General features: G+C 42.8%; 62 protein-coding genes, 1 rRNA gene, 2 riboswitches and 1 other annotated feature. Of the genes, 25 read left to right on the plus strand and 38 right to left on the minus strand.

Going from position 1 to position 55,784, the window contains the following annotated elements:
- From GLV98_RS05665 to leuS, 3 genes are all read right to left on the minus strand, one after another.
- Positions 1–96, minus strand: a 16S ribosomal RNA gene (locus GLV98_RS05665); the annotation flags it as partial.
- Positions 97–543: 447 nt separating this feature from the next.
- Entirely contained in the window at positions 544–855 is a 312-nt protein-coding gene (locus GLV98_RS05670) for a rhodanese-like domain-containing protein (protein ID WP_160913004.1), read from the minus strand.
- Positions 856–973: 118 nt separating this feature from the next.
- On the minus strand, positions 974–3,388 hold the full coding sequence (leuS, locus tag GLV98_RS05675; RefSeq protein WP_160913006.1) for a leucine--tRNA ligase: 2,415 nt from the start codon (positions 3,386–3,388) through the stop codon (positions 974–976).
- Between the two features lie 53 nt (positions 3,389–3,441).
- Positions 3,442–3,656 (minus strand) — a binding site (T-box leader).
- 94 nt (positions 3,657–3,750) lie between these two features.
- On the opposite strand from leuS, the gene GLV98_RS05680 reads away from it, so the two are divergent.
- Positions 3,751–4,359, plus strand: a complete 609-nt coding sequence (locus GLV98_RS05680; RefSeq protein WP_337193736.1) for a class I SAM-dependent methyltransferase — start codon at positions 3,751–3,753, stop codon at positions 4,357–4,359.
- A gap of 82 nt (positions 4,360–4,441) precedes the next feature.
- On the opposite strand, the gene GLV98_RS05685 is transcribed toward GLV98_RS05680, so the two are convergent.
- Positions 4,442–5,491, minus strand: coding sequence for a tetraprenyl-beta-curcumene synthase family protein (locus GLV98_RS05685; protein WP_160914432.1), 1,050 nt, complete (start codon positions 5,489–5,491; stop codon positions 4,442–4,444).
- Positions 5,492–5,538: 47 nt separating this feature from the next.
- Positions 5,539–6,315 carry an alpha/beta fold hydrolase gene (locus GLV98_RS05690; RefSeq protein WP_160913010.1) on the minus strand — a complete coding sequence of 259 codons (777 nt, stop codon included), beginning with the start codon at positions 6,313–6,315 and terminating at the stop codon, positions 5,539–5,541.
- 59 nt (positions 6,316–6,374) lie between these two features.
- Here GLV98_RS05690 and GLV98_RS05695 point away from each other — a divergent pair, with 59 nt between their 5' ends.
- A complete protein-coding gene (locus GLV98_RS05695; RefSeq protein WP_160913012.1) occupies positions 6,375–6,890 on the plus strand; it encodes a gamma carbonic anhydrase family protein in 516 nt (171 codons plus the stop codon).
- Between the two features lie 65 nt (positions 6,891–6,955).
- On the opposite strand, the gene metK is transcribed toward GLV98_RS05695, so the two are convergent.
- A complete protein-coding gene (gene metK, locus GLV98_RS05700) occupies positions 6,956–8,152 on the minus strand; it encodes a methionine adenosyltransferase (protein ID WP_160913014.1) in 1,197 nt (398 codons plus the stop codon).
- A 278-nt stretch (positions 8,153–8,430) separates the two neighbouring features.
- Positions 8,431–8,541, minus strand: a riboswitch (SAM riboswitch).
- 879 nt (positions 8,542–9,420) lie between these two features.
- Between metK and pckA the strand changes: the two genes are divergently transcribed.
- Positions 9,421–11,013 carry a phosphoenolpyruvate carboxykinase (ATP) gene (gene pckA / locus GLV98_RS05705; RefSeq protein ID WP_160913016.1) on the plus strand — a complete coding sequence of 531 codons (1,593 nt, stop codon included), beginning with the start codon at positions 9,421–9,423 and terminating at the stop codon, positions 11,011–11,013.
- Between the two features lie 673 nt (positions 11,014–11,686).
- Here pckA and ytkD read toward each other — a convergent pair.
- Complete coding sequence (gene ytkD / locus GLV98_RS05710; RefSeq protein ID WP_160913019.1) at positions 11,687–12,154, minus strand: RNA deprotection pyrophosphohydrolase; 468 nt, start codon at positions 12,152–12,154, stop codon at positions 11,687–11,689.
- A 200-nt stretch (positions 12,155–12,354) separates the two neighbouring features.
- On the opposite strand from ytkD, the gene GLV98_RS05715 reads away from it, so the two are divergent.
- Positions 12,355–12,723, plus strand: coding sequence for a DUF6612 family protein (locus tag GLV98_RS05715; RefSeq protein ID WP_160913021.1), 369 nt, complete (start codon positions 12,355–12,357; stop codon positions 12,721–12,723).
- A 261-nt stretch (positions 12,724–12,984) separates the two neighbouring features.
- Here GLV98_RS05715 and GLV98_RS05720 read toward each other — a convergent pair whose 3' ends face one another.
- From GLV98_RS05720 to GLV98_RS05750, 7 genes are all read right to left on the minus strand, one after another.
- Complete coding sequence (locus GLV98_RS05720; protein ID WP_160913023.1) at positions 12,985–13,296, minus strand: hydrolase; 312 nt, start codon at positions 13,294–13,296, stop codon at positions 12,985–12,987.
- Between the two features lie 62 nt (positions 13,297–13,358).
- The gene (gene menC, locus GLV98_RS05725) at positions 13,359–14,456 is read right to left on the minus strand and encodes an o-succinylbenzoate synthase (protein WP_160913025.1); all 1,098 of its coding nucleotides are present in this window, start codon (positions 14,454–14,456) and stop codon (positions 13,359–13,361) included.
- Positions 14,453–15,916 carry an o-succinylbenzoate--CoA ligase gene (locus GLV98_RS05730; protein ID WP_160913027.1) on the minus strand — a complete coding sequence of 488 codons (1,464 nt, stop codon included), beginning with the start codon at positions 15,914–15,916 and terminating at the stop codon, positions 14,453–14,455. Before GLV98_RS05730 ends, menC begins: the two co-directional genes overlap by 4 nt.
- A gap of 108 nt (positions 15,917–16,024) precedes the next feature.
- Positions 16,025–16,843 carry a 1,4-dihydroxy-2-naphthoyl-CoA synthase gene (gene menB / locus GLV98_RS05735; protein ID WP_089654878.1) on the minus strand — a complete coding sequence of 273 codons (819 nt, stop codon included), beginning with the start codon at positions 16,841–16,843 and terminating at the stop codon, positions 16,025–16,027.
- Positions 16,844–16,909: 66 nt separating this feature from the next.
- A complete protein-coding gene (gene menH / locus GLV98_RS05740; RefSeq protein WP_160913029.1) occupies positions 16,910–17,713 on the minus strand; it encodes a 2-succinyl-6-hydroxy-2,4-cyclohexadiene-1-carboxylate synthase in 804 nt (267 codons plus the stop codon).
- Positions 17,710–19,446, minus strand: coding sequence for a 2-succinyl-5-enolpyruvyl-6-hydroxy-3-cyclohexene-1-carboxylic-acid synthase (gene menD / locus GLV98_RS05745; protein ID WP_160913031.1), 1,737 nt, complete (start codon positions 19,444–19,446; stop codon positions 17,710–17,712). Before menD ends, menH begins: the two co-directional genes overlap by 4 nt.
- Entirely contained in the window at positions 19,434–20,837 is a 1,404-nt protein-coding gene (locus GLV98_RS05750) for an isochorismate synthase (protein ID WP_160913033.1), read from the minus strand. Before GLV98_RS05750 ends, menD begins: the two co-directional genes overlap by 13 nt.
- A 228-nt stretch (positions 20,838–21,065) precedes the next feature.
- Between GLV98_RS05750 and GLV98_RS05755 the strand changes: the two genes are divergently transcribed.
- The 3 genes from GLV98_RS05755 to GLV98_RS05765 all read left to right on the plus strand — a co-directional run bounded on the left by GLV98_RS05755 (position 21,066) and on the right by GLV98_RS05765 (position 22,996).
- On the plus strand, positions 21,066–22,010 hold the full coding sequence (locus GLV98_RS05755) for a 1,4-dihydroxy-2-naphthoate polyprenyltransferase (protein WP_160913035.1): 945 nt from the start codon (positions 21,066–21,068) through the stop codon (positions 22,008–22,010).
- Between the two features lie 175 nt (positions 22,011–22,185).
- Complete coding sequence (locus GLV98_RS05760) at positions 22,186–22,584, plus strand: hotdog fold thioesterase (RefSeq protein ID WP_160913038.1); 399 nt, start codon at positions 22,186–22,188, stop codon at positions 22,582–22,584.
- A gap of 34 nt (positions 22,585–22,618) precedes the next feature.
- Positions 22,619–22,996 (plus strand): hypothetical protein, encoded by a 378-nt coding sequence (locus GLV98_RS05765; RefSeq protein WP_160913040.1) that lies wholly within the window; start codon positions 22,619–22,621, stop codon positions 22,994–22,996.
- Between the two features lie 33 nt (positions 22,997–23,029).
- On the opposite strand, the gene GLV98_RS05770 is transcribed toward GLV98_RS05765, so the two are convergent.
- The gene (locus tag GLV98_RS05770) at positions 23,030–23,623 is read right to left on the minus strand and encodes an ECF transporter S component (RefSeq protein WP_160914434.1); all 594 of its coding nucleotides are present in this window, start codon (positions 23,621–23,623) and stop codon (positions 23,030–23,032) included.
- A gap of 154 nt (positions 23,624–23,777) precedes the next feature.
- Positions 23,778–23,924: riboswitch (FMN riboswitch) on the minus strand.
- Positions 23,925–24,165: 241 nt separating this feature from the next.
- Here GLV98_RS05770 and GLV98_RS05775 point away from each other — a divergent pair.
- The gene (locus GLV98_RS05775) at positions 24,166–24,411 is read left to right on the plus strand and encodes a DUF2164 domain-containing protein (protein ID WP_160913042.1); all 246 of its coding nucleotides are present in this window, start codon (positions 24,166–24,168) and stop codon (positions 24,409–24,411) included.
- 230 nt (positions 24,412–24,641) lie between these two features.
- Here the strand turns inward: GLV98_RS05775 and GLV98_RS05780 are convergent, their stop codons facing one another.
- The gene (locus GLV98_RS05780; RefSeq protein ID WP_160913044.1) at positions 24,642–24,914 is read right to left on the minus strand and encodes a hypothetical protein; all 273 of its coding nucleotides are present in this window, start codon (positions 24,912–24,914) and stop codon (positions 24,642–24,644) included.
- Positions 24,915–25,070: 156 nt separating this feature from the next.
- Here GLV98_RS05780 and GLV98_RS05785 point away from each other — a divergent pair, with 156 nt between their 5' ends.
- A complete protein-coding gene (locus GLV98_RS05785; RefSeq protein ID WP_160913046.1) occupies positions 25,071–25,247 on the plus strand; it encodes a hypothetical protein in 177 nt (58 codons plus the stop codon).
- 102 nt (positions 25,248–25,349) lie between these two features.
- Here GLV98_RS05785 and GLV98_RS05790 read toward each other — a convergent pair whose 3' ends face one another.
- The gene (locus GLV98_RS05790; RefSeq protein WP_160913048.1) at positions 25,350–25,562 is read right to left on the minus strand and encodes a hypothetical protein; all 213 of its coding nucleotides are present in this window, start codon (positions 25,560–25,562) and stop codon (positions 25,350–25,352) included.
- Positions 25,563–25,663: 101 nt separating this feature from the next.
- Positions 25,664–26,722 carry a M20/M25/M40 family metallo-hydrolase gene (locus GLV98_RS05795; RefSeq protein WP_160913050.1) on the minus strand — a complete coding sequence of 353 codons (1,059 nt, stop codon included), beginning with the start codon at positions 26,720–26,722 and terminating at the stop codon, positions 25,664–25,666.
- A gap of 119 nt (positions 26,723–26,841) precedes the next feature.
- Here GLV98_RS05795 and GLV98_RS05800 point away from each other — a divergent pair, with 119 nt between their 5' ends.
- On the plus strand, positions 26,842–27,393 hold the full coding sequence (locus tag GLV98_RS05800; protein WP_160913052.1) for a thioredoxin family protein: 552 nt from the start codon (positions 26,842–26,844) through the stop codon (positions 27,391–27,393).
- Positions 27,394–27,492: 99 nt separating this feature from the next.
- Positions 27,493–28,491 (plus strand): potassium channel family protein, encoded by a 999-nt coding sequence (locus tag GLV98_RS05805; RefSeq protein WP_160913054.1) that lies wholly within the window; start codon positions 27,493–27,495, stop codon positions 28,489–28,491.
- Here GLV98_RS05805 and GLV98_RS05810 read toward each other — a convergent pair.
- From GLV98_RS05810 to GLV98_RS05820, 3 genes are all read right to left on the minus strand, one after another.
- Positions 28,474–28,890, minus strand: a complete 417-nt coding sequence (locus GLV98_RS05810) for a YugN-like family protein (RefSeq protein ID WP_337193722.1) — start codon at positions 28,888–28,890, stop codon at positions 28,474–28,476. The genes GLV98_RS05805 and GLV98_RS05810 overlap by 18 nt on opposite strands.
- Before the next feature lie 83 nt (positions 28,891–28,973).
- Positions 28,974–30,323 carry a glucose-6-phosphate isomerase gene (locus GLV98_RS05815; protein ID WP_160913056.1) on the minus strand — a complete coding sequence of 450 codons (1,350 nt, stop codon included), beginning with the start codon at positions 30,321–30,323 and terminating at the stop codon, positions 28,974–28,976.
- Between the two features lie 868 nt (positions 30,324–31,191).
- Positions 31,192–32,358, minus strand: a complete 1,167-nt coding sequence (locus tag GLV98_RS05820; protein ID WP_160913058.1) for an iron-containing alcohol dehydrogenase — start codon at positions 32,356–32,358, stop codon at positions 31,192–31,194.
- Between the two features lie 139 nt (positions 32,359–32,497).
- Between GLV98_RS05820 and GLV98_RS05825 the strand changes: the two genes are divergently transcribed.
- The gene (locus tag GLV98_RS05825; RefSeq protein WP_160913060.1) at positions 32,498–32,737 is read left to right on the plus strand and encodes a DUF378 domain-containing protein; all 240 of its coding nucleotides are present in this window, start codon (positions 32,498–32,500) and stop codon (positions 32,735–32,737) included.
- A gap of 68 nt (positions 32,738–32,805) precedes the next feature.
- Here GLV98_RS05825 and yugI read toward each other — a convergent pair whose 3' ends face one another.
- Entirely contained in the window at positions 32,806–33,192 is a 387-nt protein-coding gene (gene yugI, locus GLV98_RS05830) for a S1 domain-containing post-transcriptional regulator GSP13 (RefSeq protein WP_160913062.1), read from the minus strand.
- A gap of 165 nt (positions 33,193–33,357) precedes the next feature.
- On the opposite strand from yugI, the gene GLV98_RS05835 reads away from it, so the two are divergent.
- Both GLV98_RS05835 and GLV98_RS05840 read left to right on the plus strand, forming a co-directional pair.
- Positions 33,358–33,714 (plus strand): helix-turn-helix domain-containing protein, encoded by a 357-nt coding sequence (locus GLV98_RS05835; protein WP_160913064.1) that lies wholly within the window; start codon positions 33,358–33,360, stop codon positions 33,712–33,714.
- A gap of 243 nt (positions 33,715–33,957) precedes the next feature.
- On the plus strand, positions 33,958–35,136 hold the full coding sequence (locus GLV98_RS05840; RefSeq protein WP_160913066.1) for a MalY/PatB family protein: 1,179 nt from the start codon (positions 33,958–33,960) through the stop codon (positions 35,134–35,136).
- Positions 35,137–35,163: 27 nt separating this feature from the next.
- On the opposite strand, the gene GLV98_RS05845 is transcribed toward GLV98_RS05840, so the two are convergent.
- Positions 35,164–35,769, minus strand: a complete 606-nt coding sequence (locus GLV98_RS05845; RefSeq protein WP_237417056.1) for a superoxide dismutase family protein — start codon at positions 35,767–35,769, stop codon at positions 35,164–35,166.
- A gap of 57 nt (positions 35,770–35,826) precedes the next feature.
- Entirely contained in the window at positions 35,827–36,021 is a 195-nt protein-coding gene (locus tag GLV98_RS05850) for a hypothetical protein (RefSeq protein WP_160913068.1), read from the minus strand.
- A gap of 126 nt (positions 36,022–36,147) precedes the next feature.
- On the opposite strand from GLV98_RS05850, the gene GLV98_RS05855 reads away from it, so the two are divergent.
- Positions 36,148–36,528 carry a kinase-associated lipoprotein B gene (locus GLV98_RS05855; RefSeq protein ID WP_160913070.1) on the plus strand — a complete coding sequence of 127 codons (381 nt, stop codon included), beginning with the start codon at positions 36,148–36,150 and terminating at the stop codon, positions 36,526–36,528.
- A 93-nt stretch (positions 36,529–36,621) separates the two neighbouring features.
- Positions 36,622–37,332: a purine-nucleoside phosphorylase gene (gene deoD, locus GLV98_RS05860; protein ID WP_160913072.1), complete on the plus strand. Its 711-nt coding sequence runs from the start codon at positions 36,622–36,624 to the stop codon at positions 37,330–37,332.
- Between the two features lie 35 nt (positions 37,333–37,367).
- Here the strand turns inward: deoD and GLV98_RS05865 are convergent, their stop codons facing one another.
- Entirely contained in the window at positions 37,368–37,595 is a 228-nt protein-coding gene (locus GLV98_RS05865) for a hypothetical protein (protein ID WP_160913074.1), read from the minus strand.
- A gap of 115 nt (positions 37,596–37,710) precedes the next feature.
- Complete coding sequence (locus GLV98_RS05870; protein ID WP_160913076.1) at positions 37,711–39,195, minus strand: leucyl aminopeptidase; 1,485 nt, start codon at positions 39,193–39,195, stop codon at positions 37,711–37,713.
- Positions 39,196–39,471: 276 nt separating this feature from the next.
- Here GLV98_RS05870 and GLV98_RS05875 point away from each other — a divergent pair, with 276 nt between their 5' ends.
- Positions 39,472–39,954 carry a divergent PAP2 family protein gene (locus GLV98_RS05875; RefSeq protein WP_089654136.1) on the plus strand — a complete coding sequence of 161 codons (483 nt, stop codon included), beginning with the start codon at positions 39,472–39,474 and terminating at the stop codon, positions 39,952–39,954.
- Positions 39,955–39,998: 44 nt separating this feature from the next.
- On the opposite strand, the gene GLV98_RS05880 is transcribed toward GLV98_RS05875, so the two are convergent.
- From GLV98_RS05880 to GLV98_RS05890, 3 genes are all read right to left on the minus strand, one after another.
- Positions 39,999–40,700, minus strand: coding sequence for a 3D domain-containing protein (locus tag GLV98_RS05880; RefSeq protein ID WP_237417057.1), 702 nt, complete (start codon positions 40,698–40,700; stop codon positions 39,999–40,001).
- Positions 40,701–40,799: 99 nt separating this feature from the next.
- Complete coding sequence (locus GLV98_RS05885; protein ID WP_337193723.1) at positions 40,800–41,117, minus strand: YuiB family protein; 318 nt, start codon at positions 41,115–41,117, stop codon at positions 40,800–40,802.
- 384 nt (positions 41,118–41,501) lie between these two features.
- A complete protein-coding gene (locus GLV98_RS05890) occupies positions 41,502–42,722 on the minus strand; it encodes an NAD(P)/FAD-dependent oxidoreductase (RefSeq protein WP_160913078.1) in 1,221 nt (406 codons plus the stop codon).
- Between the two features lie 295 nt (positions 42,723–43,017).
- On the opposite strand from GLV98_RS05890, the gene GLV98_RS05895 reads away from it, so the two are divergent.
- A complete protein-coding gene (locus GLV98_RS05895; protein ID WP_160913080.1) occupies positions 43,018–44,004 on the plus strand; it encodes an NAD(P)/FAD-dependent oxidoreductase in 987 nt (328 codons plus the stop codon).
- 94 nt (positions 44,005–44,098) lie between these two features.
- On the opposite strand, the gene GLV98_RS05900 is transcribed toward GLV98_RS05895, so the two are convergent.
- The 3 genes from GLV98_RS05900 to GLV98_RS05910 form a co-directional block, all read right to left on the minus strand.
- Positions 44,099–44,458 (minus strand): HesB/IscA family protein, encoded by a 360-nt coding sequence (locus tag GLV98_RS05900; RefSeq protein WP_160913082.1) that lies wholly within the window; start codon positions 44,456–44,458, stop codon positions 44,099–44,101.
- A gap of 126 nt (positions 44,459–44,584) precedes the next feature.
- Positions 44,585–44,815, minus strand: a complete 231-nt coding sequence (locus GLV98_RS05905; RefSeq protein ID WP_160913084.1) for a YuzB family protein — start codon at positions 44,813–44,815, stop codon at positions 44,585–44,587.
- Positions 44,816–44,884: 69 nt separating this feature from the next.
- Positions 44,885–45,223 carry a YuzD family protein gene (locus GLV98_RS05910; RefSeq protein WP_160913086.1) on the minus strand — a complete coding sequence of 113 codons (339 nt, stop codon included), beginning with the start codon at positions 45,221–45,223 and terminating at the stop codon, positions 44,885–44,887.
- 164 nt (positions 45,224–45,387) lie between these two features.
- On the opposite strand from GLV98_RS05910, the gene GLV98_RS05915 reads away from it, so the two are divergent.
- Positions 45,388–45,609, plus strand: coding sequence for a NifU family protein (locus GLV98_RS05915; protein ID WP_035511544.1), 222 nt, complete (start codon positions 45,388–45,390; stop codon positions 45,607–45,609).
- A gap of 526 nt (positions 45,610–46,135) precedes the next feature.
- On the opposite strand, the gene GLV98_RS05920 is transcribed toward GLV98_RS05915, so the two are convergent.
- Positions 46,136–47,101, minus strand: a complete 966-nt coding sequence (locus GLV98_RS05920; RefSeq protein WP_160913088.1) for a 2-hydroxyacid dehydrogenase — start codon at positions 47,099–47,101, stop codon at positions 46,136–46,138.
- Positions 47,102–47,288: 187 nt separating this feature from the next.
- Between GLV98_RS05920 and GLV98_RS05925 the strand changes: the two genes are divergently transcribed.
- Both GLV98_RS05925 and GLV98_RS05930 read left to right on the plus strand, forming a co-directional pair.
- Positions 47,289–47,795 carry a phosphatidylglycerophosphatase A family protein gene (locus tag GLV98_RS05925; protein ID WP_160913090.1) on the plus strand — a complete coding sequence of 169 codons (507 nt, stop codon included), beginning with the start codon at positions 47,289–47,291 and terminating at the stop codon, positions 47,793–47,795.
- A 484-nt stretch (positions 47,796–48,279) separates the two neighbouring features.
- The gene (locus GLV98_RS05930; protein WP_160913092.1) at positions 48,280–49,839 is read left to right on the plus strand and encodes a hypothetical protein; all 1,560 of its coding nucleotides are present in this window, start codon (positions 48,280–48,282) and stop codon (positions 49,837–49,839) included.
- A 37-nt stretch (positions 49,840–49,876) separates the two neighbouring features.
- Here GLV98_RS05930 and GLV98_RS05935 read toward each other — a convergent pair whose 3' ends face one another.
- Together GLV98_RS05935 and GLV98_RS05940 are read right to left on the minus strand one after the other, a co-directional pair.
- Positions 49,877–50,665: a TIGR01457 family HAD-type hydrolase gene (locus GLV98_RS05935; RefSeq protein WP_160914445.1), complete on the minus strand. Its 789-nt coding sequence runs from the start codon at positions 50,663–50,665 to the stop codon at positions 49,877–49,879.
- Between the two features lie 21 nt (positions 50,666–50,686).
- Positions 50,687–51,124, minus strand: coding sequence for a DUF86 domain-containing protein (locus GLV98_RS05940; protein ID WP_160913095.1), 438 nt, complete (start codon positions 51,122–51,124; stop codon positions 50,687–50,689).
- Between the two features lie 166 nt (positions 51,125–51,290).
- Here GLV98_RS05940 and GLV98_RS05945 point away from each other — a divergent pair, with 166 nt between their 5' ends.
- On the plus strand, positions 51,291–51,557 hold the full coding sequence (locus tag GLV98_RS05945) for a DUF3055 domain-containing protein (RefSeq protein WP_160913097.1): 267 nt from the start codon (positions 51,291–51,293) through the stop codon (positions 51,555–51,557).
- Between the two features lie 56 nt (positions 51,558–51,613).
- A complete protein-coding gene (locus GLV98_RS05950; protein WP_160913099.1) occupies positions 51,614–51,901 on the plus strand; it encodes a cytosolic protein in 288 nt (95 codons plus the stop codon).
- 43 nt (positions 51,902–51,944) lie between these two features.
- On the opposite strand, the gene GLV98_RS05955 is transcribed toward GLV98_RS05950, so the two are convergent.
- On the minus strand, positions 51,945–52,220 hold the full coding sequence (locus GLV98_RS05955) for a YutD family protein (RefSeq protein WP_160913101.1): 276 nt from the start codon (positions 52,218–52,220) through the stop codon (positions 51,945–51,947).
- Between the two features lie 135 nt (positions 52,221–52,355).
- Between GLV98_RS05955 and GLV98_RS05960 the strand changes: the two genes are divergently transcribed.
- Positions 52,356–52,985: a YhcN/YlaJ family sporulation lipoprotein gene (locus GLV98_RS05960; protein WP_160913103.1), complete on the plus strand. Its 630-nt coding sequence runs from the start codon at positions 52,356–52,358 to the stop codon at positions 52,983–52,985.
- Positions 52,986–53,099: 114 nt separating this feature from the next.
- Positions 53,100–54,002: a M23 family metallopeptidase gene (locus tag GLV98_RS05965; protein ID WP_272917287.1), complete on the plus strand. Its 903-nt coding sequence runs from the start codon at positions 53,100–53,102 to the stop codon at positions 54,000–54,002.
- A 33-nt stretch (positions 54,003–54,035) separates the two neighbouring features.
- On the opposite strand, the gene GLV98_RS05970 is transcribed toward GLV98_RS05965, so the two are convergent.
- Positions 54,036–54,134, minus strand: a complete 99-nt coding sequence (locus tag GLV98_RS05970) for a methionine/alanine import family NSS transporter small subunit (RefSeq protein WP_160913107.1) — start codon at positions 54,132–54,134, stop codon at positions 54,036–54,038.
- Position 54,135: 1 nt separating this feature from the next.
- A complete protein-coding gene (locus GLV98_RS05975) occupies positions 54,136–55,662 on the minus strand; it encodes a sodium-dependent transporter (RefSeq protein ID WP_160913109.1) in 1,527 nt (508 codons plus the stop codon).
- Positions 55,663–55,784 lie beyond the last annotated feature (122 nt).

Here is a 55,784-nt window from a genome sequence, read left to right on the forward strand (position 1 = left end):
CACCCCGAAGGGATCCACTCGCTTCCCGCGCTCGACTTGCATGTATTAGGCACGCCGCCAGCGTTCGTCCTGAGCCAGGATCAAACTCTCCATAAAAGTTAAGTTTGACTTGCTCATTTGCACACCGAATGTGCTTTGTTTCAAATCTCTTCTATAAAAGAAGAAATGTTTTGACGTACTGGTTGGTTCGTTCAGTTTTCAAAGATCAATTACTGCCTTACCCGACAGTAATCAAATTCTAGCATAATTGACTATATATCGTCAATAGGTTTCATAGAATTTGTTGAAATAAATCTCTTAATGAGATGTTTTGTGCGCTGCTGAATAAGCAACGTTATCTATAATACACGGTGAACTTTTCCACGTCAATAGTTTTATAGAATTTCTTTTCGTGTAATTACAAAAGCCTTTAAGAAATGCATAATATAAAGGCCCCTTCTATAAAGAAAGGGCCGATTCAATGTAGATGAACTCTACAGTTATTAGGTATAGAAGTGTTGTAAAAAAACTTCATTGGTTGAAGCTAATCGCATAACAACTGTTTTAAAAAACGAGCTCCCCTTGCCACTTCAACATTCCGCCTTCCATGTTTTGCACGTTCACGAATCCTCTTTCTTTCATGAATTCAGCAGCGTTCATACTGCGACGGCCGGAGCGGCAAATCATCACATATTCTTGATCCTTAGGCAGGCTCTCAATTTTTTCAGGAATATCACCAAGGCGTATATGCTTTGCATTTGGCACCATACCTTGTGAAACCTCTTCATCTTCTCTGACATCAATTATAGTAAAATCATCGTTATTGTTCATTTTTTCTTCTACTTGTTGAGGTGTGATTTCTTTAATTTGACTCATTTTTATCCCTCCATATTAATTGTCACATTAATTTTAATTTACTGTTCATTAAAGTCAAGGCATACGGCCACTCATAAAAAAGCACCCCGCTTACAAAAGCAGGGTGCTCATAACTCATTTAATTGGCTACAATATTAACTAACTTTCCTGGTACGGCAATGACTTTTCTAACTGTCTTTCCTTCCAGCCACTGCTTAACGTCATCATTTTCAAGCGCTTGCTTTTCAAGATCTTCTTTGGAAGCTTCTTTATTAACCAACATTTTCGCACGCACTTTACCCATAACCTGAACAACAATTTCCACTTCATCTTCTACAAGTTTGGATTCGTCAAACTCCGGCCATGGTTGATAGCTGATCGTTTCAGAGTGGCCAAGCTTTTGCCACAGTTCTTCTGCAAGATGTGGAGCAACTGGAGAAAGGAGTTTAACAAAACCTTCTACATACTCTTTTGGTAAAAGGTCTGCTTTATACCCATCATTGATAAAGACCATCATTTGAGAAATTCCTGTATTGAAACGAAGCGCCTCAAAGTTTTCCGTCACTTTTTTAACGGTTTCATGATAGACCTTTTCCAACGTTGTATCATCTGTATTTTCTTTAACTGCTTCTGACAATACTCCATCGGTGACGAATAATCTCCATACACGATCAAGGAATCGGCGCGCCCCATCTAAGCCATTTTCAGACCATGCAACGGAAGCATCCAGCGGCCCCATGAACATCTCGTAAAGCCTCAAAGTATCGGCACCATGAGAATAGACGATGTCATCAGGATTAACAACATTCCCTTTAGATTTACTCATCTTTTCATTGTTTTCCCCAAGGATCATTCCTTGGTTGAATAGTTTTTGGAACGGTTCTTTGGTCGGTACGACTCCAGCATCATAAAGGACTTTGTGCCAGAAACGTGCATACAACAAGTGAAGAACCGCGTGCTCCGCACCACCAATATACACATCGACCGGAAGCCATTTTTTCAATGCTTCATAATCAGCGAACGCTTCATCATTGTTGGCGTCAATATAACGTAGGTAATACCAGCAGCTACCTGCCCATTGAGGCATCGTATTTGTTTCCCTGCGTCCCTTCATCCCTGTTTCAGGATCCACGACATTGACCCATTCATCAATATTAGCAAGCGGGGATTCGCCTGTACCGGATGGTTTAATTTCCGTCGTTTTCGGAAGTTTAACGGGAAGCTCTTCTTCTTTGACTGCCGTAATTGATCCATCTTCCCAGTGAATGACAGGAATCGGCTCCCCCCAATAGCGCTGACGGCTGAAGAGCCAATCACGAAGGCGATAAGTCGTTTGTTTCTTGCCTTTCCCGTTTTCTTCAAGCCAGTGGATCGCTTTTTCGATCGCTTCATCTTTCCCAAGGCCGTTCAAGAAGTCAGAGTTGATATGCGGTCCATCTCCTGTGTACGCTTCTTCCTCGACCTTTCCTCCCTCAACGACTGGAATAATTGGAAGGTCAAATTTTTGAGCGAATTCAAAGTCTCTTTCATCGTGTGCAGGGACCGCCATAATGGCACCACTGCCGTAGCTCATCAATACATAATCAGCCACCCAGATTGGAAGTTTTTCACCATTGATCGGATTGATTGCGTAAGAACCAGTGAATACCCCTGATTTATCCTTAGCCAAATCAGTCCGCTCAAGATCACTCTTGTTTTGCGCTTTTTCAATATATGTGGATACAGCATCTTTCTGCTCAGATGTAACGATTTCATCGACCAGTGGATGTTCTGGTGCGACAACGGCATAAGTTGCACCGAATAATGTGTCTGGACGAGTGGTAAACACATCAAAAGATTGGTCAAAGCCGTCAATTTCAAAAGTGACCTCTGCCCCTTCTGACTTTCCGATCCAATTTCTTTGCATATCTTTAATGCTTTCCGGCCAATCCAACTCTTCCAGGTCTTCAAGAAGTCGATCGGCATAGGCTGTAATCTTCAGCATCCACTGCTTCATCGGGCGACGTTCTACAGGGTGGTCTCCTCGTTCACTTCGACCATCGATAACTTCTTCGTTCGCAAGTACCGTTCCAAGAGCCGGACACCAGTTCACGGCAACTTCGTCAATATAGGCAAGACCCTTTTCATAAAGTTTCAAGAAGATCCACTGCGTCCATTTATAGTAATCAGGGTCTGTCGTATTTACTTCTCGATCCCAATCATAGGAGAAACCGAGTTCTTGTATCTGCCTGCGGAAGGTATTGATGTTTTGTTTTGTGAATTCTTCAGGGTCATTTCCTGTATCCAGTGCATATTGTTCTGCCGGAAGTCCGAATGCGTCCCAGCCAATCGGATGAAGCACTTCATATCCTTGCATACGCTTCATACGGGAAAGGATATCTGTAGCTGTGTATCCTTCCGGGTGTCCAACGTGCAGGCCTGCACCTGATGGATAAGGGAACATATCCAATGCATAAAATTTCTTTTTGTCTGAATAACTGTCTGTCTTGAACGTTTTTTGTTCAAGCCAGTATTTTTGCCATTTCTGTTCAATGGTCTTATGGTCAAAAGCCATTTCATTGCCTCCTCATAATCTCTCTAAAAAAATATAAAAAGCCCCTCATCCCAGTATGGGACGAGAGGCTTGATTCCCGCGGTACCACCCAAATTAACACATAAGTGTTCAACTTGACATCGATAACGGCGACCACACCGGCAGAAACTACTTCTGTTCACTTCTGCGACATCCAAGGCGAGTTCATGATTTCCAAGGACAGCTTCCACCAGCCGCTGCCTCTCTATCACTTGAAAGAATCACTACTACTCCTTTTCAACGTCATGCTATTATAACCGTATATTAATGAATGAAAACAGCTTTGTCAAGCAGCATCCGCCCAACTGATCGTCCATCTACAAGAAAGGTCTATTCATGCTACAATACTAAAGAACAATACAATTGGAGGATGGAACATGACGATTGAACGAATTTTAGACTACGCCCATTCCTTGATGAAAAAAACGATAAGACCTGGCGATGCCGTTATAGATGGAACTTGCGGAAACGGTCACGATACTGCTTTTCTCGCTGAACTCGTCAGAGAGCAAGGACATGTGTATGCCTTTGATGTTCAGGAACAAGCCATTACAAACACCCAAGAGCGTTTATTAGAACATGGGCTTGCAAACCATACGAGCCTTATCCATGATTCCCATGCGCACGTTCAAAAATACCTGCAAGACAAACATCAAACCAACATATCCGCAGCTATTTACAATTTAGGTTATTTGCCAGGCAGTGATAAAAGTGTGGTTACCAAGCCTGAAGGCACGATCCAGTCGGTTAAAAACGTACTGGCTACTTTAAAGAAAGGAGGGCTGGTAGTCTTAGTTGTCTATTATGGACATCCTGGAGGAGTGGAAGAGAAAGATGCCGTCATGGAGTACGTATCAGATTTAGATTCAAAGCACTACCAAGTCCTTCATTACGGATTTATCAATAAGAAGAGAACGCCTCCCTTTATCTTAGCCATCGAGAAACTCTCATAAAAATTAAAGCGAAAGACATTCGAAAGGACGAAACTTCCACCTCGTATTTTCGGATTCCTGAAAAGGAAAAAAGCCTGGTCGGTTAAATTTCACGACCAGGCTTTAATTTGTGGTACATTTTAGTATTGTAATAAAAGAAAGTCGCTTTCTTGCCGCTCACTTTCAACATTTCCTTCACAAAGCTTTTAGCATTTGAAAGCCTGCCTACTTTACGATCAGCTAAGTACATGCCAACGAGACCTTCATGGATCATTTGGTGAAAGGGTGCATCGGGAAGCCTTTGAATCTCCTCATGCGTCCTCTCAACAAAATATCGAAAACGGGTCTTCATTTCTTCCTCATGATCGTAATAAGCACAGAAATTCAGATCCCCCTCTTTCTCATCTTCTTCTTGATCAATGTAGTAATCAAGCAAGATATGTAATCCCTGCATATACGGAAAATAACTTCTTTCAATTTGATTAGATAAGGATGCATCCATCTTTCCACTCAACGTATAGGAAACAAGGCAAAAAATCCCTAAAGTAGACCCTGTACATGCGGAAAATTCATACCAGCTAAGCTCCGGCCATTCTTTTTGATAGCGCTTGAACCAATTTTGCAGTCTTGGTATCCTCTCATTTTCGATAACATGTTTATGAACTTGCAGATCCCCATATAATTTTCCCAACTTTATCGCATGGTTCTTGACGGTTGGATAGTCTACCGCCTCAGAAAGGACTTGTTGGCAAGTCTTCACAAGGTCATGGAGGTATCCCCCATCATCATGCTCCTCACGATATTGGTAATAGTCGCGTAATGGGTTCCCTGGGGTTAAGGCGTCGATCATAGATTCATGCAGCATGCGGAAATCTTCCGGGTCCATGGAGGTGCTCCGGTCGCAAAGGTTATCCAAGTAGTCACTGATGGTTTGATACGCAACGATGAAGCGGATGGCCTGTTTATCGTTGCCACGGGAGAGAACAGAGTAAATCGATCCCCCTTCACAGTGAAACGTTTTTTCTTCAATACTCGCCAAGGCTTGACTTCTTAGTTCTTCGTCTGGAATCGATTTAGCCCTCTCAATCCAGTAAGCCAATTCATTATGAACAGCAGGAAAAATATTTCGATACACCCTGTACATCAAAAACATGGCGTTGCCTGGGACTGCACGTGTCAAAAGAAATCCTCCTTGCCGATTTACTTTAGATGATCCTCTAAAAAAGATTGCGTATGTTGATAGACATCTTTCCATTCAGGCTCATTATAAATCTCATGATAAAGGCCCGGCCATTGTTTGTATCTTTTTTCTTTCACTTGAACCCGGTCAAACCATTCAGCTGTCTTCTCTATTTTCACCATATAATCATCTTCAGCCTGCATCAGTAACAATGGAATATCAGGAAAGCGTTGAATATCGGAGAACGCTTCTCTCGTCGCTTTTTGAAATTCACGATACCAGCGAACAGAAACTTTATCAATAATCAAAGGATCTTGTTGAAACTCTATAATTTTGTCCTTATTACGCGTGATATATTCGGGATCTTGAGGAGCTTTGATTCTTAATGATGGAATAAAAGTGTTTAAAACATAAGACACGACTTCCAATGGGAGGCTCGCTTTTTTCAGAAGTCCCAGTGCAGGTGAAGAAAGAATAACACCATCCACCTTTGGTTGAGCAATTTCCATCGTCCGAACAACAGCCAGGCCTCCCATACTGTGACCCATTAAAAATATTTTCTTATCGGGGTCCGCCTGTTGAATCCACATCATAATGGTATTAACATAATCCTCAAAAGAGCGGATATGGCCACTCTTTCCTGGAGAACGCCCCTGACCTGGAAGATCGCCGTAAATAACGGAATACCCATCCTTTTGAAGTTGGTCGACCAATTCATGATACCGCCCTGAATGTTCAAAGGCTCCATGAACGAGCACAACCGTAGCACGATCATTGATTGATTCTACTTTCTTCACAGCATCTCCCTCTTTTCTTCTGCTATACTATCAATAGTAATAGTATAAGGGGGTTTTTCATGATTTGCGAATATAAAGGAAAGGTACCTGACATTCATTCGAGCGCTTATGTAGCAGAAGATGCAGTGATCACAGGGGACGTGACCATTCAAGAGAAAGCCAGTATTTGGTTCAAGACCGTGATCAGAGGAGACGTGGCTCCAGTACATATTGGAAAGAATACAAACATTCAAGATTTAAGCCTCTTACACCAAAGCCCAGATCAGCCTTTAATCATTGAAGATGGGGTAACCGTCGGCCATCAAGTCACTCTCCATTCCGCCCACATTAAAGAAAACGCGCTGATCGGTATGGGATCTCTTATTTTGGATGGCGCTGTGATTGGGGAACAAGCGTTCATCGGGGCCGGGAGTCTTGTCCCGCCTGGAAAAGTGATTCCACCAAATACCCTCGCTTTCGGTCGCCCGGCCAAAGTCATCAGAGAACTTAATGATGAAGACATAAAAGAACTGAATAGGATAAGGAAGAGTTATGTGGAAAAAGGGCAATATTATAAACAACTACGAGAATCCTGAGTCCACAAAACGATAACCCGAATGAAAAAAAACCGTTCCAAACTTTTGTTTGGAACGGTTTTCTCTTATTGACAGCGTGCCTTCAATTCTTCCGCTTTATCTATACGCTCCCAAGGGAACTCCACATCCGTGCGTCCAAAATGACCGTAAGCAGCCGTTTGGCGATAAATAGGACGGCGCAAGTCCAGCATCTTTATAATGCCTGCTGGACGTAAATCAAACAGTTCACGCACAGCTTCTACCAATTGCTCCTCAGAAACTGTACCTGTTCCATTTGTGTTAATGGCAATGGAAACAGGCTGCGCCACTCCAATGGCATAAGCAAGCTGAACTTCTACTGAATCCGCAAGTCCAGCAGCTACGATATTTTTCGCCACATAACGAGCAGCATAAGCAGCAGAACGATCGACTTTCGTTGCGTCTTTACCACTGAAAGCTCCCCCTCCATGACGGGCATAGCCACCATACGTGTCCACGATGATCTTTCTTCCGGTTAGACCGGCGTCACCTTGTGGCCCTCCAATGACGAAACGTCCGGTCGGGTTGATAAAGTATTTCGTCTGTTCATCGATATACCCTTCAGGTACGATCGGCTCAATTACATGTTTCTTCAAATCTTCCTGAATTTGTTGCAGCGTCACTTCTTCCGCATGCTGGGTAGAAATAACAATCGTATCCACACGTACGGGCTGATCGTTTTCGTCGTACTCTACCGTCACTTGTGTTTTCCCATCTGGACGAAGGTAATCGAGTGTACCATCATTTCTAACATCAGATAGACGTTTAGAGAGTTTATGAGCCAAGGAGATTGGCAGAGGCATCAATTCTTTGGTTTCGTTATTAGCAAAACCAAACATCAACCCCTGGTCTCCTGCACCAATCGATTCGATTTCATCATCACTCATTTTCCCTTCACGGGATTCAAGAGCGACATCCACACCTCCAGCTATGTCAGGAGATTGTTCATCAATCGCTGTCAGTACAGCGCATGTATCCGCATCAAACCCGTACTTCGCACGAGTATAACCGATATCTTTAATCGTCTGACGGACGATGGATGGAATATCTACATAAGTATTTGTACTAATCTCACCAGAAACCAGTACAAGTCCCGTTGTCACTGTTGTCTCACATGCAACCCTCGCGTTGGGGTCGTTTTTTAAAATTTCATCTAATATCGCATCAGAGATCTGATCACAAATTTTGTCCGGATGTCCCTCCGTGACAGATTCTGATGTGAATAACCGGCGGTTTGCAGGCATTCTTAAAAACTCCTCCTTCTGTAAGTACAAAGTATTAGACGGAACTCTTTACCAGTATGTGTAGAAACTGTTATAAGTTTCATATATGTTCATGTTGCCTCTTTTCACAACCAATGGAGCAATTACATAGGAATATCTACAGGTTCCCCTGTGCGAATATTTCTTCATTAAAGGCTTTACTTATTGAGGTGATGGTTCAATCTCATCCCCCTGTTTGGAAAAAGCCTTATAAAAAGAAAAAACCTTTCCTATTCGAGGAAAGGGGCTGCTTCCTTTCGCTCTTATCGTCCAAGGAGCATGTCCTCCTTGCTTCAGGTTAGCACCGTGTCATGTCCATGACGGTTGCTGGGTTTCAAAGGGCCTGTCCCTCCACCAACTCTGGATAAGAGAGTATCCGTTCTTCGTTATCGTATCGAAAACCTTATTTAATGTCAATTGAATTCCACCTCTTTCAAACGTATTCGTATCCCGTAAACGTTTGAAAAAAATGAACATATATTATTAGAACACTTTTTTTCAAGAAAGAACAAAACATCGCTATTCCATATAAGCTCTTAATCGTGGAAAAATCGGTTTCGAGATGTTTGTGTGATTCTAGGGGCTCCGGGAAACAGTTCGCTTCCCTTGGGGTGGGCGGGGAGCTTCATCAGGCTACGCCTTCCGAGGTCTCACCTGTCCCACACGTCCCATAGTTCACCGTTTCCCTCCGCCCCTTTACATTATAAGTGTCTCGAAACCACTTCTGGAATAAGCAGCTTTCCATCTTGATGAAATAAGAGCGTTAAACTTCTACCCCATGTGTATTTGTTTTCTGAAAGCTTGATAGAGAAGGCTATATGCTTATAACAGCAGGAGTTTGCTAGACAGTCCCTCTGAGCAATGGGGTTCGTTTATCACCTTCATCGAAAGGGGTGGTCGCGAATCTTCATGCGGGAGAAGGAGATAGGCGAGAACCCGCAGGACGAAGTCCGAGGAAGCTCGGCGCTCTCCCACAGGAAAGTGTTCAAATGCGGAATCGTCCCGGTAGACAAATAGCTTCCCGACAACCCTTGTCGCCAACAAGGGCAACGAACCACGGAGACACCTCATAAATGAGTCTTCAACAATCCTGCCAGATTGTTGAACAAAAGTGCAGGTTTTATGTTTAATTATTCAGAATAAATAAAATGTAAGCTTTTTCACGTATAGTATGGACTAAAGAATACAATGTGTTATACTAATCTCACATTAGGTTGATCATAATTAAATGCAAAGGCGGGTCGACACATATGAGTACCATTAATCAAATGTCTGAATTGAATCTTTTACTTGCCCAAGAACATGTCCACCATCAGCTATCTGTTCCACATTTAGTGGAAAAGATTTTATACCGTAATGAAGGTACCCTGACAGAAAAAGGGGCCATCCAGGCAACGACGGGTACTTATACTGGTAGATCTCCGAAAGATAAATTCATCGTCCAGGATGACTTATCAAGAGATAAAGTCCAATGGGGAGCTGTCAACCAGCCCATAGATGATCAAACGTTTGTAAAACTCTATCATAAAGTATTGGATTATTTAAAAGAACGGAATGAACTGTTTGTGTTTAAAGGCTATGCTGGGGCAGATGAAAAGTACCGCCTTCCTCTTCAAGTACTTACAGAGTTCGCTTGGCACAACTTATTCGCACAGCAAATGTTCATTCGACCGGATGAAGAAGAAATAGAAGATCATGAAGCAGAGTTTACAGTCATATCGGCTCCAACCTTCAAAGCCGATCCGCATGTCGATGGAACGAACTCAGAAGCATTCATCATGATTTCTTTTAAACACCGCATCGTTTTAATCGGTGGCACGGAATATGCAGGAGAAATTAAGAAGTCCATTTTCTCTGTCATGAACTATATCCTTCCCGAGAAGAATGTTCTGCCGATGCACTGCTCAGCAAATGTAGGGAAAGAAGGAGATGTGGCATTATTCTTCGGCCTTTCAGGGACAGGAAAGACGACATTATCAGCGGATCCGCAACGTAGATTGATTGGTGATGATGAGCATGCATGGTCCAATTACGGGATCTTTAATATCGAAGGTGGGTGTTACGCGAAATGCATCAACCTTTCTCAAGAAAAAGAACCCCAAATCTTTGATGCCATCCACTTTGGTTCTGTCCTGGAAAACGTCGTGCTGGACCCACAAACTCACCAGCCTGACTACAATGACACAAGCCTTACTGAAAATACAAGAGCGGCTTATCCATTAGAGCATATCGACAACACTGTACAACCGAGTATTGCCGGTCACCCGAACGCTATCATCTTTTTAACGGCCGATGCAACAGGTGTACTTCCACCTATCAGTAAGTTGACAAAAGAACAGGCCATGTACCATTTCTTAAGTGGTTACACGAGTAAACTAGCGGGAACTGAACGAGGAATTACAGAACCACAGGCTACTTTTTCCGCCTGCTTCGGATCGCCATTCCTTCCCCTCCCGCCTTCCACTTATGCAGAAATGCTCGGGGAAAAGATTGACCAATTCAATGCAGATGTTTATTTGGTCAACACAGGCTGGTCAGGAGGTTCTTACGGAGAAGGGCAACGAATTAAATTGTCCTATACAAGATCCATGATTCATGCCGCACTGGAGGGAGAGTTAAGCTCTGCTGACACTTATCAAGATCCATTCTTCGGTTTGAATATTCCTACCCACTGCCCTGGTGTTCCAGATGAAGTATTATCTCCTCGAAGAACATGGGCAGACGCTGATGCATATGATCAGAGCGCCAAGTCATTGGCTAACAAGTTTCATGAAAACTTCAAGAAATTCACATATGCAAGTGAAGAAATCAAAAATGCAGGACCAACCTATCACAGGTCATAACTATTGTTTCCTCATCTCCTCATATAAAAGAAGGCCCCACTGGAAATCCAGCGGGGCCTTCTCTATGCCCTCCACCTAACACTACAAACGCTACCTATTCTTGAAGACTCAGTTTCGAGATGTTTATTGAGTGGATGGGAGCTGCGGGGAATAGCTCGCTTTCCGCGGGAGCGCGGTGAGCCTCCTCGGACTGCGTCCTGTGGGGTTTCACCATGCACTCTTTTCCCGCAGGAGTCTCGCCATTCCCCTCCGCCCTTTACCACATAAGGATCTCGAAACCACTTCAGGAATAAGCTGCTTTTATGCACATGGTAGCTGGAGGGAAATGAGCTCCTAAGGACGCTATTCTGCATTCGAAAAACTCGTTATAGAGGAATTTTGCTTATTACACCAGGATAGTGGAAGTAACCTTCACACAGTAAAGGGGTTCGTTTCTCAACATCATGGACTGGGGTGGTTGGGAAGCTGCGAGACTCCCGTGGGAGAAAGGAGATAGGTGAGATCCCACAGGACGTAGTCCGAGGAAGCTCACCACTCCCCCACAGGAAAGCGAGTAGCTTCCCAGCCACCCCTGACGTTCATCCCAAGCAACGAACCCCCATACATCTCGAAATCGAGTCTTCAACTATCCTGCCAGATTGTTGAAGAAATACAAGAAAAAAGGTAGAAAAGTTTAGTTAAACTTTTCTACCTTTTTTAAGCACTCCGGCAACACTTCATCTTTCATCATGAAGCTGAATCGATCATTCGATTTCAAATTACGCGGGAGATGACGGAACAATACTGGTCCGTGCGTCTCAAAATAATGATCCTGATCATCAATCGAATCAATCATCGCAAAATACACGTTCTTAATGACCGTCCCCCCTTTACCTTCTACATGGTACTGGCCAATGTAGGATAAATAAGATATAACGGCCCCCGTCTCTTCTTTGACTTCACGAACAGCGGCGTCTTCCGCTGATTCTCCTTCTTCCACTTTTCCACCTGGAAATTCGAGACCGCGATCTTTATGCTTGGTGAGCAGCCATTGATCCTTATATCGGCATATCACCCACACGTGTTTCGGTGTCTCGGAAAAAGGATGATCCTCAAAAGATAACCGGACAGGGTTGTGGTAATAATCATAAAATGTTTTCATGTCTGCTCAACTGCCTTTAATCCTTGATATACGTTCTGTCTTTCACCTGTTTAAATCGTACCACAAGCCGCGCTAAATACAAACCGGTCAGCAGACAAACTTCCCTTTTCCCTGAATAAATTGTAAAAATATCCAGAAACATAAAACGACCAATCCTTATCATTCGTACAAGAAAGAAAGCAAAAGAGAAGAAAGCAATAATGGCTAAGCGAACCTATGTAGCAATGATCAGTCTGTTTTTAATACTTTTGCTAAGCGCTTGTGGCAGTGCAGAAGGCAGTAAAATCGAAAAATTATGTCTGAAGCTTCTGAAGTTAATAAAGACTTACAAAGTTATGGCTGTTAAAACTGAGACAGACCAAATCATAAAGATGGGTGGGCAAGGAAACAAAGGGCTCCCAGAAGACGGGATTCCCATTCAATCCACCATCGATGCCGTTCACCAAATGGAGCCTATGGCTTTTCACCAGACCATTGAATCTGTGGCGCAGATAACAGAGCAATACTATACAGACAAAGGCTTGTACATGACCAACCCTACTGGTGATGGTTGGGTGAAAGCACCATAGAAAGTTCTCGAGCAAACTCCAAGCCTTGAATGCGAATAGTCAAACTCCAGCTGAACAAATGGAATTTCCAGAGGATTATACGGATGATTTTCAATTAGCCTCTGAAGAAGGTCTGTAATACAGTGAATTCAGCCGCTTTAACGAAATTGAAGAAATCCCCGTACCGCTGAACATCCGAAATCAAGCAGACGAAATGGACAGTATCCCTGGTTTATTTTGATGCTGCATAGAGAACCGCTTCTTTTTCAAGAAGCGGTTCAATCATTCATTCAATACGCCCATCTCCGTGATATGATGCCTAGTCGTTTCATCTCCAAGATCATAAATCTTTTGAAACGCTTTTTTCATATCGAGATCTGCCTCATCGTTCGCCTGGTCATTATGATAGGGATTAAACGGGACGTGGGACCTCCAGAAAGACTCAGCATCCGCATTATAAATCTCATCAAATACTTCTCTTAGAGCTTTTACTTCTTCCTCCGTTGCGTAAATTGTAAAATCATCATTGTTTGCATCGTGATTCAAAGATATTTCCCTTGTTCCCATATTGATATAATACTTTTCCTTGTCCATCATTCACCCTCCTCATCCTTAGTGTGAACCACGGAAGGGAAACCTATTACAGATAGAAACATTCAAGAAAACGTGTCATAAACAAGTGTGACTTTATCTAAGTATTCTTCATCCACGTTTATTCCCATTCCCGCTTTCTGTGGAACCTCAATGGCTCCTCCTCGCATAACAATTTCAGGGTGTACAAGATCTTTATGAAAATACCTTGTAGAACCGGACAAATCCCCTGGAATCGTGAAGTTTGGCAGGGATGCTAACGCAAGGTTATGCGCTTTGGAAATCCCCGATTCTACCATTCCTCCGCACCATACAGGAATTCCCCGCGATTGACAAAAGTCATGGATTTGTACGGCTGCTGTCAGACCGCCCACACGACTGATTTTTATGTTGATGATTTGACAACTTCCCAGTTCAACCGCTTGAACGGCATCGTGAAAAGACATAATGGACTCATCCAAACAAATGGGAGTGTTCATCTCCTCTTGCAGCTTTTTATGCCAATAGAAGTCCCCTGCTGTAAAAGGCTGTTCGATCATTGTTAACCCATGATCATCCAATGAACATAAATGGGTCATATCCTCTGGAATGTATTGTCCATTCGCATCGATCATGATCGGAAGCTCCGGATCAATTTCATGAAGGGTTTCTATTGCTTCCTTCTCTCTTCCTTTAATCACTTTCAATTTATATCTTTGAAAGCCTTCTGCCTTGAGCCTGGCCACATCTTTTTCTAACGAATCCCCCAAGCTGATCACTGCCCCTGCACTTACCGATGAACGGGTCCCTCCAAGGAGATCGGCAAGGCTTTTCCCTTCTTGTTTTCCGTATAAATCCCATAGAGCCGCTTCCAGCCCTGCTTTTGCCATCGGATGACCCTGGACGCTCTCATTTTGTATTGCAAAATCAGAAGGGTGAACCGCCCCATTTTTTAAAAGGGATGGAATTAAATAATCCTCAAGAATATGCCAAGCTGTGTCTAACGTTTCATAGGTGTAAAAAGGATTAGGAAAAGCCGTCACTTCCCCATAGCCTAAGTGACCTGCGTCATCTTTAACTTCTATAATGATCAGAGGACGTTCTTTCAATTCAGCCTGATGAGTAACGAATGGAACTTTGAGTGGTAGGGAAACTTTTCTTAACCGCACCGATTGGATTCTCATTCGTCCCCTCCTTGTATGGAGGATGAAGACAAACGCCTCCGCACTAACTTGTTCGAGGCATTCCTTGGGATTTCATCAATCCAGTGAACTTCTTTCGGACATTTATATTTAGCCAAACGCTCCCTGCACCAGTCCATGACTTCTTTTTCCGTCAGCCTGGCTCCATCTTCGGTCACAATGTACGCTGCAGGGACCTCCCCCCAACGTTCATCGGGACGTCCGGCCACTCCTGCTTCCCTTACCCCTGGCAAGGATAATAACACGCTCTCCACCTCTGCAGGATAAATGTTTTCACCCCCTGAGATGATCACGTCTTTCACTCGGTCCACCACATACAAAAATCCATCTTCATCTTCAAACCCAAGATCCCCCGTCCGCAAGTACTCGCCCTCTCTTTCAGGCCGGTTGTAGTAACCTTTCGAAACCATCGGCCCACGTACGATGATTTCACCAACTTCGCCACTTTCCGTGCAATCTATATACAAATGCGCCGGGCTTAGTGCCTTACCAGCTGATCCAAGCTTTGAAAAAGCGAATTCCGGACTGAGGGTGGCGATTTGGGAGCTTGTCTCCGTCATCCCATATGTTTGGAAAACGGGTATTCCTTTTGCTGATGTCTTGTTCAGTAAAACCTCAGGCACAGGCCCTCCACCAAGAAGCATACAACGGAAGTAGCCTGGATACCTACCGTCTTCAAGCACCTCGAGTAAACGCTGCAGCATGACTGTGACGACAGACACATGGGTAATCCCTTTTTCCATAATGGCCTCATGAACTTGTCGGGCATCGAACTTTTCAAGTAGCATGATCGGCATGCCGTAAACGACACTTTTCATCAAAATTGAAAAGCCACCTACATGAAACAAAGGTAAACAATTCAGCCACTTGTCCTTTTCCTGGGTCCCTAAATTCAAGGCAGAGGCGACGGCACTATGCCAATGGTTTCCATACGTATGCATGACGGCTTTCGGATTCCCTGTCGTCCCTGAAGTGTACATCATCGTATAAACGTCATCGAGGTCGAGGTCAGCTTGAAGTTCATGGGCGCTTTCCTTCTTCTCTTCTACATGTTCAAGTCTATGCACATCTAGGTCTAGCTCTTTTACCGAGTCCATGGCTACTTGCATGTGGGATCCATCTACATAAAAATGTGAAACATGTGCATCCGTAAGCTGGTACGTAATTTCCTTAGAGACCAGCCTTGTGTTCAAAAGAACAGCTACCGCTCCGATATAACTTACCGCGTGAATGAAAACCGCGTACATTGTACTGTTGCTCGCTAAGAAGGCGACATGGTCGCCATGTTCTACCCCATTATCCATAAGAGCGTAAGCCATCTTTCGACTTTCTTCCCTTAATTCAGAAAAACTGATGGTCTTACCGTCTGTTATTTCAATCGCCGTACGCAGCGGATTTAATGCCGCCTGTTTATCTAACCAATGAGGAATACGTTCGCCCATTTCAATCCTTCCTTTACCTAGTTCTATTATTCTGACGCTCGAATCATAAAAGGGGCAATCCTTTCTACAGGATGCCCCTTCACACATGGTTTCATATATAGAGACGGATCAAGGGAAACGAGGGAACTGATCGAAGTCAGGCTTTCTTTTCTCCTTGAAGGCGTCGCGTCCTTCTTTGGCTTCTTCTGTTGTGTAATACAACAGTGTGGCGTCTCCACCCATTTGTTGAAGACCAGCTAGACCGTCTGTATCGGCATTGAAAGAAGCCTTCAGGAAGCGCAGAGCAGTCGGTGACTTCTCCAGCATTTCACGCCCCCATTGTACAGTTTCAGCTTCAAGATCTTCCAATGGTACAACTGTGTTGACTAGTCCCATTTCTTCCGCTTCTCTCGCAGAGTACTGACGGCACAAGTACCAGATTTCGCGGGCTTTCTTATGACCGACGATACGAGCAAGTAATCCTGCGCCGTAACCAGCATCGAAGCTTCCCACTTTTGGTCCTGTTTGTCCGAAGATGGCGTTATCTGCAGCAATCGTTAAATCGCAAACGATATGTAAGACATGTCCACCACCGATGGCATATCCGGAAACCATCGCTACTACTGGCTTTGGAATCACACGGATCAAACGTTGCAAGTCAAGTACATTCAAACGAGGGATATGGTCATCCCCTACATAACCACCGTGTCCGCGTACTTTCTGATCTCCACCAGCACAGAAAGCATCATCGCCAGCTCCTGCAAGAACAATAACCCCGATTCTGGAGTCATCGCGAGCATAAGCAAAAGCATCGATTAACTCATGTACCGTTTGCGGACGGAAGGCATTACGGACTTCCGGACGGTTGATCGTGATTTTAGCAATCCCTTCAAATCTCTCGTACATAATATCTTCATATTCGCGTTCACTAACCCAATCAAAAGACATCTTATTTCCTCCTTTTTCTACATTCAGTTTCTATATTCCTCATGAAAAAACGCTTTCCTACAATTTTCATTTTATCATGAAGCCATCTATAATTTTAGCAAAAATCCCAGGATTCTCAAGGTGGACGGTATGACCAGCATCTTGTACGACCTGATGAGTGGCCTGAGAAAACCGTTCAGCCATGTCCCTATTGATTCTTTGGAACTTCTCGTCTTCCTCTCCGGTCACTAATAAGACCGGACACTTGAGGGAAGGTAACTGATCCCACCAGGATGGCTGATGCCCTGTGCCCATACCGAGAAGCGACTCAGAAAGACCTTTAGCCGTCTGACTCAGGCGTTCCTCTCTCAACGCTTTTTTCATTTCATCAGGAAGGGTTTGCTGGGAATAGAAAAGTGGGAGGCTTTCCCAGAAGTCTACGAATGATTCAACGCCTTCTTCCAGCAGCTTTTCCGATAATCCTTTATCTTTTGCTTGTCTTGCCAGCTGTTCTTCGGTTGTAGGTAAACCCGGAGAAGCACTTTCAAGTATTAATCGATCGACATATTCAGGGTAGAGCATCGCAAAGGATAGAGCTGTTCTTCCTCCTAAGGAATAACCAAGAAGGGATACTTTTTCTAATCCCAGCTGATCCAGCATGGATTTGAGGTCACGACAAAAGCGTTCCATCGTTATCATACCAATCGATCCTGTTTTTCCATGACCGGGCAAATCCACTTTAATTAGTCGATAGGATTTTTCAAAACGGGACGTGATGGAGTCAAAAGTTGAAGTACGACCCGTAAACCCGTGCAGCAGGATAAAGGCTTGCCCTTGCCCTTCCCCCTCATCCTCGAGCCAGTATTCTCTACCGTTTACCTTCATCCTCATAAACCCTCGCTCCATTCCAGAACCGCTTTTTCTACATTTGCCCAACGCTCTTTGTGAAAGGCAACATGATCGTCACGGTTCGTCACCACTTCGACGACATTCAGCCCCGGACTTGCATAACTTTCTGCTAAGGCACGCTTATAAGATTCCCAAGTTGTCACTTTTCTGTGTGTGCCACCATACATCCCGATAACAGGACCGAGATCAAGACCTAGAGGCGTGCCAAAGAGCTCTTCAAAGTGATCAGGATGTTGGGATTGTGGCAGGTAAGAAAATATGCCGCCTCCATCATTGTTAATCACAACAATGGTCAATGGAATCTTCTTATTCTTTGCCATCCATAGTCCATTCAAGTCATGATAGAAGGAAATATCCCCTAATAAAAGCGTGGTATGTTTGCCTGTGGCAGCTGTTCCAATCGCTGTACTGACCACGCCGTCAATCCCATTTGCTCCTCTGTTCGCCATCAGTTGGACATTTTTTGGAGAAGCCATAAAGAAACTATCAACATCTCTGATCGGCATACTGTTGCCCACAAAGAAGTTAGAATCATCTGGTATCGATTCTGACAAATAAACGACCGCATGGCCTTCGTTGAGCGTATGTTCAGGTTCGAGAAGCATTTCATTCTTCGCTAATACATTCATCTGCTGCCACATGGAAAGCCATGACGTCTCTACGTTGCCATCAGGCATGAATGTAGACAAGCTTTCACACAATCGGACGGGATTACTCCAAATGAATGTCGCCCCAATGCCCGCAGGCTCACGAAACTCCTGTTGATCATCCACAACATAGTGATCGATCTGTTCTTTATATTGCTGGATCCATTTCAAGTACGCTTTGGAAACAGGCATCGCTCCGAAACGTACGATAAAGTCGGGCACAACTTGAGCTTGGATTGTTTGTGACTTAAGCAGAGCATCATAGTTTTCAATGATGTTCCTCTTATCGTGACTCCCCGTACGAAGCTGTGATAAAGGATCAGCGAATACAGGAACTCCAAGACGCGAGGCCAGCTGTGTAACTGCCTCAGCTAAGCGTGAATCCGTTTGTGGTCCTACAACCAGTAACCCCTTTTCTCCTTGAGCCAATCGTTCAAATAATTGTTTTACTTGATCGTCCGGCATCGTTAAACTTCCTCGTTGAGCTTTTGGAATCGACTCGACTCCTCCACGCCACGCTTCCTTCAACTCAAAGTCTGGAATTAATGGTTCTCGAAATGGAATATTCAAGTGCACAGGACCTTGACCAGAAATCGCCTCTTCGATCGCTCTTGCCGCCTGTTGTCTCGCGTAAAAGAAGTTGTTTTCTTCAGGTAGTGCCAGATCCTGATACCACTTAACATAATTGCCAAACATTTGAATTTGATTAATAGATTGGGGCGCTCCCACTTCTCTCAATTCATGCGGCCTGTCAGCGGTCAACACAACGAGAGGTACTCGGCTATAGAAAGCCTCGACAATAGCCGGATAATAGTTCGCTGCTGCCGTACCAGACGTACATACGAGCGCTACTGGTTTTTGTTCTTGCTTCGCTACCCCCAAAGCAAAAAAAGCAGCTGAGCGTTCATCAAGGTGAACCCAGTGATTCACCTCGGAATGCTCAGCAAACGTCATAGCTAATGGAGTGGACCTCGAGCCTGGGGATATGACGACATGCTCGACTCCAGAGAACACGAGTTGGTCTACAAAATGAGTCACATATTTCGATAAAGCTTCTACATGTCCCATTCTGATCCTCCCAATACATTCATCATCGGTTTTAGTTTTACTGCCGTTTCTGCATATTCTGCTTCAGGATCGGAATCCTCGACTACCCCACACCCAGCAAACAAAGAAGCTTCCTTTTGCTGAATGAGAGCGGAACGGATGGCGACAGCAAACTCACCGTTATCCTGTGCATCAAACCAACCGATCGGTCCAGCATACCAGCCTCTATTCAACGTTTCATGGGTACGAATATACTCGACCGAAACTTGCTGCGGCATCCCACCAAGAGCCGGAGTCGGATGCAGCTTTTCAATGACATCCAGCAATGTGTAGCCTTGATCCAATACGGCTTTTACTGGTGTGTACAAATGCTGCAGGTTCCGGAGCGGATAAAGGACAGGTCCATTCGGTACTTCTACTTGGCTGCTGCATGCTTCTACTGCTTCTTTAATCATTTCCACTACAAATTGATGCTCCTGACGATTTTTAGGGTCGCCTAGCAATTCTTCTCCAAGCTTGAGGTCTTCTTGCTCGGTCCTGCCCCGAGGGACTGTTCCTGCAAGACACGTAGACACAAGTTCCCTGTCTTCCACTTTCGCAAGCCTCTCAGGGGTCGCACCAATAAAGTGATCCCCTTCACTTTCGTAGCAGAAAATATAGCTGTTTGGCTGGGTATCAGCTAGAGCTTTCAAAATGGCGGTGATTTGCACATCCTCTTTGAATGTGACACGGAGTTCTCTGGCAAGGACGACCTTTTCCATCAATCCTGCTGTAATATCTTCCGTCGCTTTTTTCACCGATTCTTTCCAAGCCTCAGGAGCAACCTCAAAGGTTTGATCGATGACAGGTAACGAACCGGCCATCTTCCCTTCCTTAAGAAGAAGGTCCCGGTGATCTTGTATTTGATGAGCAATTTGCTGGTGATGATCTTCTGGAAAAATTAATGCATTAATGGTCAAATACGTTTCCCCATCCACTTTCGTTAAGAGAAAAGCAGGAATCGTCATTTGACTGTCAGGAAAGGATTCCCATGGCGTTTCCTCTTCCTGATCAGGATCGAAACTGAAGCCGCCAAGAGCCACCATCCCTGTTCCTTTTTTATTGTAATCATCATGCTGCATCGCATTTTCCTGCAGATGCTTCCACAAGGATTGGACTTCACGAAAACGATGTTTACTTTTTGCATACAATTGACTGGCCTTCCCTATCCCGACCATGGTCAAGTCATTTTCAGCACTCTGCCAAAACGAGCGATGCTGATCGATATGCTGACCCGTTTCAAAAAATTGAAAGGGGTCTTGATTATCTATATGTTCAACTATACTAATAAAAAGAGGTTCCCCAAGATGATGTGCTTTCTGAAGAGCTTCCCCGATCAGTTCTTCTATATGAGGGGCCTTCGTATGAAGCATATATATTCCTCCCATTCTTTAAGGGACGTTATCTACTCTATCCACACGAAGCAAATGAATGCCTCTGTGTGCATGCATCACTCTCTATTTTATTCTCTTTTTTCTCTTGACTCAAGGAATCTTGCTTTAAATCCAACATTTTCTTACATTGATTGACACTCTAGGACCGTTTCCCTAAAATTAAACTGTTATCATAACAAGAGTATAGTGACAAGGGAGAGAACATCAATGAGCTCTGTTCAAAACCAAAACATAAAAGCTTCCTTGAATGAACGTGAAGGTTTCCAAGTGTGGTGGCGGTTGCTACGACCACACACACTGACGGCTGCCTTTGTCCCTGTTTTCGTCGGGACAATGCTTGCTGCTATGGAACAAACGATCAACTTCTGGTTATTTGCCGCCATGTTGCTCGCCTCAATCCTCATTCAAGCAGCTACCAATATGTTTAATGAATATTATGATTACAAACGAGGCTTAGATAATGAAAATTCAGTCGGGATCGGCGGAACCATTGTCCGTGACGGAATCAACCCTAAGACCGTGCTTTCATTAGCATATCTATTCTTTATCATTGCAGGAGTCCTGGGCGTTTATATATGCGCCTCTTCAAGCTGGTGGATTGCTGTCATCGGGTTGGTTTCCATGCTGTTCGGCTACCTTTACACAGGAGGCCCCTTACCTATTGCCTATACGCCATTCGGTGAAATAACAGCAGGTTTTTTCATGGGGACCATCATTATTGGCATCAGTTATTTCATTCAAACCCTTGCGATTACTGCCGAAGTGATCATCGTTTCCGTACCTGTGGCCATCTTCGTTGGTACCATTTTGTTAGCCAACAATATCAGGGATCGCATCGGTGATGCCGAAAACGGAAGGAAAACACTAGCTATTCTTTTCGGCCATAAAGGATCCATCGTTTTCATAAGTTCACTTTTTGCAACAGCCTTTATTTGGACAGGCGTATTGATCATTTTAGGTACACTGCCATTGTGGTCATTAATTACCTTCTTTAGTCTAATAAAAGCAACGAAAGCCATTCAGGGATTTATAGGAAAAACGCAACCACTGGAAATGATGCCTGCTATGAAAGCGACGGCTCAGACGAACACCATTTATGGTTTTCTTCTTGGTCTATCCTTACTATTACACCTTAACTTCCCTCTTTCCTAAAAGAGAGAACCAGACAAAACACATCACGAGAAACAAAAAAAGGATGGTCCTTACCATCCTTTTTTATTATTACTAAATCTCCTGATTGTCGAATAAGTCATTTATGATTTTAGTTCGTAACATGAAGGTTTGACCATTTTTACAATGGGAATAATACAAAAAGGACGGGATGAAAATGAACAAATCTATGATGAAGAATACATTGATGGAAGCACTAGGGATGGAAGTTCTGACGGCAGAGGCGACAAAGGTACAGATTCGTATGCCTGTCGACCACCGCACGCATCAGCCCATGGGGTTTCTTCATGGGGGAGCAAGTGTCGCATTAGCCGAAAGCGCTGCAAGCATCGGGGCGTTTTTGAACATTGACCCTGATCAACAACAAGTTTTCGGAGTAGAAATTAATGCCAATCATATTAAAAGTGCCCGGGATGGATATGTAAAAGGGACAGCGACTCCTGCCCATATCGGAAAAAATACAATGGTATGGGAAATCCAGATTGTCAATGAAGCCTCGGGGGAGTTGTTGTGTTTATCCCGATGCACCATAGGAGTCGTTCCGTTGAAAAAATAACTGAGCTGTTTTAGTCGAAAGGAGTCTCTTTACCATGTTAAGTGATAAACAAAAACAACAATTCAAAGACCGCCTTTTAGAAATGAAAGAGGAAGCGGAAGCACAAATGGAAGAATACAAAGAAGACCAAGCGAAAGAAGATTACGAAAACGACCGAACCGGTGAAATATCGAGCGTGGCTGATCATCCTGGCGACCAGGGAACAGATCAATTTGAGAGAGCGAAAGAACAAACGTTTTATGAGCAGGCGCGGGAGAAGTTAATGGAAGTAGAAGATGCTCTAAAGCGTATGGAAGAAGGGCGCTATGGTTTAAGTGAAAAATCAGGTGAACCGATTCCGGTTGAACGCCTGGAAGCCATGCCTACAGCTCGTTATAAAGTGGAAGAAATTGAAAACGAAGCAAATAATTAAAAGAAAAGCGAGGGGACCTTTCCCCTCGCTTTTTTATGCAGCTGACTGTCGCACACTTTTTTGTTCGATCCAGTCCTTCATTTTAACAAATAACATAATAAATAAAGTTCCAGCAATAGCTCCTTTAATTACATTAAAAGGAAGAATTCCTGCTAAGATCGTCATCCATTTCACATCCGCACTCATTGTCTCCCATCCCATAAACCAACTATACGCAGGAAGGATAAGGAAATAATTGAGTACGCTCATCGTCAATGCCATGAAGACGGAACCAAAAACCAAACCTAAAATAAGGGATCTCATCGTCTTTCCTTTACGATAGATAACAGCAACCGGAACAACGAAAAGGACTCCAGCAAAGAAATTCGCTGCGACCCCTATAGGGTCTGAAACTCCTGTAAAAATCATATATAAGCCATTTTTCAACGCTTCCACAACAACCCCTGCGAGCGGAGAAAATAAAATCGCAGCTAGAAGCGCAGGAATGTCACTAACATCCACTTTTAAATAAGGGGGTAAAAAAGGAAGCGGAAATTTCAAGAACATTAACACCATGGATATCGTACCAAGTAACGCTAAAATAACTAACTTTTGCAGTTGTGATGATTGCCCCGTATAAGAGTTCATCATCGATCTCCTCCTTCATCTTTTCATCGATTCACATCCCAGATGAAGGTAAACGGCCTATAAGAACACATAAAAATAACCCTGTAGCATTAAGGGCTAAGGGTAGTCGTGTCCATAAGGAAATAGAGGTAGTGTTTAATCTACCCGATCCGTTCGACATCTTCTCCCATCCAGACTTTAACTGTCGGTCCCGGACTTTCACCAGGTCCACCGCATGGTCAAACCACACGGGTCACGGACTTGAAGAATCCACGTTCTCCTTACCGTCGGTCGGGAATTGCACCCTGCCCCGAAGATGGAATCGATATGTTATTGTAAATTAATTTTATACAAAACGCAGTAAAATCGCAAGATTAATGTTTGACAACGGATTGCTTTTCTTTCCTTTTGCGATGTAAAGGAATATTTCAGGTCTATCTCTTAAATGAAGTTCCTCTCATCTTTAAATAGTTTTGTACATAATTTTTTAATAAATAAAAGACTGTCATCTAATTTTCCACCACGTTATAATGCTCCTGTTGCTTATTCAAAGGAGTGGTCATATGAAATTTAATTTATCAAAAGAACAGAGACAATTGATGGTTGAAGACATCCAACATTTCTTTCTAAACGAAAGAGATGAAGAAATATCGGAGTTTGCGGCTGAAAACTTCTTGGAATTCTTCAAAAACACACTAGCTTCTCACTTTTATAATCATGCGGTAAACGATGCGATCACCGTTCTACAAACCCAATACTCTTCGATTGAAGAAGAGGTTCGTACACTCGAACATCCCATCCGTCGTTAACAATTTAGAGTGAACCTGAATGGTTCACTCGTTTTTATTAAGTGGATCTTATAGAAATGACTAGTGACAGTAACGATCGTAAATAAAAAAAGGAAAATACTTTAAAAGTATTTTCCAAAAAGGCCCCCGACTTTGGGAACATACATAAGTGAAATAGTCCTAATAAAACGAAACATTGATCATGTCTTTCCATGTAAAGATTTTTAAATAGAGAAGGTTATAAATGGCGACTATTCTCTCCGGTCCATTTGTTCGTCAACTTCCCGGTTTTCTTCAGAAGGTTCTTCTCCAAGGTCCGGTTCCTGTTCATCCCTATCTAAGATAGGTTCTTCCAAGTCACGTCTCATATCTTCGTCCCGATCCATGCGATTTCTCTGATCATCTTGATCATAACGTGTGGGTTGATAATTGACATCTTCTGGCTCATTTTGATCCATACCTGCACATGCAGATAAAATGGAAGTGAGTAGCACCACCATCACGATTGTTAGTTGTCTTTTCATCTTCTCACCTCCTTGATATGTTAACCTTTACTATTTGCATACCATAAGAATTCATACACCTGAATCGTCCAAAAAATTTATTATAAGATCCATCATTCGAGGCAGAATAGTCATGTAACTCCTTTCAAACCATTACATTAAAAGGAATGATTAAATATGGGAAGAAGAAACTCATGGTTAGCATTAGGAACAGCTGGGGCTATAGGTGCAGCAGCTATGTATGGGATAAATAGAATGAATCGCAATGGTGGAATGCAGCAAGTGGGTCAAAATGTCCAAAATAGTGAAGTAGCTCAAAGTTTACAAAACGCTCTTCCAAAAAATAATCGATAATAAAAAAGGAAGCCACATTTCGTTGGCTTCCTTTTTTTATTGATTAGGCCTTCAGTTCAATTTCACCTAAACAAGACGCAATTCAGCGCCTTCATTATTCTTTTATGCCAATGGAGACTGCATTTTTTCTGTAGCATCGATAAACAGACGAAGAGTAGAAGAAACAGTAGATACATCGACGAGACCATCTTCACTATCTTTCACCTTATCAAGCTGCATAAGAATGTATTCATCATACCCATGCAACTGTAACTGTCCGGCACAAATCTTACCTTTCAACGTCATAATTTGTTGATGCAGTACTTCCCGATCCATGCAGATCACTCCTTAATATAGAAGATTATATCTGCTATTCTTTCCAATTATGCTTTAAATAAACAAAACACCGAGGGAAGATCCCTCGGTGCTTGAAGAAATTAATCTACTAGCGGATTCAGACTTTCGTTTCCTGTCATATTCTTTATCATTTCTACCATTAAGGAAATCTCTTCTTCGATGTCCTTTACGCTTACGGTTTCTACAGGAGAATGCATATAACGGAGTGGAAGAGAAACGAGGCTGACTGGAACGCCTTTGCCAGTAAGTCTCATCTTATCGGCATCTGTCCCTGTCATTCTAGGTGTTAACTCATACTGCACGTCCATCTCAAGAGATTTCGCTGTGCTTTCAAGGAGCTTGTTAATCTTCCGGTTGATCGGAGCTCCTTTTGCCAGTACAGGTCCCCCATCTAAGCGGACGTCTCCATGTTTATTCTTGTTGACCCCTGGATAATCGGTAGCAAATGTCACATCACAGGCAATCGCCATCGTTGGTTCAATACCAGCTGCGGCGAAGTAAGCTCCCCCCATGTTGGTCTCTTCATTAACGGTGCTTGCCGCATAGACCCCCACTTGAATACTCTCTTTAGAAAGCCTTCTTAATACTTCCCCTACGATGAATTGTCCGGTACGGTTATCAAGACCGCGTCCAGCTATGTATCGATCCATCAGCAGTTCCGGCTCTCTTTTATAAACAGCAAGATCACCAATTTGAACAAACTGCTCCATCTCTTCTTTCGATTGGGCTCCACAGTCAATAAAAAGATCATCTAAACCAAAGTCACCTTTCAACCCACCATGGTGTTGAGCGTTCACTCCAATGACCCCTGACAATTCTTTGGCATAGCCAAGAATTTGAACCTTCATTCCTACGGCAGCTTTCGGGTTGATGCCCCCCATTTTGTCAAAATGAAGATAGCCTTGATCATCAATACGGTTGATGACGAGCGCAATTTCATCACAGTGTCCAGCTAACAGAATTTTGAATTCCGCATCAGGATTCAATACAGCGATGGCATTCCCGGCATGATCGGTTTTGATTTCGTCAGCAAACGGACGCATTTCTTTGATCCATCTTTTCTGTATCTCCATTTCCATGCTGGATGGAGAAGGTGTGTTTAGCAATTCCATTAAGAAATTCAATCGTTCTTTTTCCATAATCATCCCCCTTTTCTTTTATCATACCAAAAAAGGGGGATTCCATTATAATTAGACGCTTATTCTGATCCTAATGAGGGAACATGGTCTTGTACGGAATTTTTAGAGGAGGAATTGGAATGAACTTAGAAAACTGGTTTAACAAAGGAATGACAGCACAGACATACGTCGATCATATGCAAAAACACCAAAAAGACTTCATTTATATATATGAAAACTTCCCTGTCCCCGTTGAAGATCACCCCCTATTCGAAAAAGTCCAAAATAAGAAATTACGCGCGATTGTTCTTACAGAGGACTGGTGTGGAGATGCGATGCTGAACTTGCCGATTTTCTTAAAAATTGCAGAGCATGGACATATCCCTGTTCATTTCCTTTTGCGTGATGAGAATTTAGAGCTGATGGATCAATATTTGACCAACGGTCGATCAAGATCCATCCCTAAAATCATTTTTATCGACACGAAAGGAAATGAAGTGGGAACTTGGGGACCCCGTACTCCTGAAATCCAAGCATTTATAGATGATTCATTAGCGAACCTCCCTAATCATAATGCTGAGGATTTTAACGAAAAACGGAAGGAAATGCTGACATTCATTACAAAAGCCTATCGTGATAATCGGGACTTCTGGTCTTGTGTCTATAAAGATTTGAAAGAAAAAATTTCATAAGCCCTTTTCCAAGAGGATTTCCTTAGTATTAAGGAAGTCCTTTTATGTTTGAAGAAAGACAGGAATAGCCATACTGAGGATAAAAAAGGGGCGTATGGCATGCAATCCTTAATCCGCCTTTACTTCCAAATGCCGCTGTTTTTGCGGTTATTGACTACTGTACTGTTTACCATGTCGTTATTCGGATTGATCATCCATATCATAGAACCGCAAAACTTTCCTACTTTTTTTGATGGTCTCTGGTGGGCCTTTGTGACAGGTGCCACTGTTGGTTATGGTGATTATGTACCGTTAAGTGCTACGGGAAAAATTATTGCGATCCTTCTCATTCTATCAGGTGGAGGCCTCGTGACTTTCTATATGGCCACTCTCTCAGCATCTACAGTTAAACACGAAACGGACTTATCAGAAGGAAAAGTGCCCTATAAAGGGAGTGATCACTTAATCCTTGTAGGTTGGAATGAACGGACTCGCCACTTGCTGGACATGTTGGAAGAACAAAACCTGCAAGAAAGAATTGTTCTGATTGACCGTACAATGAACCAGTTTTATCAGCGTTTATCCAGTGTGCACTTCATTAACGGAAGTGCCACAAACGAAGAAACGCTTGTACATGCCAATGTAAGTGAAGCAAGAATGGCGATCATCACCGCTGATCCATCCATGGAAGAAGAACAATCCGATCAGACGGTCATTCATCAAATTGTCGCGCTGAAAGGGCACCATCCAGGATTGTTTATCATCGCAGAAGTACTAACCGAAAAGCAAAAAATCAATGCAGAACGGGCAGGAGCCAACACCATCATTCGTTCTAATGACTTTATGAGCAGCCTGTTTTACCAGGAGCTCTATCGGAACGACCCCGTCAAACCATTTGAACTTCTTCTTGACTTGTTGACTGAACGACAATTTCATGAAGAAACAATTAGTGGTGAACTTATTGGAAAGCCTATGCTCAAAGCTTTTGAACATTATCTGAAAGAACATTATCAAATTATCGGCATAAAAAAAGGCGAAGATCTCTCCTTCGACCTTCACCCTGATATCGTATTGGAAGAAGGGGATGTACTTGTCGTTTTTTCACCCCTTCGAAAGTAAAACCTGTTCAACCTGGGCAAGCAACTCTCTTCCCTTGTTGACGTGCTCTTCAGGAAAAGACGCGTCTTTATCCACCGGCTCCTGGAACTGATCAAATATCGCTCGGAAGTTCCCTTCCTTGACGTTGTCATCAAGACCTGGATTATATTTATGAGATAGCAGAAACGGTTCTTTCATCTCAATCATGGCATAATCGCCAGGTGCATCTAAAGAACCTGAGGTTACGACGAATGGAAGACGAATAAACTGATAACCTACATGATCGTCTATTTTATAGTCAAAATATCCATGCTCATAATCCCAGTTATCGGATAGTTTAAAGCCAAGAGCCTTTAATTCACTCTCCACATCATTGTATGTGTAGACTTGCCCTGTAATTGGTGAAGATAATGGAATCACTGTCATCACTCCTTTATTCCTTACTATGCCCAAACAAAAAAAGCGCAGGTCATCCATTTTCTGGAGGACCTGCGCTTTTCTTTTTATTTCAAACGGTTTTCAAGTTCTTCTTTTTCTTTTTCAAATCCTGGCTTACCAAGTAGCGCAAACATGTTGACTTTGTATGCCTCTACACCCGGCTGGTCGAATGGATTCACACCCAATAGATAACCACTGATCGCACATGCTTTTTCGAAGAAGTACACAAGGTAACCAAACGTATAAGCATCGCGTTTCGGCAGGTGCAAGATCAAGTTCGGCACATCCCCGTCCGTGTGTGCAAGCATTGTCCCAAGGTAAGCTTTTTCATTCACCTCGTCAACGGTAGCTCCTGCGAGATAATTGAGGCCGTCCAAGTTCTGACTGTCTTCCTCGATCGTAATGTCTGAAGATGGCGTTTCTACATTCAAAACCGTTTCAAACAAGTCACGACGCCCCTCCTGTACATATTGTCCAAGAGAGTGCAAGTCTGTGGAGAAGTTTGCAGAGGCAGGGAAAATTCCTTTTTGGTCCTTCCCTTCACTTTCTCCAAACAATTGCTTCCACCACTCAGCGAAATATTGAAGGGATGGCTCATAGTTCACAAGCATTTCAATCGTTTTTCCTTTGTTATAAAGGACGTTCCTCACGGCCGCATACTGATACGCAGGGTTTTCGGATAGCTTATCCGTGCTCAACTCACTTTGAGCAGCCTGAGCACCTTTCATCATTTGATCAATGTCGATTCCGCTTGCAGCAATCGGGAGAAGTCCAACGGCAGTCAAAACAGAGTAACGCCCGCCGACATCATCAGGTACGACGAAGGATTCGTAGCCTTGTTCACTCGCAAGTGTCTTCAAGGCTCCTTTTTCTTTGTCTGTTGTTGCATAGATGCGTTTACGTGCTTCTTCTACGCCATACTTCTCTTCAAGGAACTTACGGAAGATACGGAAAGCAATGGCCGGTTCTGTCGTCGTTCCACTCTTAGAGATGACGTTCACGGAAACATCTTTGTCTTTAAGTACATCAAAAAGTTCATTCATATATGGTGCACTGATGCTGTTACCAACGAAGAAAACTTGAGGAGTTTTTCTGTCATCAGAAGATAACTCATTGTAAAAACTGTGATTCAACATTTCAAGTGCAGCACGCGCCCCTAAGTAGGATCCTCCGATTCCGATGACTAGTAAAACATCAGAATCTGATTTGATCTTTTCAGCGGATTTTTTGATACGCGCGAATTCTTCTTTATCGTAATCCTCAGGTAAATCCAACCATCCTAAGAAGTCATTTCCTGCTCCTGATTTCTCGTGCAGGGATTTATGTGCAAGAGATACAGCTCCTTGCATATATTCTAGTTCATGCTCACCAAAGAAAGGCAAAGCTTTTTCGTAATCAAAACGAACATGTGTCATTGATGACCCTCCAAATCGTCATTTTTTGCTTGACCAATTTCACTTTATCGAAACCTTACCTTCAAATCAAGCAATCGCCAAATTGTAAACGGATACATTGAAAACTTTCATGAATATGAAAAATTTTGGAATATCACTCACTCCTGAACTCCTACTTTATTCAACTATAGCTCTTTATTCTTAATGACTCAGTTTCGAGATGTTTCCGTGGTTCGTTGCCGTGTTGAGCGTCAGGGGTGGCTGGGAAGCTACTCGCTTTCCTGTGGGGATGACGGCAAGCCTCCTCGAGCTTCGCTCTGTGGGGTCTCGCCAGCCAATCCATTCCCACGGGAGTCTCGCAGCTTCCCAACCACCCCATTCGATGTATGTGAGAAACGAACCCCTATACCCAAAGTGGGGAACGTCTTCCACCCCAACCCAAAATAAAGTGCTCTGTCAGGCCTTTGGCGCTGAGAATCACCACTAAAGAGGGCTTTATATGATTCACTTTGCTTAAGTATACTAGAGGAGTTGCCGAGAAGTGGTTTCGAGAAACTGATATAGCCTAGGGGCGGAGGGGAATGGCGAGACTCCTATCTTAAGTGTGGAGGCGCCTCAATCAGCGGCGTATGGACTGGACTGAGCTGGCGGAGATAAAGGAAACCCGAAGAAAGAAGTGATTCGATGTTGACTTATCGTACAGAAGAGAGGGAAGTCTCACTAGCCGCTAGGCGCCGGAACCGACCGCGCTCCCGAGGAAAGCGGGTCATTCCCCGCAGCCCCAACCACTAAACAAAAGTCTCGAAACTGAGTCTTCCACTATCCTGCCATTTAGTTTAATAATTGTATAAAAAAATCGGAGGGAAAGCCCCTCCGATTTGCTTGTATTTTATTTGGACATCTCCAAGATTTTTTGAACGTCTTCTTCATGCAATTGATTGAAGTTTCCGAATGGTCCTCGCTTCATAGCACGGTCGACGATGACATCGAATTTGTCGTCGCCAATATCGTAATCAGCGAGTGTTTCTGGAGCGCCGATCGAACTCCAGAAAGAACGTAGAGCCTTGATGCCCTCTTCTGCGACTTCTTTATCCCCTTTCCCTTCTGGATTGACACCAAACACTTTTGTAGCCATACGAGCAAAGCGTTGTTCGTTGACTTCCATGTTATGTTTCATCCAGTTGGGGAATAGGATTGCGAGTCCGCCTGCGTGTGGAATGTCATAAACAGCAGATACTGCGTGTTCGATATTGTGGCTGGCCCAATCCCCTCGATATCCCATTTGAAGCATGCCGTTAAGTGCAACGGTCCCGGCATACAAAATGGTTTCTCTATGCTCTAGTGACTCCAGGTTTTCAAGAAGTTTAGGAGCTGTTTCGATGACAGCTCTCAATACACCTTCCACCATCTCATCTTGCACAGGGGACTGTGTTGGATTATGGAAGTATTGTTCAAACAAGTGTGTCATCATATCAACAATTCCATAAATCGTTTGATCTTCCGGAACACTAACGGTGTAAGCAGGATCAAGAATAGAGAAAGTCGGGTTTGTAAGAGGAGCTGCTCCCCATCCATATTTCTCATTCGTTTCCCAATTGGTTATAACGGCACCTGCATTCATTTCGGATCCTGTAGCTGCAAGGGTCAATACCGTTCCGAATGGAAGAGCTGATTCTGGCTTCGCTTTTCTCGTAACGAGATCCCATGGAGCTCCATCGTATTTTGCTCCAGCTGCAATGGTTTTCGTACAATCAATGACACTTCCTCCCCCTACAGCAAGAAGGAAATCAATGTTTTCTTCTTTACAAATCTGAACTCCTTTTTCGACAGTCGTCAGTTTCGGATTGGGTTCTACACCTGATAGTTCCTGGACTTCAACACCAGCTTCGTTCAACTGACTCATCACTTGGTCATAAACACCATTCTTCTTTATACTTCCTCCACCATAAATTACAAGCACTTTTTTAGTAGCGGCCGGTAACTGGGAAGGTAATTGACTAATTTGGTCTTTACCAAAAATTAATTTCGTTGGATTATGAAAAGTAAAAGCATCCATAATGGAATTCCCCTTTCTAAACTGAGCGTACGATGATATTATCCCCGAATTCCGAGGTATTCTCAAAAGATATGCAATTCGTATAATATTTTTCCCTGTGTTTAAGCTAATAAAGAATAAAGAAAAGGAGGTGTTTTGAATGAATTGGTTGAATCGTGTGGCCCTTCTTCTAGTCATTGTCGGAGCCATTAACTGGGGGTTGATTGGTTTATTTCAATACGATCTTGTCGCTGGGCTTTTCGGAGGTGGTGAACAAGGAGCATGGCTGGCACGGGTAATCTATACACTTGTCGGTATTAGCGGACTTATCGTCATATCTCTTTATTTTTCACCGGTAGCTGAGCATGAGAAATCCCCCGAAGCTGATCCGGCGGAATAAAAATTGCAAACTGAATCCCCATAAAAAAAAGGACCTGTTCCGTGGAACAGGTCCTTTTCACATCTTTCTTATTTACGGAATTTCTCACGGTCGTCGGATTGTTTGATCCAATCTTCCAGCTTGTCTTTCAGCGTGTTGAAACCAGCTGTGGACTCTTCCTGTTGTTTCGGTGCTGCTTGCTTACGAGGACGACGTGTTGCTGCTTTTGGAGCTTCTTGCGTCGCACGGATAGAAAGAGAATACTTATTGCTCTTTTCATCGATGTTCAAGATTTTAACTTGTACCTCGTCACCTTCAGAAAGGTGCTCATTGATATCCTTCACGTATCCGTGAGTGACTTCTGAAATGTGAACAAGACCTTGAACCTTCTCATCTAGAGCAACGAACGCACCATATGGCTGAATTCCTGTAACTTTACCTTCTAAAACTTGACCTTCTTGAAACTTATCTGACATGCTATACAACTCCTGATTTAATTATTATTCGCTTCTTTTCACGCAATAAATGATTTTACCATAAAAGAGACCATTTAGCAAAGTAATCTTAAACTTCTTAAAACGTTTGAAATTCCCCCTCCCATAAAGTGGTATAATATAGGAAAGAACAGAGGAGGTATGTTTATGTCCACTGGTAACAACATTCGAAAATACCGTGAGTTGAAAAACTTCACAAAGGAAGATCTGGCTATGAAGGCGAGAATAGGGATCCATACTCTCGAAAGTTATGAAACTGACGAACGCACTCCTGAATTAGATACCATCCTGAAAATTTCAACTGTCCTTGATATCCCTGCCTCTGAATTACTGGAAAACCATGAGGAAAACTCATCAGAAATTGATGAAGAATTACAAACCCTCATACAGGAAATTGGCGTAAAACGTTCAAAACTCCTACTAAAGAAAGCCCGTGACTTCTCAGAACAGGACGTCCTACGCGCAATGAATCTCCTCTATGATTTAAATCAACAAAAAAATTAAAAAAATAGGTTTATAAACTATGAAAGATGGTTATATTAAGTAACGTAAGACTTTCTCGTATTCCCCCTGTGTAAGCAGAGCGAACGTTCGCTTTGCTTTTTTTTTGCTTTTTTTTATAAATACCCCCTATACATAACGAACCTTTTCTATTCGCGAGCGCCTTACACTCAAACAACATATTTTCATTCAACCGTCTGATTCGGGTAAGATAGATAACAAAATGGAGTATTGGAGGAAAACGCGATGGAACGTTTTGAAGAAGTCGTTTCAAGAAAAGGAACAAGGTCCGTCAAATGGGATATGGCGGAAGATCTTTATCAGGATAAAGAAGTACTGCCGATGTGGGTGGCTGATATGGACTTCAAAACTCCAACAGCTGTAACGAATGCTATACAAGAAAGAGCAGAACATGGAATCTTCGGATACACGATGCCTGATGCCAAAGTTAAAAAAAGCATCACACAATGGCTTGAAAAACGCCATCAATGGAAAATAGACCCAGAGTGGATCACTTATAGCCCTGGAGTTATTCCATCCTTGCATATGATTATACAATCACTGACAGAAATTGGAGATCATATCATTATACAGACTCCTGTCTACCCTCCCTTTTACAGTGTCATTAAAGATCATGGAAGGCATGTAGTGAAAAATCCTCTTCAATTGAACGAAGAGCAATATGAAATTGATTTCGCTGATTTTGAAAAGAAGATCAAAGACCATAGCGTCTCCATGTTCATTCTCTGCAACCCTCACAATCCAGTAGGGCGTGTTTGGAAAAAAGAAGAACTGCAAAAGATGATGGATATCTGCTTAAAGCATGATGTCAAAGTAGTAGCAGATGAGATTCATGCAGATTTGGTCTATCAAGGAAACCATCACATTCCTGCAGCGAGCTTGTCAGAAGAAGCTTCCAAGCAAACCATCACCTGCTTATCACCAACAAAGACATTCAACTTAGCAGGGCTTCAGGCTTCCTACGTCGTCATACCTGATGAATCAGCCAAGAAAAAAGTCGACCGTCACTTTAAAAACCAAGGAATGTTGATGCTGAATACATTAGGACTGACAGCCATGGAAGCGGCCTATGACCAAGGTGAAGAATGGTTAAATGAATTAATGAATGTTCTGGAAAATCATCGCGATTATGTCACCGATCGATTTCATAACGAAACATCTTCCATCCGCGTTTTTCCAGCAGAAGGCACTTATCTTCTTTGGTTGGACTGTAGAGAACTGAAGATGGATCAGGCAGAGTTGAAGCGATTCATGCAAAAGGAAGCAAAAGTAGGCTTGAACGATGGGGCTTCCTTCGGTGAAGAGGGGGAAGGATTCATGCGGCTGAACATAGCCGCCCCGAAATCAATCATCGAAGACGGCCTCACCCGTATCATCGGCGCTGTAAAGGCGCGAGAACAATAAAAAAGTCTCCCTCTTGGGGAGACTTTTTTAATTTCCTTCCTGCTTCTTATCCGGCTCTGTAGGATCACTGGTTTCGTCTTCATCCGCTTTTAGAGTAATTTTTCCGCAAGCGATACGTTCTCCTGAATCTCCTGCCGGCTGCGTCATCCCGTCATCCTGACCGCTATGAATCACGATGGAAGTCCCCTCATCTCGAAGTAAAGACTTCTGCCCTTCTTTCAGCTTGGCTTCAGGCAGCATTAGTTTAGTGTCCACCATACCACTTTGGTCTGCTTCTACATTCGGCATGTCTCCGACGTGAGCTCCCTTCGGATTCATCAAACCATGGTCTTTCGAAAGGGGGTTAAAGTGATTTCCGGCACTTTTAAAATCAGGGGCCTCACATTTCGGAAACTCATGAATATGGACAGCATGCATGCCCGGCTCAAGTCCTTCTACTTTTAATTGGACTTCTACTCCCTCCGACTGCTCTGTCAGGGTTGCTGTACCAATTTTATCGTTGTCGGCATTATAGATCGATGTATTCAAAGGAGAACGTTCTTCCCCCGAACACCCAGCAAGAATGAACACAAATGCTATCGATAAACCGATTAAGACTCTCATATAAATCCTCCGTTCCATGAAATACTCCATGGATAGTATCTCCATCGATTTATAAAAATATAACAAAAGCCACGTCAGGCTCAGGCCCTAACGCGGCTTTTCATTCTTTTCATTAGCATGATTGTCTATTTTATAGGCTTGGTCTACTTTCTGCTCTTCCTTCTGGGAATTTTTTATGAACCAAATCATTGTGATTGCGGCAAATACGATAAAAAGCATTAGCATGACGATTGCAGGAATATACTCTGATTTATCTTGAGGAAAATAAAGAAATTCCATCATAGGGCAACACATCCTTCTATAAAGAATTATATCAAACTTCACCCTCTTCCATGAAGAGCTTCACGATATCTTCACAATTTCAATTTTTTGTTACAATAGAGAGAGCACGCGAAGAGGAGTGAAGGTATGTCAGAATTTCCAAATGGTTCGATCGTGAAAGCCCATTATAAAACGGGTATTTATATTGGTGAGGTCGTCGAAGACCGCAACCGCTTTTATTTGGTAAAAGTCCTAGCCGTCGATAAACACCCGATGCAAGGGGATCTTCATAACCCCGGCAAAACAGAAGAAGTCTTTTTCCATCAGCGGAAAGCTTTAAGCTACAATGAAAAAGCGAATGTACAAAAAGAAGCCGTTAAGCCTTTTGAAGGAGAGATCCCTTCATATGAAGATTCTTTGAAGGAAGCGGTGGATGCTCTTAAAACGAAGCTTGTGAGAAGAGAGACGGACTTCAACCAGAGTGCGAAGAAGCAGCTGGATGATTTAGAGAAGCAGTACTTCGGTTAAATGGGAGGATGACAGCGCTTTTTTTCGTATTTGTTTTCTATTCAAGGGTATGGTAATTTTATATAGTCAAAAGTAATGGAGGAGGTCATATCCATGACAACACATATTGGAGCGAAACCCGGAGACATTGCAGACAAGATCCTTCTTCCTGGTGATCCGCTACGAGCGAAATACATTGCAGAAAACTTTTTAGAAGATGCGACATGCTATAACGAAGTACGAGGCATGTACGGTTATACAGGTACTTATAAAGGTGAAAGAATTTCCGTCCAAGGAACAGGCATGGGCGTGCCATCCATTTCCATCTATATCAATGAATTGATGGAAAGCTACGGTGTCCAAAAGCTGATCCGCGTCGGTTCTTGCGGTGCATTGCAAAGCGACGTTAAAGTGCGTGACGTCATCCTTGCCTCTACGTCCACAACGGATTCACAAATGAACCGTATGGTCTTCGGTGGCATTGACTTTGCACCGACCGCTGATTTCAATCTTTTGAAAAATGCGTATGATGCGGGTATTGATAAAGGCTTGAAGCTGAAAGTCGGAAACGTATTTACCAGCGACAGCTTTTACCGTGATCAAGCCATGGATCTTTTCAACCTGCTCGCTAAGTACAACGTGCTGGCAGTTGAAATGGAAACAACAGCGCTGTACACGCTGGCAGCGAAATACAATCGTCAGGCTCTATCCGTTCTTACAGTAAGTGACCATATCCTGACAGGTGAAGAAACGACGGCGGAAGAACGCCAAACGACATTCAATGAAATGATTCAAGTCGCTCTAGAAGCCGCCATTCAAGATTAATGAGCAAGCACCCCTACAGATTGTAGTGGGTGCTTTTATTTTGGTCCCACTCCCTCTATATCTTTGATATGGACAACATAGATCCGGTCACCAATACTAATAAAAACTTCCTCATCCCACACTCTTTCCATTTTGCCATAGTAAACACCATCCACCGTTTGGACGATAAGGAAAGTCCCCAGGTTCTTTTTTACCATGTTTCGGGTGGCACGCCTGCGTGACGAGGAACGAATTTTCCGCCACAACGACGCTAGTTGGAACATCTCCCATCCTCCTCGCTCATAAACCTCCCTATATGTTATACGTCTGTCATATACGGGGTGCGAGGTCTGGACCTATAAACATAAAAAAACCTCCCAGATCCGGGAGGTTTTTAAACTATTTCACAATATACTGGGCTAAAGTTTTGGACATGACCCCAGTCGGGCCTTTAGGCCCCAAATCGTGAGCACCTTCAGCTATGGATGTACCAGCGATATCCAAATGAACCCACGGTACTTTTTCAACGAAGGCACCGACAAACGCTCCACCCATGATGGGATGGGCTTTTCTCGTTGGCGAGTTATTCAAATCAGCAATCGCGCTTTTTCTCACCTGCGCTCTATAATCATCATTGTAAGGTAACAGCCAAATAGGCTCTCCTACAGATTTCCCTGCATCCTCAACATCTTTATACAAACGCTCATCATTCGTCATAGCACCTGTCATCCAAGATCCTAGTGCCGTTACGACGCCTCCAGTTAACGTAGCGACATCAATCACTCGATCCGCACCCTGACTTTGAGCATAGGTGACCCCATCGGCAAGGGCAAGACGGCCTTCTGCATCTGTATTCAACACTTCAATTGTTAGGCCACTCATAGACGTAATCACATCATCCGGCTTGAAGGCATCGCCTGAAATCATGTTGTCGGACGATGGAATGACAGCGATGACGTTCTTTTTCGGCTTCAATTGACCAATGGTTTCCATAGCGCCGAGAACAGCTGCTGCTCCTCCCATATCTCCCTTCATACCTGGCATACCGGTTTTCGGTTTAATGGAATAGCCACCTGTGTCATAGGTAATTCCTTTTCCAACAAGGGCTGTAACATCTTTCCATTCTTCTAGTCCCTGATATTTAAGCACAATCATTTTGGGTGGTTCTACAGAGCCTTGATTGACAGCCAGTAAAGCTCCCATTCCCAACTCTTCCATATCTTCTTTCTCTAGAATGCTCAACTCGAACTGATAGTCTTCCGCCATCGTTGTAGCGAACTCAGCCATCTCAGAAGCAGTCAAAATGTTCGCAGGCAGATGAACCAAATACCTTGCCGTATTCACCCCATCAGCAAAGGCTTGACCTCTATATAAAGCTTCAAGTACTACCTTTTCCTCTTGCTCCGTCCAAACGTTGAGTTCATTGATGTCGACTGGTTCTTTTTGATTGGTTTTAAAAGAAGGGAGACGATACGTCGATGTCAGCATAGCTTCTGAAAGAAGAGCGGAGTATCGTTCTACGTTTCCCCCTTCAGGAATAAGACTTTCTAGCAAAATAGTCACAGACGACACTTTGTCTTTGATTAAGCTTTGAAATACACGACCAAATGTCTTGCGATACTTGTTTTCATCGAATTTCTGTGATGATCCTAGACCAATCACATAGATGTTCTTCAAATCACTTTCATTCATTTCATTCATGACTAAAACCTTATCCAGTTTTTTGCTTTCCGTAGACAAATGCCCAGCTTCTATGTACGCTTCAAGATCGACTCCACATGAATTTTTCACCTTGTCGATGGTAGGCTTGTTCACTTCATTTTCTTCAAAAAGACCCACGAGTAACGATCCCGTATCTTTCCATTCATTTGTTACAGTATACATATTGATACACCTCCATACCCAAGTATACACAAATTCACTATGATTTCCTTGCGAAAAAGATTCGTTCTTTGATCTTAACTTAACATGAATATAACTATCTCGCTCCATGAATCATATGGTATAATGACTTTGCTCCATCACCCTATGAACGCTACAAAAAAGCATGCCATGATCCTATGGATGCACTTTATCCTGCACACCTATTCTATATTGTATGAATGAACAACTACATAGATTGCCATTTCTATTCCCCGGAAGATCAGAAAGGATGTCATCATGCTATTAGATTTAGTTCAAAACTTCCCCCTTTGGGCGTCGATCGCTGCTATCCTTTTCGCCCAAGTAATTAAGATCCCGATTCAATTCATTGCTTCCAGACAATTGAATACAAGTCTCGCCTTCAGTACAGGCGGCATGCCCAGCAGTCACTCAGCAGCTGTTACTGCCCTCGCCACAGGGGTGGGAATTGAACAAGGATTCGGTTCATCTGTTTTTGCTATTGCTTGTGTGTTCAGTATCATCGTCATGTTTGACAGCACCGGAGTAAGGCGTCAGACCGGCGAACAAGCCATTATGTTGAACATCTTACTAAACGATTTTAACCGGTTTGTAAGTGAAGCCAAGAGCTGGCAGCAAAAAGAAGGCTATCAAAAGAAAGAAGAACTAAAAGAACTTTTGGGTCACCAGCCAATTGAAGTATTCTTCGGAGGACTGACAGGCATTCTGCTCACCTTCCTTCTTCATTCTTTGATCTATTAAATAATAAAAAATCTCTTCCGACTTATTTTCGCGGAAGAGATTTTTTATTGGCTCATTTGTGAGCGGAACACCTGCAACGATTCATCCTCATTCAATTTCTTCAAATCTTCTTCAGACAGTTGACCGTTCCCCTCTTCCACCACATAAACATCGAGCGTCTGCTTTCCCCACTGATCGTAAACATCATTCACGGTTGGAAAATAGAGGTCGAGCTTATTCCCTTTGATGGCCCCACCAATATCAGCGACCACTCCATATCCGTACCCAGGAATAAACAGCACAGTCCCTAACGGAAACATTTCTAAATCGGCAGCAATGGTAGAATATAAATCGCGCTTTACGTTTACACCTGAATAGGTAATTCCGTATCCGGGATGCTCCGGCGTTTTGCCTGTGGATTCATACCCCGCCGTATAACCTGTCGCTACTACTTCATGGCTCGGGTATTGAGTGAGGTCAATCGTGTCTTCCAACAGTTCCACCGCTTCGATGACCGCACTGGATACATGGGTCTGTGGAGCGTTTTTAATTTTTAAGCTTTTCTCAGAAAGCTCCCGTTCTTTTTGAAGGAGAGCCTCCCCCTCCAGAGATTCTCCTTTGAATTTAGACGATATCCATTCGTCAAAGTCTGAAAACGATAGGTTTGTTACATTCGTAAAAGTACTATAAAGAGCAAAGCTGAACAGGAGAATAAAAAAGATAGACTTCGTCCGCTTGTTCATGAAATCACCTCTAGGTGTAATCATGTCCAAGCTCCATTTTTTTATTCAAACGAGTCTTCATCCTTTTATTCAACCAAAATAAAAAAACGGCTGACAGCACATTGTGCCGTTAACCGTTCTGCTTTAAAACATTTGGTATCCACTTTTCCGTAATTTCTTAATTATGATGCCAGCGACTATGGTACCGACGAATCCACTCGCTAATATGACGATATCCACAAGCTTCAGGTTGATTACTTGTTCAAAAACTGTAGGGAAGGCGGACCCTGGAGACGAAAAGTAGTTTGTCATTGGAAAGTCATCAACGATGAATAGCACGATGACCGGATAAACAAAAGCCATCAACCACGAAGAACGTAAAATCATATTCAATAAGAAAGAAATTCCGAAGAATAGCACAAAAAATAACAACATTGACACGATGAACTGCACGATATTCACTAACGTTTCCCCCTATGTATGTTCAACGAAACACAAACGAATCCAAATCTCATTTTATAACGGTTACATTAAAAGCGCAAGAGCTCTCCCATATCGATGCAAATGCTTATTAACCAAACTGGCAGGATTGTGGAAGATTTGATTTCGAGACTTTTGTGGTGGTTTAGGGGCTGCGGAACAAAGTGCTTGGTGAGACCCCACAGGACGCAGTCCGAGGAGGCTCACCGCGCTCCCGCGGAAAGCGAGCTATTCCACGCAGCCCCATCCACACAACAAACATCTCGAAACTGAGTCTTCAAGAATAGGGAGCTATTATGGAAGAGGAATGTTCAATTTCCCCAAAAGAAAAGCGAAAGCAGTAGTTCTGCTTTCGCTTTATTATAATTAATGGAAGAAGTTAAGTTTTCCTTTTTTAAGAACAAGCGGAATGCCGCCTAATTTTAGAAGGTAGCGGTTATCGATAACTTTCTTCATCGCTGTCGCTGACCATCCGAACAATTTCTTATCATCAAAGACTACACCTATCGCATCATTATGCCCAAGGGAAGCTACGGTCCCTTTCAAGTCTGGTTCAAATGGCTCAAGGTGATCTTCGCCTCTGATCAGACGAGTAAGGTTCGCTGCTGTTTGTTCAGCTTGCTGAATGGCAATCTGTGCTGTTGGAGGATAAGGACGTCCAGTTTCCTCGTTCATGATCAGAGCACAGTCCCCTACAATGAAGACATCGTCATAACCCTCTGGACGCAAGTCATCTCCGACTGGGATACGTCCGCGGTTTGCTACAAATCCGGCATTTTCAACAAGGGAGTTTCCGCGTACACCAGCAGCCCAAACCACCGTGTTGGTCTCAATTTCCTCACGCTGCTCGTCTTTTTCGAAAACGAGCTTGTTCTCAGTAACTTCTTTGATCATCGCTCCGATTTTGAATTCAACGCCTCTTGCTTCTAAGGAGTTCATCGCGTACTCCACAAGTTCTGGATCGAATCCTGGAAGTGCCGTTGGAGCAGCTTCCACGTTGATGATACGTACATTTTCACGTGGGATGTCGTATTCTTTGCAAAGTTCCGGTACACGGTTAGCGAGTTCACCTACGAACTCGATGCCTGTAAATCCGGCGCCACCTACGACAATGTTCAAACGTTCTTGCTTTTTCTCCGCTTCATTATTATATTTTGCGAAGTTATATTCAATGTGCTGACGAATCAAACGCGCACTATTGATGCTGTTAATGGTAAAGGCGTTCTCTTTTAATCCGGAAATCCCGAATGTAGCTGCCTCGAAACCAAGTCCGATGACGAGGTAATCGTAGGAAAGCTCACCGTTTTCGAGCATTACTTTCTTATCTCCAGGCTTGATCTCTGTCACGGTATCTTGTACAAAATTCACTTTACTCGTATTGATGACATCACTAATTTGGATGCGTGTGCGGTCATGGTGTAAGGTACCCGCAGCATTTTCATGCAACCAAGTCGTTTGGTAATGGTAACTATGCTTATTGACCAGTGTCACGTTTGCATCATTTGCACCTAGGCTCTTCTGTAGTTTCACTGCTGTCATGATCCCGCCATAACCGGCACCGAGAATCACAATGTTAGGGTTTCTCATGATTTAATCACTTCCATCTCGTAATAATGATCCGTTGACTAATGCTTGTGACTACTTTCACACAAGAAAACATGAAAAAAACCTGAGTCGGTTTCAGGTGAAATTGTCACAAATTTTTACTATATTATCTGTTTTCATCTTAGACCTTTTTCTAACCATTTTCAACCCTTAAGCCCTTTATCGGAATTATTGATCAATTACCCTTTTGTAAAGGTTTACATACCCCCATTGTTCCCATCAGATTTTTTTTTATGATAGAATGTATTTTAGTGAAATTTTCATCAGGAGGTTTATTATGAGTGAAAAAATATACGATATAACGGTTATCGGCGGTGGGCCAGTCGGTTTATTCACAGCATTCTATGGCGGGATGCGTGAAGCTAGTGTAAACATTATTGAAAGTCTTCCCCATCTGGGAGGCCAGCTTACAGCCCTCTACCCTGAAAAATACATTTTTGACGTTGCCGGATTTCCGAAAGTCCGAGCACAAGAACTTGTTGACAATTTAGAAGAACAAGCGATGATGTTCAATCCCACAATTTCTTTGAATCAGGAAGTGGTTTCCGTAGAAAGAATGGATGATGAAACCATTAAACTGACCACAGATAAAGACGTGCATTATACAAAGACCATTATTATCACAGCAGGAAATGGAGCCTTCCAACCAAGGAAGCTGAAAATTGACGATACGGAACGTTTTGAAGAAACAAACCTCCACTATCACGTCAGTAACATGGACAAATTCCGTGACAAAAAAGTCATGATTGCTGGTGGCGGAGACTCTGCTGTCGACTGGGCCCTTATGCTTGAGCCAATCGCTGAACAAGTGACACTCGTCCATAGAAGAGATAAATTCAGAGCACACGAACACAGTGTGTCACAACTTAATGAATCGAACGTTAGAATTCTAACTCCATTCACTCCTGAAAAAATGATTGGCGATGAACGCATTGAACAGGTGGAGTTAAAAGAAGTGAAAGGAGATCGAGTAGAAACGATCGACGTCGATGATGTGATTGTGAACTACGGTTTCATCTCCTCTCTTGGCCCGATTAAAAATTGGGAACTCGAGATTGAGAAGAACAGCATCGTTGTCAATTCCAAAATGGAAACCAATATCAAAGGCATTTATGCAGCGGGGGATATTTGCACCTACCCTGGTAAAGTAAAATTGATTGCTTCTGGTTTTGGTGAAGGTCCAACAGCCGTCAACAATGCGAAAGCTTATATCGATCCAGGTGCTCGTGTTCAACCTAAACACTCGACTAGTATGTTTTCATAAAAAACAAAAGGAAGAAGCCCTCTTATGTGGGCTTCTTCCTTTTTAGATTCCGAGATAAGAAAAAACCTTTCTGTAGACACAGAAAGGTTTGATATTAGCAATTTGGATCTGGGGTTCCGGCATTTGTAGCTGTTTTGAATGACGATCCACACCCACAGGATACAATCGCGTTCGGGTTATCAATGGTGAACCCGCCCCCCATCATATTCTGTTTGAAATCGATGGTCGTACCTTCAACAATAGCGGCATCTTGACGGTTAATGACAACCGGAATTCCACTAGACTCCTCTACAAGATCAAGTTCCTCATTGATATCATCTTCGAAGCCCATGGCATAAGACAATCCACTGCAGCCTCCACCTTTGACACCGAAGCGAAGACGAACATCTCCTTCTTCTTCTTTCATCATCTCTTTAATCTGGTGACTTGCGGCTTCTGTGATATTCAGAATCATACCAAGCCTCTCCTTTCTCTTCTTATCGTCAGTATACTAAATGGCAGAACTTTTTATCAAACATCCCGTATTCAGAAACAAAAGGCATCCTTAAAGGATACCTTTCCTGTCCATGGCTACACCGTCTTATAGGGTTTCGTCCAAGTGTTCATAAATCTTATCAACTAATTCGTCTGGTGTATCAGCCATAACACGATCACCTTCTACAACTGCATATAGCGTCTGGGAACATAGTCCACAGTTTCTTAAACACCCATATTCGACAACGTCAAGATCAGGGTCTTTCTCAAGCGTCTCTTTTGCTTCCTGACACCCACTGATCAAGTTATTGATACAAAATTCAATTAATGGATTCATCCGCTTCACCTCTATGTTGGATGAAACCCTATCATATCCTATATCATATCACATCGTCCGCAGAACCTGCTATGAATTTTCCTTTGGATGGATGCCATTCTTTTCTAAGGCCTTATACACTCTTTTCAATCTAGGGTCTCCCTCGCCTACAATTTCATTCCCCACGAGAACGAGAGGATAAAATAGCTCATCATCCAATAGCTGCTGGATAATGGAAGGATCGGCTCCATCCTGATTTTCTTCATGTATATCATAGTAATTGTAAGTAACCGTTGAATCGTTATACTTTCTTCCTATAGCCGCCTGCAGCCACTCATAAGTCTCCTTTGAGCCAGGTGCATTAACACAGCTTGCACATTTCACATCAGCTCCATAAACCTCTACGCGAACTCCTTGTTGATCCCCCATCCACTCTCTCCCTTATGGTGTTACGTTTTTTTCTATTTTACAAAAGATAAGAAAAAAGATAAAATGATAATAGTTCTCAATATTAATGTACAGAGACTTAGACAACCATAGATTTTTTAGTCATTTCGTTTTATAATGATACTTAAGAAAGGGGAAGATTGAACATGCATGAACAGGTTCAAGAGGTACTCAATAAACTTCGCCCATTTTTACTACGTGACGGTGGGGACGTCGAGCTTGTCGATGTTGAAGACGGGATCGTCCGCCTGCGGCTCATGGGTGCTTGCGGAAACTGCCCAAGTTCCACAATCACTTTGAAAGCAGGAATCGAAAGAGCTCTTGCACAAGAAGTACCAGGAATTTACGAAGTCGAGCAAGTATTTTAAAACACCTAACCAAAAGAGCCGCTCCATTCTTGGAGCGGCTCTTTTTTTGTAATATGCTCATCCTCATATCCAACATAAGCTCCCGATTGTGGAAAACTCAGGATCAAGATAACCGGGGTTCGTTTGCCAGATCGGGAGTTAGGGCAAACGAACCCCTGTACCAAGTTGGACTGTCTCCCCACTATCCCACCGTTCGAAGTATGAAGCGCTCTTTATCAAGCCTTTACGTACTCTGGAGCGGTTTATACGATCCGCTTCTTCAATCATAAATACTGATTATTGCGGAAGTGGTTTCGAGAATCTTCCATGGCAAAGGGGCGGAGGGGAATGGCGAGACTCCTGCGGGAAAAAAGTGCAGGGTGAGACCCCACAGGACGCAGTCCGAGGAGGCTCACCGCGCTCCCGCGGAAAGCGAGTCATTCCCCGCAGCCCCTATCCACTCAATAAAAGTCTCGAAATCGAGTCTTCCACAATCCTGCCAGATACTTCAAAAGCGATTTCATGAAATTTAAGAGTGAACAGTGCTTCAAGTCACAGGTGTGATTAATGGTTTGCCTTGAAAATGGTTAACGAGGTTATCGAGACTAAGCTTCATCATTTTATATCTCGTTTCCTTTGTAGCAGATCCGATATGTGGTAAACAGACCACTTCAGGGCATGAGAGCAATGGGTGTTCTGAGGAGATCGGCTCTTCTTCAAATACATCAAGCCCAGCCCCTGCAATCTTTTTATTTTTGATCGCCTCATACAGCGCTTCTTCATCTACCGTAGCCCCCCTGGAAGCATTGATGAAGAAGGACTCTTTTTTCATCCTATGGAAAGCATCCTTATTAAACATGTGTTTGGTTTCATCTGTTAAAGGGGTCAAACACACGACATAATCCGCTTGTTCAAGTAAAGTCTCAAAATCCGCATAGCTCGCACCAAGGATTTCTTCCGCCTCGGGTTTACGAGAACGATTATAATACAGCACATTCATACCGAAGCCTTTGGCTCTCTTTGCCACCGCTTCTCCAATCCTCCCCATCCCGACGATGCCTATTGTTTTCCCATGTATATCCGTACCGGCTAACATCAACGGAGACCAATGTTTCCACTTGTTGTCCTTTATGTATTGGCTCGCCTCAATCATTTTCCGCGCTGTGGCCATCAATAAACCAAATGTGAGATCCGCTGTTGTTTCTGTAAGCACATCAGGGGTGTTGGTAACAGAAATATTTAGACGCTTCGCTGTTTTCACATCGACATTATCATAGCCGACTGCCATATTCGCTACGATAGAAAGGTCGTTGGATTGCCTGAGAATTTGTTCATCTACATCTTCCGTCAACATGGTCATTAAACCATGGGAACATTGGGCTTGTTCAATTAAAACTTGGCGCTCTACAGGTTCTTCTTCACTTGGCCACATTTCAATATCAAGGTGTTCATTATAAGGTTTCACGACTTCATTAGGAAGACGACGGGTGATAAAAACTTTTGGTTTTGTCATGATCGAACCTCCATCCATTTTTTATTCTTTAATCATAGCAAATGATCATTGAGACTTTCCAACCTTCTACACTTTTGCACCTTCTGAGAGAAGTTTTGATATAATGAACATAACACCGCTCGTTTGTGCAATAATAAACGCGGGTATGGTACAGTGCAAGTCATGATGAGCAGGGAGGTTTTTCACTATGGCAGAAGAAAGAAAAGTATCCACTCTTGAAAAAACAGCAAGAGATTGGCTGGTGGAAAGAGGGGTCACCATTGATGACATTGCGGACCTTGTCTATTACTTACAGTCTAAATATCACGACGAATTATCCATGGACGACTGCCGCTTCAATGTGAACAAAGTATTGACCAAGCGTGAAGTTCAGAATGCAGTCATTACTGGGATTCAAATGGATCGGCTAGCAGAAAAGAAAATGCTTGAAGAGCCATTACAGTCCACCATTGAAGTAGACGAAAGCCTTTATGGAATTGATGAAATCATTGCCTTTTCCATTGTAAACGTTTACGGATCCATCGGTTTTACCAACTACGGTTATATCGATAAACAGAAACCTGGAATTTTACAAAAGTTAAATGATAAATCCTCAGGCGAATGCCACACATTCCTGGATGACATTGTCGGTGCTATTGCAGCCGCCGCATCCAGCAGACTTGCCCACACCATCGCTGGAGATGCTGAGGTTTAATAAAAAATGAATCATTAAAGCTTAAAGTAGTTCAATGAATTGTACGGCATTACCGTATCTTCCCATTGAACTGCTTTTTATTTACCTCTATTTTTCTTCAATAAAAGCCCCCAATTGTGGAAGACTCAGCTTCGAGACTTTTGCATTAGAGATTCGGGGCTGCGGGGGATGACTCGCTTTCCGCGGGAGCGCGGTGAGACTCCTGTGGGAAGTGCGTGTTAGATGAGACCCCGCAGAGCGTTAGCTCGAGGAGGCTCATCACTCGCCCACGGAAAGCGAACCTTTTCCCGGAGCCCCTAAACTCACACAAAAGTCTCGAAATCAAGTCTTCCACAATCCTGCCATATACTTTATTAAGGAACTACATATAACGGGATATGATTTTTCAGACTTCTTTTCTAATCGTATTTTTATTTTTCTGAAACCTTTATAATCGTAACTACGTACTACATGAAGAGGTAGAAAAAGGAAGGAGATACAATAGATGAAAAGTTGGAGAGGAAAGTTAGTTTGGCTGCTTCCTACGATCATCGTTCTGGTCGCGGTAAGCTTGCTGTTTTCTCATAATTATCAAAAAGTCACGGAGCCGCCGGATGAGAATTGGAGCCGCGCCCTGGATATTGGAACCACACCTGTTTTACGGACCCCAAACGTAGGCATTCACGATGGGAGCCCGTCCGTTTCTTTTCTCACCAAAGACGGAATCCAACAAAACATTTACAACGAGCAATATGAAATAAAGGAACAAAACTCATATGATATCCCTGTCGATAAATTCACCCAATTCTACATAGGTACAAACAAAGTAATTTTTGCCGATTATTATAGTATGTATGATCAGGAGACAGGGGATAAAATCACTGACGTTCAAGCTTTTTATCCTCTCGAAAACAGTGTATTTTACAGAAATGAGGATAAAATTTATAGCTTTGACGTAAATGAATCTACTAGTAAAGAGCTTTTATCATTGAAAAACCCGAAAGCCTCTGTCCATATGGCGGAGACGGATAGCGGTACTTATTTATTGACAGATCAAGTCACGTCTTCAGGGAATTTATTGACATACTACCAGGTGGATAAGAACAACATAACTCCACTAGGTGAAGCAACGTTCTCTGTCAAAGAATCTGAACAAGTCAATAATATCCAATTCACGAGCAAAAATGACAGTTATCAGTTGCTTGTTACAACGATACAAAAACAAAGCCAATCCGGCAAAATACAAAATTACTATTATTATGCAGAGGCTCCTTTTGGGGAAAACCCTAATCTAACCAGAGTCGATTTTCAAGATCCTTCCTCCACAAATGAGCTGAAAGAAATATCTGATCTCAGCATTTATAATACGGAGAACGGGCCAGTACTCCTCTTTAAAGCAAATGGATGGACGGACACGCTTTTCCGGCCAGGTCCGCAATTTAACATATACCAAGCAACCCTGAGTGAGAACAGTGGCACAACTGTAACACGATTAAGCAATACACCTTCATTTTCTAATTTTCCAGTGAGGCTAAATGAACAGACGGTTTTGTGGGTAGACAATGGTGGGGACGATCATAAGTTGTTGTTAGCTTCAAGCAAACCTGAAGTAATCGAGCGGGCAGACCAGGTAACAAAACAAGGTTTGCTGCTTGCTTCCGGAAAAACCATCGGTATGCTTTCCTCAGGTTTATTTGCCCTGATCATCTCTACATTCTGGTTTCTATGGCCTCTCCTTTTCATGATTTTTATCATGTTTTCTAAAGCTGATGCGCTTGACCAAGACCGCTCTTGGGTTCTCTATACAGGAATACTCATTTACTTAGTGGCAGCAATTGTTGCAAGGGATCCAATGTTTTCGGAAGCACTTCTCGCTAGAGCTCCAGAGTATTTAAGTTTTCCGGGTAGCCCTATCTTGTTTTTACTCGTATTTGCAGGCATTGCTTACGGCATATTAAAAGCGGGGGCACGTTCTAAAGACTGGTCCAATCCCATTCAACTCACCTATTTCATAGGAATGCACGTGCTTTTTATTACCGTCTTTTTCGGTCCCTATCTTATGTAGAAAAACAAACGACCAGAGTTATTCTCTGGTCGTTTATCTATTTCTTTTCATTAGAATTCAAACGCTGGATCCAATGGAATAAATCTTCGCATTTGTACGTGGGCTGATGTTCCTCATCCTTAATTTCATCGAATGTACTCAACCCAGTTTCTACCATCAATGTATCCAAGCCAGCTGTCATTCCGGCTTTGATATCTGTGTTGTAATTGTCTCCAACCATTAAGACATCCTCTTTATTATAACCTAACCGTTTGAGTGCCCGAGACATAATCAAAGGCTCAGGTTTACCTACAAACACCGGATTCACACCGGTACTCACAGAAACCACAGATGTCAAAGCTCCATTTCCAGGCACAAGACCCCGTTCAGTAGGAATGGCAATGTCTCCATTTGTACTTATGAAAGCAGCTCCGTTCCTCACTTCCAAACACGCCGAAGCCAGCTTCTCATAATTAACTTCCCGGTCAATACCAATCACCACGAAGTCTGCTTCCTCTTGCACTAATTCCAAGCCCTCTTGACGCAAAGCGTCGAATAACCCTTCTTCCCCTATAGCAATAACACGGGCTTTTTCCTTTTTACTGCTTATATACTCAGCTGTGGCAAGGCTGCTCGTATAAACTTGCTCCGGCTTAGCACGGACTCCGATTTGATTGAGTTTCTCTGCAATTTGGTCCACGGTTTTTGAAGAGTTGTTTGTCAAATACATAAATGGAAGGTCCTTCTCTTTTAAATACTCGACGAATTCTGACGCGCCTTCAATCCGTTCAGCGCCTTTGTACATGGTTCCATCGAGATCAATGAGATAACCTTTGTATTCCTTCATGTTCATACTTTTGCACACTCCTCAGCTTTTGGAAAAGGCAGACACGGGTCCAAGCTCATTATCCAAGTAATTACGGACACGACGTGGGAAAGCTTGTAACGAGTCCTTTTGTTCCTGCCACACGTTAACGATATGCTCATGGTCGACTTCCGTATATTGTTGTACAATCATTTTTCTAAGTTGAACAAACTGCTTGTATGCTTCCTGCTCATCTTCAGGTAATACCTTTTCATCTGTAAGGATGTCGATAATATCTTCATAACTTCCTGGATCTCTCATGATAAATCCATCGATCATCATATTTCCGACATCAATGATGGCTTCTATGTTTAAGTGTGTCATGCGCTCTAAAAGAAGCTGGTCTGCAAAGCGGATATAAGAGTGTTCCGCCAATTCTTCCTGTATCTTTTCCATATATGATAAAACCTCTTCAATTTTTTCTCGATTCACAAAATACATTTTGTTAACCTCCCACAAAAATGACCATTTTCATTCATGATACCATAAAAGACTTACTCTCACGCTTCCTGATTTTTAAGCGTCTGATTTCATAGAAATCGGGCATACTAATGCTAAAGTTTTTCGCAGCGGATTAAAAAATACAAAAATAGGAGATGATCACATCATGGCACAACGTCCGCTTCTTGAAGACGTCACTCAAAATACAAGCACTCGATTTGTTTCATTCACAGCAGGCAGTCACCGTTTTGAACTTGCACTCATGAAGGCCGATTATTTTCAAAACCAAACGATGGTCATCAACTTACCTAAAAATCGCCAAGCTTTGCTCGATCATCAAAACATCAATGAAATCGGCCATCTGGAACACATGTTTCAACTCAGTGCTATGGAAGCAGAGGAATTAAGAAATTACCTTCCAGACCTCCTATAAGAACAAGCATAAAAAAACCTCCTTCGACAAAAAATAACGCAGAAGGAGGTTTTTTTATGGGTAAAGAAAAACGTAAGTATTCGGATTTTGCCAATGTCGAAGCCCAGCGTAATTACTTGACTCCTGAACAACTTCCTGAAGGGCCTTATGGCGCACCCAGAAACAAATATGAACCTGTAACCAATGATAAAAGTGCGCCATGGACAGAACAACAGCGGTACTACAGCGCTTTTAACTATGAAAATAAAGGACTTCACCAAGACCTCCCTCGTCAAGAGGATGGTGCTCACCCGACGCATGATGAAAAAGATAAAAATGTAAAACCTTCTGAAGAAACGCATTAAAATCGAAATAAAAAACGGCGTGCGATCATTTGCGCGCCGTTTCTTATTGACGAATTCTCTTCAGTACAAAATAAGAACAACCAAAATTACAGTATTCATACAAATAATCTTCCAGCGTACTGATTTTGGTATCAAACGTTGCTTTGGAATTTTGATCATCATAAAACCCTTTTAAACGTAATTGACCATAACCCCAATCTCCAACGATAAAGTCATATTTATTCAGGATATCACTAAAACGACCTTCCACTTCTTCTTGTTGAAAGCCTTCTTGATAGTCCTCCAGGATCTCATACGTTTTCCCAGCCAGCTCAATCATTTGTATCACCTCTATCCTTTTTCAGTGTATCACATTTTTTCATTTGTTAGGAAATACAACAAAGTCAAAAAGTATGTTTCCGATAAAACTGCTCAATCTAATAATTATAAACAGTTACATGAAGGAGGAAATATGATGAAAAAAATTTGGAAAGTCTTTACCCTTTTATCTCTTGTCACACTCATTGTTGCAGGATGTCAAGAAACAAAGGAAGAACAAGCCAAAAATATGATGGATGATGACACGCTGAATGGCAATGCCATGGATGGATATAACGAAAAGCCAAAAGATGGGCAAGTCGGTTATGTACGCTTTAACAAAGATCAGTTAAACCAAGATGCTGAAGAGCATCGTGAAATCAAAGTCAACCGTGAAGAAATGGCGGATATGATTTCCCGAATGATCCTCCGCTATGATCAATTCGATGACGTAGCCACAGTAGTTACGGATAACGAGGTACTCGTCGCATACAAAAAAACAGACGACTTAAATCGGGAAACAGCTGCTGATATGGTTCAAAAGACAGCCTATTCTTTAGTTCCAAGCTTTTACCATGTGTATGTTTCCGACAATCCTGCTTCCTTTGGAGATATCCAAAGTTTAAGTAATTCTACCGTATACGATCAAGGCTATAACGATACAATCGACAGCATTATCAAAAAGATGAAAAAGTCACCACAGGGAAAAGTTGATGAAACCAACCCTAATCAACCGGATGTTGGCCCCAACATGAATACTGAAGAAGAAACTGGGATGGAAAACTGACCTCACCCCAATTTTTCCATTCATAACAAAAGCATGCCTGCCTCATGCTATAGGTATCAAAACATTGAAGGTGAGTTTATGAAATACATCGGATCAATGATTTTATGTCTTAGCATGTGTGTATTATTCTCTGCAGGTTCCATACATGCAGATGATGAGAGCAATGCGCGAATGGCATTATATAAAAAAACATCAGCCATCACAGATATTCCCTGGGAGTACCTCGCAGCTATCGACCAATATGAGAGGCAAGTCCATGACGACCCTAAAGAAGGGCGTGTCACAGCAATTGAAGCGGATCCGATGTTCTGGACCGGTTCTGCTGGAGAAATGCCCTCCGCATTCTTCCCAGATGGCTGGGGTTCAGATGGAAATGGTGATCAAAAGGTTCAGTTGAAAAATGATGAAGACGTGCTCTATTCAATAGGCACATACTTGAAATCCTACGGTACCACGAGGGATGATATTAAAATTGCCCTGTGGAATTATTACAAAAGAGACCTTACCGTTCAAACCATTATGAACACAGCAAAAGTATTCAAGAAATTTAAGACCGTAAATTTGACAAACCGCGACTTTCCCCTCCCTCTCCAAGCGAATTACAGTTATAGAAGCACATGGGGAGATGCCCGGGGCTTCGGAGGAAGACGCATTCATGAAGGCACAGATATTTTCGCTAATTACGGAGTGCCTGTTAAATCTACAACATATGGAGTTGTAGAGATGAAAGGTTGGAATAAGTTCGGAGGGTGGCGAATCGGGATCCGGGATATCTACAACATTTACCACTATTACGCCCATTTGCACAGCTTTTCAGAAGATATTAAAGTGGGGGACATCGTACAACCTGGTGATGTAATTGGATCGGTAGGAGCTTCTGGTTATGGACCTCCTGGAACTTCAGGGAAGTTCCCTCCCCACCTTCATTACGGCATGTATCAAGATAATGGAAAAAACGAATGGTCCTTTGACCCTTACCCTTTTCTAAAGAAGTGGGAAAGAATGACCAAAAAATAAAAGCGCCGCACGTTATGTGCGACGCTTTTCCTGTTATTTTGATTTTTTAACGGCATTCGTAATACTGGCAGCCAGGCCACCCCATATTACGATCATTCCGAGAATCATCATTGTTACTGCACCAGCTGTCATATTAGCTTACCTCCTTCTTGACCTCTTCAACTGCTTTTGAATCCCAACGCTTCAATGTCATCAAGAAGCCGGCTACAATGGCAAATGCTGCTACAAACCAACCCCCGAATAAAATGAAACCATCTGTATATCCTGCATAGTTCCCTGTTTCCGTATCAAATTGTTGAAGAAGGTTCGTCTTGAATAAGTCGAACATCATAAATCCAAGGACGATTGGCGTGATTACACCAAGACAGATCTTCCACCATCCTCCAAGACGAATATCAGAAATACCGTTAGCATGGGCCTGAAAGTCATTAAGATTACGTAAGAACCAGGCAATGACTACGACTTCAACGAGGCCGACAAAAGCCACACCAAATTGGTTTATGAAATAGTCAGCTGCATCAAGGAAGTACAGTCCACCTTGTGTTGCGAAAAGTAAGGAAATGATGGCAGCAAGTCCGCCACCCAGCCCTACAGCAGCTTTTCTTGAAAGCCCGAATTTTTCACTCAAGCCTGCTACATAAGTCTCTGAAATGGAGATTAATGAAGATAGACCGGCTAATACTAATGAAGCAAAGAATAAGAATCCGAATAGACCATTAAGAGCTGGGAACTCATTTATGATTTGTGGGAAGACGACGAACGCAAGCCCCACACCACCACTCACTACTTCATTCACTGGTACACCACTTTGAGAAGCCATGAATCCTAAGGCCCCGAATACACCGATACCAGCAAGTAGTTCGAAACTTGAGTTACCAAAGCCAGCAATGAAAGCATTGTTCGTTAAATCTGACTTCTTAGGTAGGTAACTGGAGTACGTAATCATAATCGCAAAGGCGATGGACAAACTGAAGAAAATTTGCCCGTAAGCTGCTACCCACACGGAACTATCTGTAATCGCACTAAAATCTGGAGCAAAGAACGTCTGAAGACCTTCTGCCGCCCCCGGAAGAGTGATTGCCCTTATAACGATAATCATGAAAAGGACAACCAGTGTTGGAATAAAGATTCTGTTTGCTGCTTCAATTCCTTTTTTAACACCTTTGAAAAGGACACCTAGTGTAATCAACCAAACAATAAGTAATGGAATAAGAACACCAGGGACAAGGCTTCCTGTCTGACCAGGATCTACGGATAATTGCAAATAATCGCTAAACAAAAAGCCTTCGGTGTCATCCCCCCATGAAAGGTTGAATGCAAAGAAACTGTATGAAATTGCCCAGGCAATAATGACAGCATAATATGTCGAAATAACGAATGATACAAGTACTGCCCACCAGCCAAGCCATTCTGTTTTCCGGTTCATTCTGAAGAATGAAAGTGGTGCTGACCCTCTAAATTTGTGACCGATGGTGAATTCCATAACAAGTAGCGGAATACCTGCTGTTAATAGAGCAAATAAATAAGGAATAAAAAATGCCCCACCACCATTTTCATAAGCTACTGCCGGGAAACGCCAAATGTTACCTAAACCGATAGCTGAACCGACGGCTGCCAGTATAAAACCGGCTCGTGTTCCCCATTGTGCACGATTTTCCATGCGAAAGACCTCCCTGAGTTAAACATCCCGAAAGATGTTTTTAAATTTTTATTTTTCTGATTATTCTGCTTTAAATTATAACTAGCAATACACAGCTTGTCAAAATAATTTTAAAATTTTCA

It is taken from the genome of Halobacillus litoralis (assembly GCF_009856415.1).
GTDB classification, from domain to species: domain Bacteria; phylum Bacillota; class Bacilli; order Bacillales; family Halobacillaceae; genus Halobacillus; species Halobacillus litoralis_C.

Excerpts from the sequence above, each read along its gene's own strand:
- GLV98_RS05670 (WP_160913004.1), bottom strand. The coding sequence starts at position 855 with ATGAGTCAAATTAAAGAAATCACACCTCAACAAGTAGAAGAAAAAATG.
- leuS (WP_160913006.1), bottom strand. The coding sequence starts at position 3,388 with ATGGCTTTTGACCATAAGACCATTGAACAGAAATGGCAAAAATACTGG.
- GLV98_RS05685 (WP_160914432.1), bottom strand. The coding sequence starts at position 5,491 with ATGTTTTTGATGTACAGGGTGTATCGAAATATTTTTCCTGCTGTTCAT.
- GLV98_RS05695 (WP_160913012.1), top strand. The coding sequence starts at position 6,375 with ATGATTTGCGAATATAAAGGAAAGGTACCTGACATTCATTCGAGCGCT.
- metK (WP_160913014.1), bottom strand. The coding sequence starts at position 8,152 with ATGCCTGCAAACCGCCGGTTATTCACATCAGAATCTGTCACGGAGGGA.
- pckA (WP_160913016.1), top strand. The coding sequence starts at position 9,421 with ATGAGTACCATTAATCAAATGTCTGAATTGAATCTTTTACTTGCCCAA.
- ytkD (WP_160913019.1), bottom strand. The coding sequence starts at position 12,154 with ATGAAAACATTTTATGATTATTACCACAACCCTGTCCGGTTATCTTTT.
- GLV98_RS05715 (WP_160913021.1), top strand. The coding sequence starts at position 12,355 with ATGGCTAAGCGAACCTATGTAGCAATGATCAGTCTGTTTTTAATACTT.
- GLV98_RS05720 (WP_160913023.1), bottom strand. The coding sequence starts at position 13,296 with ATGGACAAGGAAAAGTATTATATCAATATGGGAACAAGGGAAATATCT.
- menC (WP_160913025.1), bottom strand. The coding sequence starts at position 14,456 with ATGAGAATCCAATCGGTGCGGTTAAGAAAAGTTTCCCTACCACTCAAA.
- GLV98_RS05730 (WP_160913027.1), bottom strand. The coding sequence starts at position 15,916 with ATGGGCGAACGTATTCCTCATTGGTTAGATAAACAGGCGGCATTAAAT.
- menB (WP_089654878.1), bottom strand. The coding sequence starts at position 16,843 with ATGTCTTTTGATTGGGTTAGTGAACGCGAATATGAAGATATTATGTAC.
- menH (WP_160913029.1), bottom strand. The coding sequence starts at position 17,713 with ATGAGGATGAAGGTAAACGGTAGAGAATACTGGCTCGAGGATGAGGGG.
- menD (WP_160913031.1), bottom strand. The coding sequence starts at position 19,446 with ATGGGACATGTAGAAGCTTTATCGAAATATGTGACTCATTTTGTAGAC.
- GLV98_RS05750 (WP_160913033.1), bottom strand. The coding sequence starts at position 20,837 with ATGCTTCATACGAAGGCCCCTCATATAGAAGAACTGATCGGGGAAGCT.
- GLV98_RS05755 (WP_160913035.1), top strand. The coding sequence starts at position 21,066 with ATGAGCTCTGTTCAAAACCAAAACATAAAAGCTTCCTTGAATGAACGT.
- GLV98_RS05760 (WP_160913038.1), top strand. The coding sequence starts at position 22,186 with ATGAACAAATCTATGATGAAGAATACATTGATGGAAGCACTAGGGATG.
- GLV98_RS05765 (WP_160913040.1), top strand. The coding sequence starts at position 22,619 with ATGTTAAGTGATAAACAAAAACAACAATTCAAAGACCGCCTTTTAGAA.
- GLV98_RS05770 (WP_160914434.1), bottom strand. The coding sequence starts at position 23,623 with ATGAACTCTTATACGGGGCAATCATCACAACTGCAAAAGTTAGTTATT.
- GLV98_RS05775 (WP_160913042.1), top strand. The coding sequence starts at position 24,166 with ATGAAATTTAATTTATCAAAAGAACAGAGACAATTGATGGTTGAAGAC.
- GLV98_RS05780 (WP_160913044.1), bottom strand. The coding sequence starts at position 24,914 with ATGAAAAGACAACTAACAATCGTGATGGTGGTGCTACTCACTTCCATT.
- GLV98_RS05785 (WP_160913046.1), top strand. The coding sequence starts at position 25,071 with ATGGGAAGAAGAAACTCATGGTTAGCATTAGGAACAGCTGGGGCTATA.
- GLV98_RS05790 (WP_160913048.1), bottom strand. The coding sequence starts at position 25,562 with ATGGATCGGGAAGTACTGCATCAACAAATTATGACGTTGAAAGGTAAG.
- GLV98_RS05795 (WP_160913050.1), bottom strand. The coding sequence starts at position 26,722 with ATGGAAAAAGAACGATTGAATTTCTTAATGGAATTGCTAAACACACCT.
- GLV98_RS05800 (WP_160913052.1), top strand. The coding sequence starts at position 26,842 with ATGAACTTAGAAAACTGGTTTAACAAAGGAATGACAGCACAGACATAC.
- GLV98_RS05805 (WP_160913054.1), top strand. The coding sequence starts at position 27,493 with ATGCAATCCTTAATCCGCCTTTACTTCCAAATGCCGCTGTTTTTGCGG.
- GLV98_RS05815 (WP_160913056.1), bottom strand. The coding sequence starts at position 30,323 with ATGACACATGTTCGTTTTGATTACGAAAAAGCTTTGCCTTTCTTTGGT.
- GLV98_RS05820 (WP_160913058.1), bottom strand. The coding sequence starts at position 32,358 with ATGGATGCTTTTACTTTTCATAATCCAACGAAATTAATTTTTGGTAAA.
- GLV98_RS05825 (WP_160913060.1), top strand. The coding sequence starts at position 32,498 with ATGAATTGGTTGAATCGTGTGGCCCTTCTTCTAGTCATTGTCGGAGCC.
- yugI (WP_160913062.1), bottom strand. The coding sequence starts at position 33,192 with ATGTCAGATAAGTTTCAAGAAGGTCAAGTTTTAGAAGGTAAAGTTACA.
- GLV98_RS05835 (WP_160913064.1), top strand. The coding sequence starts at position 33,358 with ATGTCCACTGGTAACAACATTCGAAAATACCGTGAGTTGAAAAACTTC.
- GLV98_RS05840 (WP_160913066.1), top strand. The coding sequence starts at position 33,958 with ATGGAACGTTTTGAAGAAGTCGTTTCAAGAAAAGGAACAAGGTCCGTC.
- GLV98_RS05845 (WP_237417056.1), bottom strand. The coding sequence starts at position 35,769 with ATGGAGTATTTCATGGAACGGAGGATTTATATGAGAGTCTTAATCGGT.
- GLV98_RS05850 (WP_160913068.1), bottom strand. The coding sequence starts at position 36,021 with ATGATGGAATTTCTTTATTTTCCTCAAGATAAATCAGAGTATATTCCT.
- GLV98_RS05855 (WP_160913070.1), top strand. The coding sequence starts at position 36,148 with ATGTCAGAATTTCCAAATGGTTCGATCGTGAAAGCCCATTATAAAACG.
- deoD (WP_160913072.1), top strand. The coding sequence starts at position 36,622 with ATGACAACACATATTGGAGCGAAACCCGGAGACATTGCAGACAAGATC.
- GLV98_RS05865 (WP_160913074.1), bottom strand. The coding sequence starts at position 37,595 with ATGTTCCAACTAGCGTCGTTGTGGCGGAAAATTCGTTCCTCGTCACGC.
- GLV98_RS05870 (WP_160913076.1), bottom strand. The coding sequence starts at position 39,195 with ATGTATACTGTAACAAATGAATGGAAAGATACGGGATCGTTACTCGTG.
- GLV98_RS05875 (WP_089654136.1), top strand. The coding sequence starts at position 39,472 with ATGCTATTAGATTTAGTTCAAAACTTCCCCCTTTGGGCGTCGATCGCT.
- GLV98_RS05880 (WP_237417057.1), bottom strand. The coding sequence starts at position 40,700 with ATGATTACACCTAGAGGTGATTTCATGAACAAGCGGACGAAGTCTATC.
- GLV98_RS05890 (WP_160913078.1), bottom strand. The coding sequence starts at position 42,722 with ATGAGAAACCCTAACATTGTGATTCTCGGTGCCGGTTATGGCGGGATC.
- GLV98_RS05895 (WP_160913080.1), top strand. The coding sequence starts at position 43,018 with ATGAGTGAAAAAATATACGATATAACGGTTATCGGCGGTGGGCCAGTC.
- GLV98_RS05900 (WP_160913082.1), bottom strand. The coding sequence starts at position 44,458 with ATGATTCTGAATATCACAGAAGCCGCAAGTCACCAGATTAAAGAGATG.
- GLV98_RS05905 (WP_160913084.1), bottom strand. The coding sequence starts at position 44,815 with ATGAATCCATTAATTGAATTTTGTATCAATAACTTGATCAGTGGGTGT.
- GLV98_RS05910 (WP_160913086.1), bottom strand. The coding sequence starts at position 45,223 with ATGGGGGATCAACAAGGAGTTCGCGTAGAGGTTTATGGAGCTGATGTG.
- GLV98_RS05915 (WP_035511544.1), top strand. The coding sequence starts at position 45,388 with ATGCATGAACAGGTTCAAGAGGTACTCAATAAACTTCGCCCATTTTTA.
- GLV98_RS05920 (WP_160913088.1), bottom strand. The coding sequence starts at position 47,101 with ATGACAAAACCAAAAGTTTTTATCACCCGTCGTCTTCCTAATGAAGTC.
- GLV98_RS05925 (WP_160913090.1), top strand. The coding sequence starts at position 47,289 with ATGGCAGAAGAAAGAAAAGTATCCACTCTTGAAAAAACAGCAAGAGAT.
- GLV98_RS05930 (WP_160913092.1), top strand. The coding sequence starts at position 48,280 with ATGAAAAGTTGGAGAGGAAAGTTAGTTTGGCTGCTTCCTACGATCATC.
- GLV98_RS05935 (WP_160914445.1), bottom strand. The coding sequence starts at position 50,665 with ATGAAGGAATACAAAGGTTATCTCATTGATCTCGATGGAACCATGTAC.
- GLV98_RS05940 (WP_160913095.1), bottom strand. The coding sequence starts at position 51,124 with ATGTATTTTGTGAATCGAGAAAAAATTGAAGAGGTTTTATCATATATG.
- GLV98_RS05945 (WP_160913097.1), top strand. The coding sequence starts at position 51,291 with ATGGCACAACGTCCGCTTCTTGAAGACGTCACTCAAAATACAAGCACT.
- GLV98_RS05950 (WP_160913099.1), top strand. The coding sequence starts at position 51,614 with ATGGGTAAAGAAAAACGTAAGTATTCGGATTTTGCCAATGTCGAAGCC.
- GLV98_RS05955 (WP_160913101.1), bottom strand. The coding sequence starts at position 52,220 with ATGATTGAGCTGGCTGGGAAAACGTATGAGATCCTGGAGGACTATCAA.
- GLV98_RS05960 (WP_160913103.1), top strand. The coding sequence starts at position 52,356 with ATGAAAAAAATTTGGAAAGTCTTTACCCTTTTATCTCTTGTCACACTC.
- GLV98_RS05965 (WP_272917287.1), top strand. The coding sequence starts at position 53,100 with ATGTGTGTATTATTCTCTGCAGGTTCCATACATGCAGATGATGAGAGC.
- GLV98_RS05970 (WP_160913107.1), bottom strand. The coding sequence starts at position 54,134 with ATGACAGCTGGTGCAGTAACAATGATGATTCTCGGAATGATCGTAATA.
- GLV98_RS05975 (WP_160913109.1), bottom strand. The coding sequence starts at position 55,662 with ATGGAAAATCGTGCACAATGGGGAACACGAGCCGGTTTTATACTGGCA.